Origin of the sequence: Anaerosolibacter carboniphilus, from assembly GCF_014205875.1 — a bacterium.
Classification (GTDB): domain Bacteria; phylum Bacillota; class Clostridia; order Peptostreptococcales; family Thermotaleaceae; genus Anaerosolibacter; species Anaerosolibacter carboniphilus.
In genome coordinates this window covers 57,672-115,342 of record NZ_JACHEN010000004.1, presented here as the reverse complement: position 1 = coordinate 115,342, position 57,671 = coordinate 57,672, and the positions used below count along the sequence as shown (strand labels likewise).

Sequence of the window (57,671 nt, the reverse complement as noted above, 5' to 3'; positions counted from 1 at the left end):
GTGGCGGAAACGGTCCGACATGAATCAAAGATATATCCTCGCCCCACCGATGGAAGGCTTTTCTCAACGCCGCCCTTTAGCTTTGGAGAGAATGAATTGAGCAGTGTAATGAGCCAGTTAAAGGATCAGGAAATCTACCAAGATATTCAAGAGGCTAGGGCATCCAATGGAGCGGTTTACTTATATTCTGAGAGGTTTATGACCAAGGATCATGCAATGGCATTAACAGAATGGATTGAGGTGCTTCAGCATGAGACACCATGAAATTGGGGGTTAATACAAATGTCTGACGAACAAATCGAGAGAAAATCCAACATCTGTGAGGAAGCTCCAGTAGATTTAATATTAAATGGTCAAAAGCTGATAACTTTTATGTGTACCCCAATGAATCTCAATGAATTAGCCGTTGGACATCTTTATAGTAGAAGACTTATTAGAAAAGTCGAAGATATTCTAACCTTGGCTGCATGTGAAGACATGAAGAAAATTTATGTTATGACTTCGAATAAAATAAATGAAGATGTGTACTCGGTGGCCAGTGTGCTGACAAGCAGCTGTGGCAGCGGAGCCATATTTACAGAGAAAATTTTAAACGATGCCAAAAATGATTCAATATACTCGATTGCCGTGGAAAAATTGAAAGAACGTTCTATCGAGATGCTTAGAAAAGCGGAATTGTATAAAAAAATGGGTGGTATGCATTGTGCGTGCTTAAGTGACGGGAATGAAATAACAATTTTAAGAGAAGATATTGGCAGACACAACGCTGTAGATAAGATTATTGGAAGGGGCCTATTTCAAGGAATAGATTTCTATAAAACGATTATATTTACAACGGGTCGTATTTCTTTGGATATGGTATTAAAAGCTGCTGCTGCTGGATTCCCGATTATTGTGTCCAGAAGTATTCCAAGCAACCTAGCCTTAGATTTAGCGGAAAAGTTAGGGATTACCATTGTTGGTAGGGTCGTATCAAGTCAGCCAATTATCTATACCCATAGCCAGCGAGTAATCTGTAAAGAGGAAGATAGATTAATGAATGAATGCATGTAGTAAAAAAGATTCGCATTATAAGGAGGTGTAAATCATGTTTGGAAGAATTGGTGCCATGGAGTTAATCCTAATCTTAGCGATTGCTTTGGTGATATTTGGGCCTTCTAAGCTACCAGAAATCGGAAGATCTTTAGGAAAAGCAATCGGTGAATTTAAGGATCATGCCAATAAAATTACAAAGGATATAGAGGTAACGGATGAGACTAAAAAATAGGGGATGAATCAGACGTGAACGAGAATAAATTTACTTTGATTGAGCATTTGGCTGAGTTAAGGAAACGTCTCTTTATTATATTAGCCGTAGCCATTGGGACGAGTAGTATTTGTTTCTTTTATGTGGATCGGGTGGTACAAGATATACTAAAACCGGCGAAACAGCTGGATTTTGTATATTTATCGCCGCCTGAGCTATTCTTGGCCTATGTGAAAATATCCTTGATAGCAGGGATTATTATTTCATCTCCCATTAGCTTTTATCAAATTTGGTTATTTATTAAACCAGGTTTAGAGAAAACAGAAAAGAGATTTATACTGGCATCTCTATTCACTGGCGCTTTCTTTTTTATTGCAGGGACTACCTTTGCATATAAGATAATTTTACCGATAACCATTGAATTTTTTGCAAAGCTTAAAATTGAAGATATCGAACCCATGATTTCATTTGGAAGTTATATAGGCTTCATTAGCTCTATTCTGCTTTCTTTCGGACTGGTATTCGAAATGCCAATGCTGATCGCTTTGCTTACGAGGTTTAAGCTGATTTCTGCACCAACCTTAAGAAGAAATAGAAAAGTAGTGATTTTATTAGTATTTATAGTGGCAGCAATACTAACACCACCAGATGTTGTGTCCCAAATATTGCTTGCTGGGCCAATGGTGCTACTATTTGAGCTAAGTATACTGATTTCATCCTTTCTTGGGAAAGAGAATAGACAAGAGAATACATTAAAAAGAATTTCCTCCAGTAGTAATTAGTACTGGAGTTTTTTTTGAATAGAGTTTTATAGTGTTTGTACATGAAATAGACTCCTGTTGTAATAAATCGAAGGAATAAAAAATATATTATACTAATTACAACATAAGGAGGGTATTTATGAATAAGTCTTTTGGAAGAATGAAATATGATAGACCGAGGATGAGTAGTTATCCGAAAAGAATAAGCCCACAACTAAGCACCATGGGAAAAGGAGAGAATTTTTATAGAAGAACCCTAAAAAAGATAGCTATTTGCATAGGCATCGTGCTGCTAGCCATATTAATGAAAAGTATTAACTTGCCCTTTACAAACAAAGCAGTTGATGTAGTAAAAACAACATTAAATAAAGAGCTTGATTTTAAAAAAGCAGGTAAACGAGTATTAGAATATGCACAAACGATTCCATCCCTTCCTCGCAAAGCTGCCAGTGTTTTCAATAATATGGGAAAAGAGAAAATTGATGGATATACTCTTCTTGCACCGATCCAAGGTACAATCGTTTCCAAACATGGTGAAAATATTGATCCTGTCTTAAATACGAAAACTTATCAGTTAGGAATCAAGGTTATGCCAAGGAACAGTCGAAGCATTATATCTGTCACAGATGGAGAAATTATTGAAGTTGGAGAAAGCGAAAGTTTTGGAAAATTTATTAAAATTCAGCATGGAGAAAATGTAAGCGCCTTATATGGGAATTGCGGAGAAATTTATGTAAATAAAGGAGAAAACGTTAGGAGTGGTCAGGAGATTGCAAAACTGAGCAATACAAGCGATGCAAACAATTTGCTGCAGTTTTTATTGTGGGTAAATGATCAAGAAGTGGACCCTGAGGAGTATATCAATTTTGACAAAACCAGTCTTTAAGATAGTAGGTGCCTATGAATGACATTTATTAAAATAGCTGGAGTAGAAATAAAAATAAACTACTTGTTATGCTTTTCATTCATTCTTTTTTTTATTTTTGGCTACATAGAGAATGCAATTCTTTCGTTTGTCATTGTCTTTCTTCACGAATTGGCTCATACGATCATGGCAAAAATATTAGGGTACCATATCCATGACATCGAGATATTCCCTTTTGGCGGCGTAGCTAGGATTGAAGAGTTGTTTAGCACCAGTCCAAGGGACGAGATTATTATAGCTGCTGTAGGACCTGTATCAAATCTTTGTATGGCATTTATTGGCTATCATATATATTACTGGTTATCGAATCAAAGTGAGTTAATGGTTTTTTTTGTTTATTCGAATATTGTTATTGGTGTATTTAATTTGATTCCTATCCTTCCTCTGGATGGAGGGCGAATGATAAGGGCCTATCTGGCTTGCTTTGTTGGATTTAAAAAAGCAACAAAAATAATTGTAAGATTGTCGAAGATTTGTTGTATTGCTATATTTATTTGGGGAATTTGTATGATAAGATATAATTATTTGAATATCTTTCTTTCTTTCATAGCTATTTTTTTATATATCGCTGCCCAAAGGGAATATAAAATGGCAGCTTTTATTTTTATAAAGGAAATAACACATAAAAAACAATCTCTTCTTTCAGAAGGCGTATTAAGGTCAAAACAATTAGTTGCGATGAAAGGCACTCCTGTAAATGAAATCATGGATCAATTTTTGCCTAACAAATACCATATCGTGATGGTTGTGGATGGGAAATGCAAGCTGATTGGATATTTAACAGAGACAGAGGTTTTAGAAGGCATGATCAGATATGGTATAAATGTTCCGCTAGAAAAGTTGTTAATAGATAGGTAAAATGATACAATAGTAATACTATACTGAAGAAGAAAATATAGGTATTTATATAACCAACTATACAAATACTAGAGATGAGATCAGATCAGGTGCTTTAGGAGGACTAAAAATGACGAAAATTGATTTAGATTCACTACTTTATCGAGTTGAAAAGCCAGCCAGGTATATTGGAAATGAGTTAAATAGTGCTAAAAAAGACTTAGATAAAGTTGACATTCGATTTGGATTTGCATTCCCAGATGTATATGAGGTAGGAATGTCCCATTTGGGCATGCATATTTTATATAACCTTTTAAATAAACAAAATGATGTATACTGTGAGCGAATTTTCTCGCCATGGGCTGATATGGAAGGGCTATTAAAAGAGAGAGGGTTACCTCTTTTTACCCTTGAAACCCATAGTCCTATTTATGAATTAGATTTTATTGGGTTCACGCTTCAATATGAATTAAGCTATTCGAATATTTTAAATATTTTAGCTTTGGGAAATATTCCTCTTCGTAGTAAAGATCGGGGAATGGAAGATCCAATCATAATAGCAGGAGGACCATGCGCTTACAATCCAGAGCCTCTTGCGGAGATCATTGACGTTTTTGTACTTGGAGAGGCCGAAGAGGTTATTCTTGAGTTACTCGACAAATATAAAGATTGGAAACATTCGGGTAAGAGCAAAAAAGATTTTTTTGAATCTATTGTTGCTATAAAAGGTGTATACATACCATCATTTTATGAAGTAAAGTATCATGATAATGGAACGGTTCAGTCTTTTATTCCTATGAATAAAGACTTTCCTGCAAAAATTTCGAAGCGAATTATCAAAGATTTAAATGACATATATTTTCCTGAAAAGGTGATTGTCCCATTTATTGACGTGGTTCATAACCGAGCAATGGTTGAGATTTTTAGAGGCTGTTCCCGAGGCTGTAGGTTTTGCCAAGCTGGTATGATTTACAGACCTGTGCGGGAACGCTCGGTAGATAAGGTAAAAGAATTAGCCCACGAGATCATTAAAAATACAGGATATGAAGAATTATCGCTTTCTTCATTAAGTACCAGTGACTATTCAAGCTTGAATGATCTAATCCGCCATTTGATTGATAAATATGGCGAGCAAAAGGTAGGTCTTTCATTACCATCCCTAAGGCTAGATTCCTTTACATTACAATTAATAGAAGAAATCCAAAAGATTAGAAAAACAGGGTTGACCTTTGCACCAGAAGCAGGAACCCAAAGATTGAGGGATGTAATCAACAAAGGGGTAACTGAGGAAGATCTAATCCAGGCCATGGAAAATGCATTTTCCTTAGGTTGGAATAATGTTAAACTCTATTTTATGATTGGTCTGCCGACGGAAACCTATGAGGATTTAGATGGAATTGTAGATCTAGCCCATAAGGTGGTGGAGACCTACTATAAAGTACCTAAGGATAAGAGGAACAAAGGTTTAAATGTTACCATTAGCACATCATCCTTCGTTCCAAAACCATTTACACCCTTCCAATGGGAAGCTCAAGATTCTATTGAGACGTTAAAAGAGAAGCAGATGTATCTAAAAAGCAAATTACGTCATAAAAACATTAAATATAGTTATCATCATACTGAAACTAGTTTTTTAGAAGGTGTTTTCGCCAGAGGAGATAGGAAGCTTGGAGAAGTATTAATTAAAGCCTGGGAGTATGGATGTAAGTTTGATGGATGGCAAGATTTTTTCCAATATGATCAATGGATGAGAGCACTTCAGGATTGTGGAATAGATCCCAATTTTTATGCAAATCGAAAGCGGAGCTATGAAGAGATATTGCCATGGGATCACATAGAAATAGGAATTACAAAACAATATCTAATAAAGGAAAATGAAAAAGCTCAACAGGCTGTCTTAACTCATGACTGTCGAACAAGTTGTACAGGTTGTGGAATAAATCAAGGTTTTATAGGTGGTGTATGTTAATGAATAAATTGCGCGTTAAATTTATAAAAACGGATCTTATGAAATTTATATCGCATCTTGATTTGCTGAGATTAATGGAGCGAGCGCTAAGAAGAGCTGATATAAAATTATCTTTTTCCCAAGGGTTTAATCCTCATCCTAAGATTTCTTTTGCTACGGCAGTACCGATTGGTCTTTCCAGTGAAGCAGAATATATGGATATTGAGCTCGATGAAAGAGTGGAACTCGATCATTTTATTAATAGGGTAAATGAGCAGTTGCCCCAAGGAATTAAGATTCTATCGGCTAATTTTATTGAAATGAAAATGCCTGCGCTAATGGCAATTGTTGATGCATCAAGTTACATAGTAAATTGCCCACTAGAGGGTCATATCACAAAAGAAGCCATGGAAATTGCTATAAAAAGCTTTATGAATCAAGGAGAAATAATTATTCATAAAGCTTCAAAGAAGAATAGCAGAAACGGGGCAAAAGAAATCAATATCAAAGGACTTATCTTTAACATGGAGCTATTGGAGCATCAGGAGTCGTCAGTCACGCTAAAAATGATGTTAGCTACTGGAAGCAAAGGGAATCTTAAACCAGAGATACTGCTTGAAAAATTCAAACATGATATGGGGTTACCTATAGCACTTGAACATGTGAGGGTTCATCGGTTAGAACTATATACTCTCTTAGGGGATGCACTAGTAACACCTTTAGAAATCAATGGCTAAATTTTATTCTTACAGGGGGATATTGGAATGAATGAGATAATTATAGACTCTAGTTTAAACCAAACAAGGGTGGCATTGATGGAAAATAGGGAACTAGTAGAAATATATGTAGAAAGAGAAGATAATAAAAGAATCGTGGGGAACATCTACAAGGGGAGAGTTGCCAATGTGCTGCCTGGCATGCAGGCTGCCTTTGTTGATATAGGATTAGATAAAAATGCTTTTCTCTATGTGAAGGATGCGATCCCCCCATATATGGCTGAAAGCAACGATATTTCCTTAAAGGATATATCGATTCGTGATGTTGTAAAAGGTGGTCAAGAAATTATTGTTCAAGTCATTAAAGAGCCAATTGGGACAAAAGGAGCACGAATTACAACCCATTTAACTTTGCCAGGTAGATATCTGGTCTTAATGCCGCATGTTGATTATGTGGGAGTGTCAAGGAGGATAGAGTCTGAGGCAGAAAGAGAGAGACTCAAGCAAGCAGTAGAGGAAATAAGGCCTAAGCACATCGGTGTAATAGCTAGGACAGCTGCTGAAGGCAAAGAACAAAAAGAGTTGAAGGAAGATTTGAAATTTTTACTCAAACTTTGGCAAAAAATTGAACGTGAAAGGCACCTTGGGTTTGCACCTCGGGTAATATATAAAGATCTGGACCTCCTTCAAAAAACTGTACGGGATATGTTCAGTAATGATATTGATCGCTTTGTAATGAATGATAAGGAAAAATATAAATCTACCCTGGATTTTGTAGAACTTATTTCCCCTCATCTGAAAAGCCGCGTAGAATATTTCCAATCTGAAGTGGACATTTATGAATATTATCAAATTGAGTCCATGATCAAGAGTGCGCTCTCACGAAAAATTTGGCTAAAAAGTGGGGGCTATATTGTGATTGATCAAACGGAAGCTTTGACTTCTATCGATGTGAATACGGGAAAGTATGTGGGTAGTACGGATCTGGAAGATACCGTGGTTAAGATCAATAAAGAAGCTGCAAAAGAGATCGCTAAACAATTACGATTAAGGGATATAGGCGGTATTATTATTGTAGATTTCATCGATATGATCAATAAGGATGCAGAGAAAGAGGTTCTTCATATTTTGGAAAAGGCAGTAGCAAAAGATCGGACAAAAACAAATATTCTGGGGATGACACAACTTGGTCTTTTAGAAATGACAAGAAAAAAGGTAAGGCAGAGGATCGATTCTATACTCCAGAAAAAATGTCCTTATTGCGACGGGACAGGAAAAGTTCTCTCTGAATATACAGTGATTCATAACCTGGAAAATGAAGCTCGGCGAATTTCACATCATACCAATGCTGAAGCTGTTTTGTTCGAAATAAATCCATCTATTTTAACTGTGCTGACGGAAGATAACAATTATTTTATAAGTGATCTAGAAAAGGAAACGAATTTAAAAATCTATCTAAAAGCTTCTGAAAATATACACAATGATGAGATACATACAAGAGGGATGGGAAAATTGGGTAAAATTCAAGAACTTTTGTAGTTTTTTCTGATAAATGTTGACTTTTATCTATGGGTATGTTATCATTTTTATCTGTAGGAAGCCGCTCAGATCGGGTTTTAAACGAAAGTACCTTGGATTTGGCGAGACTGGTTAGAGGAGGTGTAACAATGTACGCTATTATTGAAACAGGTGGAAAACAATACAGAGTTCAAGAAGGAGACACGCTTTTTGTTGAAAAGCTTGATGTGACTCAAGGTGATACTGTAGAGTTTGATAAAGTATTAGTTTTATCAAAGGATGGTCAGTTAACTGTAGGATCTCCAGTAGTAAATGGTGCAAAGGTTTCTGCAACTGTGGTTGAGAATGGTAAGGCTCCTAAAATTATCGTTTTCAAGTATAAATCAAAAAAAGACTACAGAAAGAAGCAAGGACATCGTCAACCATATACAAAAGTAAAAATTGAAAGTATCAATGCATAGGTAGATGAATCCATGATTAAGATTATCATTCAAAGAGATATCCATGAGAGAATCATTGGATATACTGTGGAAGGACATGCCAATGCAGCTGAATATGGGCAAGATATAGTATGTGCAAGTATTTCTGTACTGGCGCAGACTGCAATTTTAGCTTTATATGAGTTGTTGTCCATTCATATCATATATGAAATGAAAGAAGGATGGATTAGCTGTAAGCTGCCAGATGATCTTTCAGATGAATTATATAATCAGGCCAATCTTATTCTAAATACGATGTTGATTGGTATGAAGGGTACGTATAAAATGTATTCTGAGTATATAGAACTCCATGATAGGGAGGTGTAGATAATGTTATTTAATATAAATCTTCAGCTTTTTGCGAGTAAAAAAGGGGTAGGTAGCTCCAAGAACGGCCGTGATAGCGAAGCGAAAAGACTAGGCGTAAAAAGAGCCGATGGTCAATTTGTCAATGCAGGAAGTATTCTTGTAAGACAAAGAGGTACAAAGATTCACCCAGGGAATAACGTAGGTAGAGGTGGAGACGATACTCTATTTGCAACAACAGACGGCGTTGTTAAGTTTGAAAGAAAAGGTAAAGATAAGAAACAAGTAAGTGTATATCCAAGAGAAACAGCTGTGGCTGCTGAATAAAAAGAACCCCATTTCATGGGGTTTTTTTTATTCAGCGTTCAGTAGTATTTCGATTATTCTTCATTTGGTTATGTTGCAATAAAAATGGACATAATAAAAATAGTTGACACCATAAGAACAGTTGATATAATAAATTTATTAGCAAATGAAGGAAAATTAGGATATTTAGAATGAAAATATTGAAGAATGGACTAAGGGTGATATATAATGTTTGTAGATAAAGCAAGGATTTTTGTGAAATCTGGAAAAGGTGGAGATGGTTCTGCTTCTTTTCGAAAAGAAAAATACGTTCCTGCTGGAGGTCCCGATGGCGGAGATGGTGGTAGAGGTGGAGATGTAGTTTTTGTCGTTGACGAGGGCCTAAGAACATTGATGGATTTTCGTTATAAGAAAAAGTACATAGCACAAGAAGGCGAAAAGGGAAAAGCAAAAAAGATGCACGGTAGAGATGCTGAAGATCTTGTATTGAAGGTTCCCCCAGGAACGATTGTGCGAGATGAGGACACAAATTTAATTATTGCAGACTTAACAAATCATGGGGATCGTGCTATCATTGCTAAAGGAGGAAAAGGTGGAAGAGGCAACGTCCACTTTACAACTGCTACAAGGCAAGCTCCTAATTTTGCTGAAAGCGGTGGTCATGCAGAAGAACGATGGGTTATATTGGAATTGAAGCTGTTAGCTGACGTTGGATTGGTAGGATTTCCAAATGTGGGAAAATCTACAATGCTATCGGTGGTAACCAGTGCAAAACCAAAGATTGCGAACTATCATTTTACTACGATTACACCGAATCTAGGTGTCGTTGAAGTGAACAGTAAAAGCTTTGTTTTAGCGGATATTCCTGGACTAATCGAGGGCGCCCACCAAGGTGTGGGATTAGGATTGGAATTTCTAAGACATATTGAGCGTACGAAGCTGCTTATTCATGTTGTTGATATTTCAGGCTCAGAAGGACGTGATCCTCTTGAGGATTTTCACAGAATTAATGATGAACTAAAGCACTATGATGAGCGATTATCTAAGAAATACCAGGTGATAGCAGCCAATAAATTTGATTTGTTAGAATCTGAAGACGTATATAAAAATTTTGAAGATTCTATGAAAGCCCAGGGGTATGAAGTATTCCCTATATCTGCTGCTACAAACAGAGGGCTAAAAGAATTGCTATCCTATGTTGCAAATAAACTGGATGAAATTAAGGAGACGCCAATTTTTGATGAGGCTGAAACCTTTAAGTATTATACACCAGAGGAAAACGAAAGCCATAAAATTATTGTTAGAAGAGAAAATGACTACTATATTGTAGAGGGAAGACCAGTAGAAAAACTTATCAACTCAACCAATTTTCAAGATATGGATTCATTAAGATATTTTCAGAATTTCCTTAGAAAGAGGGGTATTGTGGATGAACTAAAGGCATTGGGTGTTCAGGATGGAGATACTGTTAAAATGTATGATTTTGAGTTCGAATACTATGATTAATTTTGATATGGGGGTACAAGATTTAGTATGAGTTGCTTAAATTGCCAGAATTGTAAACAGGGAACACATGCATATTTCTGTCTAGAAAAAAATGATTTTGTTATTAATGAATACCATGATACTCAAATTATTGAAAACAAAGAGAGAAGTGGATGGAAAAAAGGCAGCAAAAATTATGAAATCCATAGACGTAAGGTTCGAAAAGAGGTTGAAGTTTAAAGGAGGATTATTTTGCTTACAGGGAAACAAAGAAGTTATCTTAAGAGCTTAGCAAATACAATAAAACCTATTACTCAAATTGGTAAAATGGGCATCACAGAAAGCTTCATTACTCAGTTAGATGAGGCTTTAGAAGCAAGAGAATTGATAAAGATCCATGTGCTTGAAACGAGTCTTTTAAATACAAAGGATGCAGCAAATGAAGTCGCTCAATTAACTAGATCTGAATTTGTTCAAGCGATTGGAAATAAATTTGTACTTTATCGAAAGTCCAAGGAAAATGCAAAGATTCATCTACCTAACTAAAATTTTATCATTATGAATAAAATCGGGGTTACACCCGATTTTTATTTGCATATATGGTTTTGAAAATCGTCGAAAAGTAAATCATAATGAGATGATACTTCAAATAATTTTAAAAATAGTGTATAATAATCAAATTAGAAGATAAACCCAAAGAGGTGCAATCAGATGGATATAGAAACAATTATCAAGCAAGCAGAAAAAAAACAAAGTGAGATTTACAGCAAGAGTGAGAAAATGGAAAAAATTGCAATAATGGGTGGAACTTTCGATCCAATTCATCATGGACATCTGGTTATTGCGGAGCAAATAAGATGCGAATATAGCCTAGACAAGGTGATTTTTATACCCGCTGGTATACCCCCCCATAAAACTGGTTTACAGGTATCTGATTCAAAACACAGATATGCTATGGCGTTACTGGCCACGGTGACGAATCCATACTTCGAAGTGTCAAAAATAGAAATTGAAGATGAGAATATTTCATATACAATCCACACGATTAAGAAGCTTAAGCAGATTTATAAAGAGAATACAGAATTGTTTTTTATTACAGGTGCAGATGCAATCTGTGATATAGAGAGCTGGAAAGATGTGGACGAGCTATTGCATATATGTCGTTTCATCGCAGCAACTAGACCGGGATTAGAATCTCCTTTTGTGGATGAAAAAATAAAGGATTTGCAGAAAAAATATCAAGCCGAGATACATCAAATAGATGTCCCAGCTTTAGCAATATCTTCCACGGATATTAGAAGACGGGTAACATCGAACCAGTCTATTAAATATCTCGTCCCTGAGTCTGTTGAGTACTATATTTACAAAAATGGCCTATATCGATAAGGGAGAAAAAAGATGGAGCTAACAAAAATTCAGCAGGTTTTAAAATCTACGCTAAGTCAAAAAAGATATCAACACTCCCTGGGGGTGCAAGAGACTGCTATTATACTAGCTAAAAAAAATAATTGCTCTATAGAAAAAGCAAGCATAGCGGGTTTAATACATGACTGTGCGAAAGATTTAAATATTCATCAATTGTTGAATTATGTTGAACAATTTGATATAATTTTAGATAGTGTGACAAAAAAACAAACGGAGTTACTGCACGCTGTTGTCGGCGTAGAACTTGCTCGAAGAGAGTTTGGTATTTATGATCAAGCAGTACTAGATGCGATTCGGTATCATACCACCGGAAGAGAGAATATGACTTTATTAGAAAAAATTATTTATTTAGCAGATTATATTGAGCCAAGTAGGAAATTTCCAGGTGTTGACGATTTAAGAAAAGTGGCTTTATCTAATTTAGATAAAGCCACTTTAATGGCTACAAATCAGACGATCTCCCATATTATTTTCCAGAACAAATTAATACATCATGATACAATCTCTGCAAGAAATTCACTTCTATGTATGAAGGAGATTGGAACAGGAGTGAGTGAATGAAAAAGTTTTTTAAAATATTGATTATTGCCTTTGTATGCTTTGCGCTGATGATGGGTACAGGACTATATATTTTTTATGATAGTATCAGCAGTGGTGCAGGTCCAGAAAATGAAATTATACCTGAGGATGCACCTCAGGGAAAAGAACCAGTGAATGTACTGATTGTAGGCGTTGATGCAAAAGACGCAAAAAATGCCAATGGGGTACGAACAGATACCATTATGGTTGCAAATTTCGATCCTAAAACAAAAAATGTGAATATTATTTCTATCCCAAGGGATACTAGAGTAATTATCCGTGGACATAAGGGAAAAGACAAAATAAATCATGCCCATGCTTATGGAGGTATTGATCTTTCTATTAAAACCGTAAAGGATTTTCTAGGAATTGATGTAGATTACTATGTAAGAATAGACTATAAGGCATTAGGACAAATTGTGGATGATCTTGGTGGCGTAGAAGTGGATGTGCCAATGAATATGAAGTATTCAGATCCTTATGCAGATCCACCATTAAAGATTGATTTGAAAAAAGGTTTACAGGTGCTAGATGGTAATAAGGCAATGCAGTTTGTACGCTTTAGAAAAGGCTATACGGATCAAGATTTAGGAAGAATTGAGGCTCAGCATAAATTCTTAAAAGCAGTGGCAGATAAGCTTTTGAGTCCTCAAACAATCCTTAAGCTTCCTAAACTTGCAAAAACCTTTGGGACCTATGTAGATACAAATATGCCTGCTTCGGCAATTGCATCCTATGCAACCCAGGCAACTGGCATAAATATGGACAGCATAAATATGTTGACTATTCCAGGTGAGCCTAAACTGATAAGTGGAATATGGTATTTTATTCCTGATGAAGAAAAAATGAAGACAATGTTAGATGATTTACAGAGTGAGACCCAGAAAACATCTAATGGCATCGTGGGCAGTCTTATCCAAAAGTCTGAAGAGCAGGAAGTTGTCAGCAAAGCTACTGTAGAAGTTTTAAATGGCTCTGGGGTAGCGGGATTGGCTACGAAGGTGGCTAAAAAATTAAAAGACGAAGGATATAATGTCGTAAATATTAATAATATTAATGGCATGAAGTATAGCCAGACACACATCTATGATCGAAAAAATAAAGCAAGTGAGGCGAAAAAAATTGCCAAAATACTTGGAGTAAAAGATATCGAAACAGACTTACATGCTGATGCTGAAGCTGAAATAACAATTATTGTTGGAAGTGATTTGAAAGAATAGACACTTATGTAGTGTCTATTTTTTTCTAGATTTCGAGGTAAAAGTTATATGTCATCACCTAGTCGTGTATATATTAACATGCATAAAAATAGAGGGGATGACTACATGGAAAATATAATAGTCTTTGTGTTGTTTTTTATTGGATTGTTCATAATAATTAAAGCAGGGGATTTGTTTGTGGATGCGGCAGTATGGATTGCAAAGATAACGGGTGTTCCAAATATATTAATAGGGGCCACCCTTGTAAGTCTTGCAACAACTTTGCCTGAACTCTTTGTTTCAATGATTGCTACATTAGATGGTCATTTAGATATGGCTATGGGCAATGCAATTGGTTCAACAATATGCAATGTTGGCCTTATCCTAGGGCTGTGCGCTATGATATCACCTATTTCAATACGCAGGAGATTTTTTAGTGTAAAGGGAATCTTGATGATCTGTGCCACTGTAATTTTATATTTGATGGCATTCAATCGACAGATCAGTAGAAATGAAGGATTTGTATTGCTTATCCTTTTAATAATATATATAATAATAAATATCTTTGAAGTATATACTCGTAAAGAGGATAAATACACAATTCGGTATCAGGAAAAAAATTTCAACACTGCATTATTGAAAAATCTATTCAAATTTATCACAGGTGCCGGTGGTATCATTCTAGGAGCGAGATTACTTGTCGACAATGGTGTACTGATTGCAAATATCTTAAATATACCAGAACAAGTAATAAGTTTGACCCTTATTGCATTAGGAACTTCACTACCAGAATTATCGACGTCTTTGATTGCAGTTATTAAGGGATATGAAGGAATTTCAGTAGGTAATATTATAGGAGCAAATATACTAAATTTAACTATGGTTTTGGGTGCCTCATCTATAGCTGCAGAGGATGGGTTAATTATATCTGTTAGGAATTTTGAGGTATTGGGAAAAAAAATGGTTGCTATACCCCAAACATTGGTACTTGATATACCTTTTTCGGCTTTGTTAATGATGATACTGATCATCGCTGGAACAGTAAACCGTAAGCTAGGTAGGCAGGATGGCGTGTTATTAATGCTACTATATATTGCATATCTAACGGTACTAGCACTAATTTCTTTCTAAAATTTGACCTATCATATATGAATTAGGAGGTTATACATGTTAGCAGAATCTAGACAAATCGCAATGAAGATTGCAAAGACGATTGATGATAAGAAGGGACAAGATATTGCTGTATTAAATATTCAATCGATTTCAAGTTTCGCAGATTATTTTGTTATTGCCCATGGCACTTCGACCAGACATGCAAAGGCAATAGCTGATGAAATAATTTTTAAATTAGCGGAGGATGGGATTCCTTTGGATCACAAAGAAGGCCATGATAATGGTACTTGGATTTTATTAGATTATTTGACTGTGGTGGTACACATATTTATTGAGGAAGAAAGACATTTCTACAATTTAGAAAGGGTTTGGAAAGATGCTATTTTTGAGGACCCTGATAGTTTATAAATGAAATAAATAGATAAAAATGAGATAGGAGCAAAGGGGGATTTAGATGAACGCAAATATTCATCCAATATTGAAGAGTATTATTCCTATTGTTGAAGGGATTGCAAAAACCTTCGGAAAAAACTGTGAAGTAGTGCTCCATGATTTTAACAATTTCCAAAGTTCAATTATTGCGATTGAGAATGGTCACGTGACTGGAAGAAGTTTGGGAAGTCCTATGACTGAAGTTGGATTACAAGCCATTCGTAAGGGCAATACAAATGATAGCATCCTAAATTATACAGGGAAAAGTACCGACGGGCGTGCATTAAAGTCTAGCACAATGTTTATCAATGATGAAAGTGGACAAGTTATTGGATGTCTATGCATTAATTTCGATATGTCTGAGCTAATCGTTGCACAAAATGCAATTCAAGAAATTACTCAAACAGAGAGTAAAGAAGATTTGAAGCAAAGTGATAATCTAAGCAATAGTGTAAATGATGTGTTAAGCAGCATTGTGTCAAATACCTTAGAAGAACTAGGCAAGCCTGTGGCATACATGAGTAAAGATGAAAAGGTGAATATCGTTAAACGGTTAGACGAACAAGGGGCATTTCTGATTAAAGGTGCCATAGATTATGTTGCAAAAGTATTATGTGTATCTAGATATACTATTTATAATTATCTTGATGAAATTAGAGTAAATAAATAACAGGAGGGTTTATTATGGAAAAAAAAATGATTCAAACAGATCAGGCACCGAAAGCTATAGGGCCTTATTCTCAAGCTATTCAAGTTGGAAACTTGGTTTTTACTTCTGGTCAATTGCCAGTAGACCCAGGGACAGGCGAGATGATTGTCAATGATATTCAAGCAGAGACTCGTCAGTGTTTGAACAACGTGGAAGCTATTTTAATAGCAGCTGGGACATCTCTAAAAAATGCGGTGAAACTAACGGTTTTCATTAAGGATATGAATCAGTTTAGCAAGATTAATGAAGTGTATGCTGAATTTTTTCCAGAAGATAAACCTGCTCGTTCCTGTGTTGAAGTAGCGAGGCTTCCCAAGGATGCGAATATAGAAATTGAAGCAGTAGCTATGATTTTATAAAAGAAGTATTTAAAAGTTATGATTTCGAAAAAGTGGTCAATAATATTATTGATCGCTTTTTTTGTATGCTTGTTAAAAAAGTTGTGAATTTGTTAAAAAAATTGCAAGTTCCTTTAAAAAGAATATATAATAGATATTGAGTCGATTCATTAATAATGGTATTATAGAATGGGCAACTTAGGAAGAATAGAGAGGAAAATATCTCTCTATAAAATAAATGTTATATAGGAGGGTTTGCTATGCATAAAAGATTATTTATTCCTGGACCTGTTGATGTAAGTGAAGATGTTCTTCAAAAATTAGCTACACCACAGATTGGACATCGAACAAAAGACGCTTCCGAGTTACAGAGAAGAATTACAGAGAAAATGAGAAAGGTCATGTACACGGAAAACGCTATCCTATTATCCACATCTTCAGGAAGTGGACTTATGGAAGGTGCTGTAAGATCTTGTACAAGAAAAAGAGCTGCTGTGTTCTCAGTGGGTGCATTTGGCGATAGATGGTATAAGATGGCTACATCTAATGGAGTACCAGCTGATAAGTTCTCATCAGAATTAGGACAGCCTACTACACCACAAATGGTTGAAGAAGCTCTAGCTACTGGCAAATATGATTTGATTACTATTACACATAATGAAACGTCAACTGGAATTATGAATCCTGTTGAAGAAATCGCAGAGGTAATTAGAAAATATCCAGACGTGATTTTCTGTTTAGATACCGTAAGTTCCCTTGGTGGTACAAAAATCGAAGTGGATAAGCTGGGTGTAGATATTTGTATTACATCTACACAAAAATGTCTTGGTTTGCCTCCAGGTATGGCAATCTGTTCATTCTCACCAAAGGCTATTGCTGCTGCAAAGCAAGTTGAAAACAGAGGATTATATTTTGATTTGTTAGACTTATATAACTACATAGAGAAGAAAGATCATCAGTATCCATCTACACCATCTCTGCCTCATATGTTTGCGCTAGATTATCAATTAGACAAAATATTAGCTGAAGGCTTAGATAATCGTTTTGCGCGTCATCTTGAAATGGCGAAATATGTTCGTGCTTGGGCAAAAGATAAATTTGAAATGTTAGCAGAAGATCAATATGCATCCAACACATTAACAACCGTGAAAAACACTAGAAATATTAGTGTAAGTGATTTAAATAAAGAGCTAGGTAAGCGGGGATATATGATCTCTAATGGTTACGGAGATTTGAAAGATGTTACCTTTAGAATTGCCCATATGGCTGAAACAACCCTTGAAGATATCAAAACATTATTGTCTATCATCGAAGAAATCCTAGGATTATAGTAGGAGGAACCAACATGACCAGAATCTTAATTACAGATGGAATGGAACAAAGCGGTGTATTGGCTCTTAAAAATGCAGGCTTTGAAGTCGTAGAAGAGTTTTATGAACCAGATATATTAAAGGAAAAAATTAAAGAGTTTGATGTTATTGTTGTCCGTTCAGCTACAAAGGTAAGAAAGCCGATCATCGATGCAGCTCTTGAAACAAAACAGCTTAAGCTCGTGATTCGTGGAGGAGTTGGCGTAGATAATATTGATGTGGAATATGCGATGGAAAACGGAATCAAAGTCATGAACACACCATTGGCGAGCAGTGCTTCCGTCGCAGAGTTGGCAATTGGGCATATGTTTGCCATTGCCAGACACATCCATATGGCAAACGTTACCATGAGGGACGGTAAATGGAATAAGAAGCAGTATGAAGGCATTGAGTTAGGGGGTAAAACCCTTGGCTTAATAGGATTTGGAAGAATTGCCAAGGAAACTGCTAAAAGAGCGAAAGCTTTAGGAATGAATGTAATTTATACAAATAGGTCAGGTAAAGTTGAAGGCGCTGATGAATATACATATATTCCATTTAACGAATTATTAGCCCAATCTGATTTTATCTCGCTTCACATTCCAGCAGGACCAGAGGGCAAGGCTATTATTGGAAAAGCTGAGTTTGAAATGATGAAGGATGGGGTATATATTATTAACACTGCAAGAGGCGGCGTTGTATGCGAAAAAGCTTTGCTAGAAGCGCTAGACTCTGGCAAAGTAGCAGCTGCAGCTATCGATGTCTTTGAAGAAGAACCGACAAAAAATGAAGCATTATATACCCATGACAAAATATCGTTAACCCCTCATATTGGCGCATCTACTGGAGAGGCGCAAACGAGAATCGGAGAAGAAATTGTTGACATCATTACAAAATTTTTCAAATAGGAGGATGAAGAATGGCCGTAGTTAGACCTTTCAAAGGAATAAGACCAAAACAAGAGTTAGCGGATAAAGTAGCTTGCCTTCCTTACGATGTAATGAATAGGGAAGAAGCAAAGGAAATGGCGAAGGGAAATCCTTATAGTTTTCTACATGTCGGAAGATCAGAAATTGACTTGGGCGACTCTGTAGATGCGTATGATCCAAAGGTATATGAAATGGCTCGTCATAATTTGGATAAGATGATTGAAGATAATATTTTATTCCAAGATGATCAATCAATGTTCTATATCTATAGACAGATCATGGATGGTAGAGTTCAGACAGGTATTGTAGGTTGTACTTCCATCGATGATTATATGAATGATATCATCAAAAAACATGAATTTACACGACCTGAGAAGGAAGTGGACAGGATCAACAATTTTGATTACTGTGATGCAAACACAGAACCTATTTTTTTAACCTATAAGTCCAATAAAGAAGTGAATACTATCGTTAACGACTGGATCAAATTCCATAAGCCAGTATACAATTTTACATCTGATGACGGCATTACCCATATTTTTTGGGTTCTAGATAACCAAGAGTTAGTACATAGAATCCATGATATTTTTGCAGGTATAGACTATCTATATATTGCCGATGGCCATCATCGTTCGGCTTCATCTGTGAAAGTAGGATTAAAGAGAAGAGAACAGAATCCTAACTATACAGGAAATGAAGAATTCAACTTTTTTATGTCTGTAATCTTCCCAGATGAAGATTTGTTCATCATGGACTATAACCGGGTTGTAAAAGATTTAAATGGCTTCTCTCAAGAAGAATTCTTAAATAAGGTAAAAGAAAAGTTTAACATAGAAGTATATGAAGGTGAAGGACAATATAAACCTGAACAAAAACATACCTTCGGCATGTATCTAGACAATACATGGTACAAGCTAACTGCAATTGATGGAACTTACGATGATAGTGATCCAGTAGATCGCTTAGATGTATCCATACTTCAAAAGAATCTGCTCCATCCAATACTAGGAATTGAAAATCCAAGAACGGATAAAAGAATAGACTTTGTAGGTGGAATTCGCGGTTTGGGCGAATTAGAAAAAAGAGTGGCAAAGGATATGGTGGTCGCTTTTTCAATGTACCCAACAACAATTGATGATTTAATATCTATTGCAGATGCTGGTGAGGTAATGCCGCCAAAATCAACTTGGTTTGAACCTAAACTCAGAAGTGGACTATTTGTTCACAGATTATATTAAAATAAAAGTCGTGACGGTAAAATTCTGTCACGACTTTTGTATTTTTATAGGGACTTGTGAAAAGTAGTTCAATATATCATTACATTTTTCTTCGATTGGATCGATCATTTCTATAGAAAAGTGGAGATCCTGGATTATTGACCATGATTGGTCGCCTGGATGCTTTAAGTTGTTTTCGCTTTAGACGACGCCAAGTAATATAAGCTCTCCAACCAATATATAACAATAGCAAAATCATTAGGTATTTCAATATAGATTTTCCTGGGGATTTCTCACTGAAAAATATGGTTGTAATACCCTCTCTTTCTTCGATGGTTTTTGCAGCAATGAGGTTTACAGTGCCTAAAGCAGTACCATTTGAGGAAAAGACGAGTGTACCGACGATATCTCCTTGATGAATAGGAGCACGAAGTTCCTTGGAAATCTCTATAGATTCATTGATTTGAGGTGTAGCTTCATCCTTAGGAAGTGCCTTATATAGTTCTTTTTGTGTGATTAATTCTAATGTAGCCTCTTGGCCATCTTCAATAGGCACATTTTTTACAGATCTACTTCCATCCGTGAGTTTTATAAAGCTAAAGTTATCGAAGCCATAATCAATCAACGTCCTTGTATCTGTGTATATATTCGTACCCTGAGCTTTTAACACAACCGAGATCAATCGATGACCATCTTTTTTCGCGGAGGTCACCAAACATTGCTGTGCCTGTATGGTATATCCTGTCTTTATTCCCTCGATGATGTCGTATTTTATATTTATCCATTGCCCCTTATAATTAATTTTATTACTACCCCCAACACCCCAAAGAAAACGATTTGAAGATCTCAGATAACGGGTTTCAGGCTGCTTATCTGTTGGAGGAATTTGATAATTGACTGTCTTTACAATATCAGGAAATAAAGGCAATGTCATTGCATATTTTGCGATCATAGCCAGATCATATGCCGTAGTAACATGCTCACTATTAGGCAATCCGTTGGGATTTACAAAGTGGGTATTTTTTGCACCAAGTTCCTTTGCCCGTTTATTCATCAATTTTGCAAATTCTTCTACGGAGCCAGAAATATGCTTGGCCAATGCCACTGCAGCATCATTGGCAGACTCTACCAGCAATGCATAAAGCAGTTGCTCAACAGTGAATGTTTCACCTTCAATCACATAGATCCTAGTGCCATCGGTAAAAGGCGTTTCTTTATCAATCGTAACGATATCCTGAAGCTTCGTATTCTCAAGAGTAAGGATAGCTGTCATGATTTTCGTAGTACTTGCAGGATACATTGCTTCAAAAGCATTTTTTTCATATAAAATATCACCTGTCTCAGCATCAATAAGGATACCGCTAGGAGCAGATATATCTGGAGGTGAGGCCATGGATATAACTGGATGCACTAGAGCATGTATTAGGATGATCATTATAACAAAAATACTGATTCTACTTCTTTGCATGAGGTCACCTCTTATAATAAATTTAAACGTACTATAATAGTATAACAAAAAAAGCAAAAAAATTTAAGAGAATTAAAATTAAACCTAATTTGTAAAAAAAAGGATATCTGCAAAGTTCGTAGAAACTTTTACATAAATGTAATATGGAAGGTGATATGATGGAATTTACAAAGCGTGAAAGAATAATATTAGTTACCTTTATCGCGATAATTGTCTTGTTTCTTACGGGGAGGTATTTTATAGGCTCTTTTAACAAACCTCAAGTAACCATACAAAACGAAGCGTTAAATCAAAAGCTACAGGATGAATCAGAAAGCATGGATCAGCAAGATGATGTTGAGGAAAAAATGATTGCTGTCGATATAGTGGGCGAAGTGGCAAACCCAGGTTTAGTTATATTGAAAGAAGGCGCAAGGATTATAGATGCCATTGAAGCTGCTGGAGGAATGCTGGTGTCAGCAGATCGCCGAAGGGTCAATCTAGCAAGGATTCTAAAAGACGAAGAACAAATATATGTGCCTAAAATAGGAGAAAATATAGCTAATGAAGAGAATCGTGATGATATCGTGAGTCAGGGTGGGTCGAACAGCAGGAAAGTAAACATTAATCAAGCTAGTGCGGCAGAATTAGAGACTTTAAATGGAATTGGAGAGGCCCTTGCAGGTAGAATCATTCAGTATCGAGCGGAGAAAGGAGAATTTAAGGATATAAAAGATATTATGAAGGTGTCTGGCATTGGTGAGAAGAAGTTTGAAGGATTAAAAGATCAAATTACAGTAAAATAAAAGGGAAAATTGATTGCTAAGTCCATTTGTGTTAAACTATGAGGGAGGTGATAAGAACATGTCTATCGTTGAACAAAGAAGACTGACTGAAATGACAACCAGCTCTGGCTGAGCGGCGAAAATGGGTCCTGAGACCTTGGCACAGGTTCTGTGTCATTTACCTAAAATTCATGATCCAAAGCTACTGGTTGGATTAGAAACTTCAGATGATGCTGCTGTATATAAATTGGATGATGAAACTGCCCTCGTACAGACATTGGACTTCTTTACACCTATTGTGGATGATCCTTATATGTATGGACAAATAGCTGCAGCAAACTCTCTGAGTGATGTTTATGCCATGGGAGGTCAGCCATTACTTGCCATGAATATTGCGTGTTTCCCCAACTGTTTCTCCCAGGAAGTGCTTACAGAAATTTTGAAAGGTGGCGCTGAAAAAATTCGGGAAGCGGGAGCTCTTTTGGTAGGAGGACATACTGTAGAAGATAATGAACCTAAATACGGATTATCTGTGACAGGCATTGTACATCCAGATAAAGTGATCAGTAATGCCATGGCAAAGCCAGGAGATCAGTTAATATTAACGAAACCTCTTGGCATGGGAATATTGAATACTGCTCTAAAAGCGGACCTGTTGTCAAAATCACAAATTGAAAAAGTGATGATGATCATGGCCACATTAAATAATGTAGCAGCAGATGGCATGAAAAAATTTGGAGCATCTGCTTGCACAGATATTACAGGATTTGGATTGTTGGGTCATGCTTATGAAATGGCGAAAGCCAGCAAAGTAAGCATGAAAATTGACCATCGAATTATTCCAACCATTGATAACGCTGTGGAATATGGGAAGATGGGTTTAGTACCAGCGGGTGCCTATGCAAACAGAAAGTACGTTGCTGAACATGTTCGTTTTGATGATAAAGTTCCTCAACATATGCAGGACATACTATTTGATCCTCAAACATCAGGTGGGCTTTTAATTTCCCTTCCTAAGGATCAAGTAGATTCATTGTTAAATTACTACAGGCGCCACTTGTCGGTGGATTTCGCAGTGATAGGTGAAGTTATGGAGAAGGATGAAGCTTCAATATATGTTCTTTGATGTTGAATGAACAGGTTTCTTTGTTTTAAAAACACTTCAGCGGAAGTGTTTTTTTCTTGAAAAGCGTCAATAAATGTAATAAATTAAGTTTCTCAATTCTATTATTATGGTATAATTTTATGTGATTGCTGACGAAAATGAGTAACATAAAGAAATTTAGCGAGAGGTGAAGTATATGCCTGATAAAAAGAGTCTATTTACACAAATCCCTAAAATAGATGATATTTTAAATGAAGATAAGATTTGTCAATTGCTAATGACATTACCTAGAATTATTGTCTTAGATGTCATTCGAAAAAATATTGAAGAGATTAGGATGCAAATTGCTCAGCTTTCTGAAGAAAAAATAAATGAATTTCAACTTCGTTACCCTGAATTGCTAGAAAAGATTATTCGTGATGCCAACGAAAAAGACAAAATGAGTTTAACAAAAGTTGTGAATACCACTGGTGTCATATTACATACAAATCTAGGCCGAGCTTTGTTAAGTGATGAAATCAAAGCGGCTGTTTGGAACGTGGCTAGTAGTTATTCAACCCTAGAGATCGATGTCAAAACAGGGAAAAGAGGCTCTAGATATGTCCATGTGGAAGATATCATTACAAGATTGACAGGGGCAGAAAGTGCCCTTGTGGTAAATAATAATGCGGCTGCAGTTTTATTGGTTTTAAGCACAATGGCAAAGAATAAGGAAGTAATTGTTTCAAGGGGTCAATTAGTAGAAATAGGAGGTTCCTTTAGGGTGCCTGAGGTAATGGAACAGAGTGGTGCCTTACTGAGAGAGGTAGGGAGTACGAATAAAACTCATTTGTTCGATTATGAGCGGGCAATTAGAGAGGAAACAGGGGCATTATTGAAGGTCCATACAAGCAATTATAGAATACTAGGATTTACCGAAGAGGTAGGGTTGAAAGAGCTTGTTGAGTTAGGAAGAAAGCACTGTCTTCCTGTGATCGAGGACATTGGAAGTGGAACCTTTATAGATTTTTCAAAATATGGATTAGCAAAAGAACCAACTGTACAAGAAAGTGTTGCTGCTGGAGTAGATATCATTACATTCAGCGGAGATAAGCTTTTAGGGGGGCCACAGGCCGGGATTATAATAGGTAAGAAGAAGTATATTGATCTTATGAAGAAGAATCCCCTTACAAGGGCTTTTCGTGTAGATAAAATGACATTGGCTGCCTTGGAGGCCACCCTTAAAATTTACTTTGATGAGGAAGATGCCATAAAAAGAATACCCACACTACATATGATAACCATGAAGGTTGAGGAGATCGAAAGCAAAGCCCAGCGGTTAAAAGAACTTTTAAAACAATACAAATTACCATGCAGTATTTTATTGAACCAGGCTTTTTCACAAATCGGTGGCGGCTCCATGCCTTTGGTAGAACTACCTTCATGGGTGATACAAATCAAACCAAATCAGATATCAGTCAATGAACTAGAAAAAAGATTAAGAGAATATCGGACACCTATCATTACTAGAATTCAGGATGAACAACTTGTTTTCGATGTAAGAACCATCAAAGAAGAGGAGTATGCCCTCATTTTAAATGCATTGGTCGATGTTATGGAAATCAAAAAGGGGGATTCATATTGAAGAATATTGTTATAGGAACCTCTGGACATATTGATCATGGTAAGACAACCCTTATCAAAGCGCTCACAGGAACGGATACAGACCGCTTAAAGGAAGAAAAGAAAAGAGGTATAACCATTGAATTGGGCTTTGCCCATTTTGATCTTCCCAGCGGTAGAAGGGCAGGAATTATAGATGTTCCTGGACATGAGCGATTTATTAAAAATATGCTTGCAGGTGTTGGTGGTATAGATATCGTATTACTAGTGGTGGCGGCTGATGAGGGGTTTATGCCTCAAACCCAAGAACATCTTAATATTCTCTCTATTCTGGAAGTAAAAAAAGGTATCATCGTGCTGACGAAAACGGATAAAGTTGATGAAGAATGGCTAGAATTAGTGCAGGAAGAAGTAAGACAAAAAACAAATGGAACATTTCTGGAATCTTCTCCGATAATTCCGGTTTCATCCTCCCAAGGCATTGGATTAGAGAAACTAGTTCAATTGATAGACCAGCTTACGGAGGAGACAGAAGAAAAAGATATGCGTACACCATTCAGATTACCTGTAGATAGAGTATTTACCTTATCGGGTTTTGGAACAGTTGTGACGGGAACTCAAATAGAAGGAACATTGGCTACAGATTCTCTCATCACCATATATCCTCAGGATATACAGGCTAAAATACGATCCATACAGGTACATGGAAAGTCTGTAAATGAATCTTATGCTGGACAGAGGGTTGCTGTGAACCTAGCTGGCATAAAGGTTGAAGAGATATTAAGGGGCAATGTGTTAGCAGAGAAAAATTCGATGAAATCGACGACAATGTTGGATATTAAGTTGAATCTATTGAAGGATGTAAGCAGGGTCTTAAAAAATCGTGAAAGGCTTAGATTTCATCATGGAACCAGTGAAATATTCTGTAGAGTTGTATTACTAGATCGAGAGGAACTAGAGCCAGGAGACTCCTGTTATGCCCAATTGAGACTAGAGGAATATACGGTAGCCAAAAGAGGGGATCACTTTGTTCTTAGGTTCTATTCCCCAATGGAAACTATCGGTGGAGGGATTATTTTGGAGCCCAATCCCAAAAAGCATAAACGCTTTAAAGAAGATACCCTTGAAGACTTAAAGGTTAAGGAAGAAGGAAGTCCAGAAGATATCATTGATAAGATTATCAAGCAATATGGAAATAAATTTGAAACCATTGGCTATTATGCAACCCAGACGGGTATGTCAGAAACCATGATTGAAGAAATTATTGGCAATTTGATTCTAGAAGGCAGCGTGATTAGATTTTCAAATCAGATTACGCATCGCACCTATTTAGATACTGTGGAAGAGGAAATCATTAAGTTATTAAATGAATACCATGGAAAATATCCTTTAAAGGCTGGTATGCTTAAGGAAGAACTACGGAATAAAGTTCTACCTCATGCAAAAGGTAGGCTTTATGACAGCTTGTTAGAGCACTATGAAAAAAATCAAATCATTAAGGTTAAAGGCAATATAGTTTCTGCCTACAATTTTGAGGTCGATTTTACTGAAGAGCAGGAAAAGATTAAAAATGAAATTGAAAATATCTATTTAAAAGCGGAATTTAATCCGCCTATGCCAGAAGAATTTATAAAAAGCAACAAAGACGAAAAACACAATAGAATGGTGTTTAACGCTCTTCTAGACATGAATAGATTGGTAAAGATTAATGACGAAATTGTATTTCATGTGGAGCATTATGATCGCGCCATAGAGATTTTGAAGGAATTTATTCAGCAGCATAAAGAAATTACATTATCACAGTTTAGAGATTGTTTGAATACCACAAGAAAATATGCATTACCCTTATTGGAACATTTTGATCAAATCAAGCTTACAAAGAGAACAGGAGACAAACGAATATTATTTTAGCTACCCAAAAGAGGTAGCTTTTTTCTTGCATTCATACAAAAAAAGAATTATGATAAAATTAGCAAAATATGTAGATGAATGTAAAAAACACTTGGCTTGGAACAGTATTTATTGGAGCCAGTTACATACTTTTGTGAAGCCAAGGAAAAGATATCCTTAAAAAGCCTAAGTTTCTTTAGTCTATGGGTATAAGGATTGACTGTAAATAATCGAAGAGGTGATTGTGTGGCATATAAATTGCTAGTTGTTGATGATGAACCTATATTGCTTAAGGGTTTAAAGTATAGCTTAGAGCAAGAGACCTATGAAATAGATACTGCGGAAGATGGAATGGAGGCCCTTGCAAAGGCACAGAGTAATTCCTATGATCTAATTATTCTCGACCTAATGCTTCCAAGCATTGATGGTTTAGAGGTTTGCAAACGGATAAGAGAGAAGTCAATGGTGCCAATCATTATTCTAACAGCCAAAGGCGAAGATACCAGTAAAATTTTGGGGCTTGAATATGGTGCGGACGATTATTTGACAAAACCCTTTAATATTCTAGAGTTGAAAGCTAGAATCAAAGCTATTTTTAGAAGAGTACATATCAATGATAATGTTTCACCTACCAATATTATTAGAATTAATGACTTTACGATTAACACCCTTGGCCGGAAAGTGAATTTGGCTGACATAGAAATCAATCTTACTGCAAAAGAATTTGACCTTTTACTTTTATTGGCCACAAATCCGGGCAAGGTATACAGTAGAGAAGAGTTACTTGAAATTATATGGGGTTATGAATATTTTGGTGATTTAAGAACGGTAGATGTACATGTAAGAAGGCTTAGGGAAAAGATTGAGAAGAATTCTAGCCAACCAGAGTTTATTCTTACAAAATGGGGAGTTGGTTATTATTTTAGGGTCAAATAAAAAGTTTATTAGTATTAGGTGGAAATTAGTTTCCACCTATTTACTATTGGGAGTTCTTACTTTATTATTAATCAATTCCTTTATAAGTGAAGCGATACGATTGAATTATATTAATCAAAAGAAAGTCCATTTATTTACCCAGGGTAATATTATCGCAGGCAGAGTGATTAGTGTAATCAATGAAGAAATTGTGGAGAATGTAGGTATAGAGGATCTGACAAAAGAAATAAGTAAAGATCTTAAAATTAGGGTTTTAATTATAAACAGCAAAGGTGTTGTTGTAAGTGATTCCTATGATGTTCTAAAAGGTTCTATCCTTAGGCATTATGAATTAGAAGAATCTTTAAAAGGTAAATCGGTTGCAAAACAACATAACCTAGAAAAGTATGGACGAACAATGTATGTTTCAGTTCCGATTATCTTAAATACCAAGGTAATTGGAGCTGTCTTTATATCAGCCTCATTAGAAGATATTTATAAAAATATTGGTGAAACGATGCGAAGTTTCTTATATTTATCTTTCATAAGCTTACTTATCACTGGGTTTATCAGCTTTATTTTTGCAAAACTCATTTCAACGCCCATCGAAGAGCTTACCAATAGTATTATAAAAGTTCACCAAGGGAATTTAGAAGAAAGGGTAGAGGTAAGGGGAAATGACGAATTAAGCAACCTAGGTAGTTCATTTAATTTAATGATTACAAGAATAGCCCAAGTTGAACAGCAAAGAAAAGATTTTGTAGCCAATGTATCCCATGAATTAAGAACACCTCTAAGTGCTGTTAAATTGTTGTCTGAATCCTTGTTACATCAAGATCATGTGAAAGTTGAAACTTATAGAGAATTTCTTACAGATATTGATTCGGAAGTAGATCGGTTGAACAAGATTATCGAAAACTTATTAGCTTTGGTAGACATCGATAAAGGGAAACTCATTTTAGATTATCAGATTACCTATATTAATTATCTAATCGAGAATCTCATACACTCTTTGAAACCATTGGCTGATAATAAAAACATTGAGTTGCTGTTTTATGAAAAAGAAAAAATCCATGCCAAGCTAGATCAGATAAAAATGCAGCAGGCCTTAACAAATATTATCCATAATGCAATAAAATATACACCCAATGGCGGGAAAATTGAAATATCTCTGTATATGGAATATGAAGATATTGTGATTAAAATAGAAGATAATGGAATTGGCATACCAGAAGAAAGTCTGCCCTATATTTTTGAGAGATTTTATCGGGTAGACAAGGCTCGGGCAAGAAGCACAGGAGGAACAGGATTAGGACTAGCGATTTCCCACCAGATTATTAGTCTGCATCAGGGTAGGATAGAAGTATCTAGTGAGATAAATAAGGGCACAATTTTCTATATCCGTTTACCTAAAGATGTGGGTGGGTTGAGTTAGTATGGATAGGAGGTGTTAACTTTGAAAACGTTATACCGATCATTGTTTTTTATATTCATACTTATGATCATAGGTTTTGGTGTTTATAATTATAGTAAGGATAATGAAATGGGCCAAAACCAACCCCCAATTCCACCGGTACCTGATCAGACTAAATATAGACTGAAACTATACTTTGGAAGTTCCAATAATAATCGTTTGGTCAGTGAAGAGAGAGTAATTATAAGTGATGAACTGCAAGAAGAAAAGCTTATCATTGAAGAATTGATCAAGGGCCCTAGAAATAGGACACTGAAAGCATCAATTCCTGAAGAAACGAAATTACTCTCCATAAAAACCATTGATAACATATGTTATGTAAATTTTTCAAAAAGCTTTCTTGATTCTTATCGGTGGGATCTAATGAATGAAGCGATTACAATTTGGTCCGTGGTTAATTCGCTTACTGAAATAGAACAAATACAGGCTGTTCAATTCTTAATCGAAGGCGATCGAGTAGGTGCTATCGAAAAGTATTACTCTTTAAAAGAGCCTTTTTATAGGAATGAGGAGCTATTCAAAAAAGAAGTGATTACGCCTTTTGATACGTTTAATGTTTTTTTAGATTATCTTAGAACAGGCAGCTATGATAATGCGTATAGAATGCTATCAAAAACAAGTACAGAAAAATTAGACTTTCTTAAGTTTAAGTTAAACATGGGCACTTATATAAGGGAATTGAGAGACTATGAAATAACAAAGTATCAAACGCAAAAGTATAGTAATAAAGTGATATTGCTTGTTACCTATGAGAAAAAATCAACGGCGATTGGAAACTTAGATAATGAGTTTATGGAAAGCTGGCAAATGATCTATGAAAATGGGGAATGGAAAATTGTTATGCCTATATAAGAAAGGTGGGATTTCATGAAAAGGATAATAATAATTGTTTTCTTAATTACTTTAGCAATTAGTGGATGTGCAGATAAACAAATGAGGGCAGAAGCTATAGATTTAAATGTATATTATGCTGATCGGAACAACGAGAAAATCGTTATAGAAAAAAGGACGATTAAAATTAATAGCAATGACAACAAATATATGATGGCAATGAAAGAATTGATCAAAGGCCCAAAAGATAAAAAGCTGAAGGTGAATATTCACCCAAAAACAAAAGTTCTTGGGGTGGAGAAATACAATGATGTAGCCATAGTAAATCTTTCAAAGGAATTTGTCGATGTCAATGGTGAAATACAGCAGATAGTTGCAATTATGACGGTAATAAATACTTTAACTCAGTTTAGTGAAATAAATAATGTAAAAATTATGATAGAAGGTGAAGAATATACTTCTCCATCAGGATTCATGGAGAATGTGTTTCATAGATTTTCAATGGATGATAACAAAACAATACAGAAAATTTCTCTTTATTTCGCTGGGACCAATGCAGACCAATTGGTAAAGGAGATGCGATCTGTAAAGCTTGCGCCCGATGAAATGATCGAAGAAAGAATTATAAAGGAATTGATCAAAGGACCAACAGAGAAAGGTATACATAAAACAATACCGGTAAACACCCGGTTGCAAGATATCACTATAGATAAGGAGCTTGCTATCGTAAACTTATCTGAAAGCTTCGTCAAAGATCATTGGGGTGGAAGCACTGGTGAGCTTATGACAATTTACTCTATCGTGAACTCACTAACAGAGTTACCCTATATTAAGAGAGTTAAATTTTTAATCAATGGTAAAGAGACAACAGTATTCAGTCATTATTCGTTTAACGAAGCCTTTGAAAGAGATGAAACATTAATTTCAAAATAATTGCAATATTAAATACCCCCTTGCAATAGGTAGTAATTTAATATATAATCGACTTCGTGACAACTTTATTTGGGAGTAGATGGGTGCTGGTGTGCCCTCTGGTCTTCAAAACCAGTTTGAGGGGTTAGTAGCTTCTTAGGTGGGTTCGATTCCCACGTACTCCCGCCAGTAATTTTTAAAGAGGTACAGACCTCTTTTTTTTATAGTCTAAGAAAGTACATTTTCTTAGACTATAAAAAAAAGGGGTGCAGGGGAAGTATTCCCATGTCGCAGTCAGAAGGGTGCTCAGGCTGCTTTGCAGCCGTCGAAGGAGAACTAGGTTTCTCTAGCGAAGCACATACAGTGTGCCTTTTTTATTTTTTTCTCAGAAGAATCCTATGGTATATGTAATAACACGTGAAATTAGACAAAAAAAAAGACCTATAGGTCTCAAAAAAAATTAGTGAAAAACATTATGTGTAAATTATATCAACAAGGGAAAATTATGTCAATAAAGAAATGATAAAATCGATTCATGTCGATAAATAGAACGAGCGGACATCGTGATAGAATATCATTAAAGGATAAATGTATAATTCCTCGAAGGATGGTAATAATAGTCACTTAGATAGACTAGGAGGGATTTTATGTTTAGAAGAAAGAAGCGCAGAGGAAAGTTTATTGCAATATGCTTTAGTCTGCTCTTATTAGGGTTTATCTATGGATACGTAACAAATGATACTGAAACCCCAATCAAACCTAACCCTAATAAAGGTGTGATTGCAGAAACTCCTAAGAACAACCCAGAAGAAAGCCAGAATCATAACAACAGCAAGGACCCCGTGGAAACCATGCCTAACCAAGAAGACGATTTGAATCTGAATTTGAATGTTGAAGAAACTGTAAATAACAATTTAGTCACAGAAGAGACTAAACTCATATTTAAAACATACTATGAAAAATCAAGGGATACGTTAACCAAGGAAGAAAAAGTGCCTATAGTCTTGATTGGAGAACCGTTGAGGAGTTTACAAGATTATGTTTCTAGCCATTATATCGGATGGAGTATACGAGGTATCAGCGAGGATTTTATTGAACTATATCGCGTAAAGGAAACATTATCTCCCAATTATTATATCGTCAAAGAAAAAGATGGATTTATCGCTATATTTCAAATAGATGATTCTGGAAACAACATACTTATCGATCAAACAGAGATTCCAATCTTTGGGCTAGGAGATATTGATCAGCAAAAATTAAAAGATGGTATTCCTGTCAAGAATCTTGAAAGCGTACATCAGATACTAGAGGATTATAGCAGTTAGAGTGTATTCATAATGAATACACTCTGTTTTTTATGCAAAATAAGAAGGAATATAGACATAAGCATCGAATATATGTTTGTATAAATGATAAGGAGATGTTACAATGGTTATACTAGGCATAGATCCAGGAATTGCAATTATGGGATTTGGTGTTATCGAATATAAAGGAAATCAATTTAGGACAATAGACTATGGTGCAGTAGTTACTGACGCAAAGGAAAACATACCAATGCGATTAAAAAAAATTTACAAAGGCTTAGAGGATATTATTATTCAGTATAACCCTAGTGTAATGGCCATAGAAGAGTTGTTTTTTAATAAAAATGCAAAAACGGCTTTATTGGTAGGTCATGCTAGAGGTGTAGCGATCTTGGCAGCTGCTAACAACGATATTCCTACTTTTGAATACACTCCGTTACAGGTAAAACAGGGTGTTGTTGGTTATGGTAGAGCGGATAAAAAACAAATTCAAATGATGACTAAGACATTACTGAATTTGAAGTCAGTGCCTAAACCGGATGATGTTGCTGATGCATTGGCGGTAGCCATTTGTCATGCTCATTCTGGTGTTTTTGAAGGATTATTCAAAATGAAATAATTTGGGGGAGTGAATGTGTTTCAATATATCAAGGGGACAATAGATTCTTTTGGAGAAGATTATATCGTTATCGAAAACCATGACATCGGATATAAAATTTATACTTCTTTAGAGACCATCGGTGCTGTAAAGGGAAGACAAGGTAAGATTATAATATTTACGCAAATGGTTGTTCGTGAGGATGATATAAGCGTCTATGGATTTTCCACGAGGGAAGAATTAAAAATGTTTCAACTTTTGACCACGGTTACTGGTGTAGGTGCGAAGGTGGCGTTAGGTATACTATCGTCCATCTCAATCGGAAACTTGGCAGGGATGATTATTTCTGAAGATATAACTGGGTTAACGAAAGCTCAGGGTGTAGGGAAAAAAACAGCTCAAAGAATCGTACTTGAGCTAAAGGATAAAATTGATCATAAGCTTGCAATTCTCGAACCATCCTTGATTCCATTAAAACCGACATTTACTGATGCAAATGATGAAGTGGTTAACGCATTGATGGCGCTTGGGTATAATAGAGGAGAAGCCCTAGCAGCAGTTCATGAAGTTGAATATGGAAGCAATGGGGTAGAGGACATGATTAGAAGGGCACTAAAGGTATTAGCGAAGTAGCTGAGAAAGAGGGATAACATTGTTTAATCATCTGGAAGATAATAGAATCATTACGAGTTCCATAAAACAAGAGGATTTTGAAATTGAGAATACCCTCAGACCAAGGAACTTGAGCGAGTATATCGGGCAGGACAAGATAAAGGAAAAACTGCAAATTTTTATTAATGCGGCGAAGTTAAGGAATGAATCTTTAGATCATGTGCTTTTATATGGCCCTCCTGGGCTTGGAAAAACAACGCTATCTAATATTATAGCTAATGAAATGGGTGTAAATATCCGGATTACTTCTGGCCCGGCCATAGAAAGACCTGGAGACCTAGCTGCCATATTGACAAACCTTGGAGAAAATGATGTGCTTTTTATTGATGAAATTCATAGACTAAATAGAACGGTCGAGGAGATACTTTATCCTGCAATGGAGGATTATGCGCTTGACATCATTATCGGCAAAGGACCAAGTGCAAGATCCATCAGACTAGATCTATCTAAATTTACCCTTATTGGAGCAACGACTCGTGCTGGGTTGTTAACATCACCGCTACGAGATCGTTTCGGAGTAATCTGTAGATTAGAACTATATGAGAATGGGGATTTATTTAAAATAGTATATAGATCTGCTGCCATTCTTGGCATAGAGATTGAAGAAAAAGCAGCTTATGAAATAGGAAAAAGAGCTAGAGGTACACCACGAATAGCAAATAGACTATTGAAAAGAGTAAGGGATTACGCTCAGGTAAAGGGAAATGGCAGAATAACTTTTGAATTGGCTACAAAAGCCTTGGATATGCTGGAAGTGGATCACTTAGGCTTAGATATGGTAGATCGCAATATACTGATTACTATTATTGAAAAATTCGGGGGCGGGCCAGTTGGATTAGATACCCTGGCCGCGTCAACTGGGGAGGAAAGAAATACGATCGAAGATGTATATGAACCTTTTCTTTTACAGTTAGGATTTTTGCAAAGAACACCAAAGGGAAGAATCGTAACAAAGTTAGCCTATGAACATATGGGGATAAAAGATGTAAATGGAGCGGAGTGAAAAAATGAATAATCCGGGGAGATTAATTATCATATTGGGAATAATTCTGATTGCTGTAGGCATTCTCGTGACAATCGGTTCGCGATTTGGGTTAGGTAAACTACCAGGAGATATTTATTTCAAGAAAGGGAATTTCACTTTTTATGCTCCGATGATGACAACTTTTATTCTAAGCATCTTACTGACATTGATTTTAAATTTGTTTTTAAGAAAATAACTGTCTAATGACAGTTTTTTCTTTTTAATAATACAAGAAAGGATGCTATCTTGTATTATTTATATATTTCAAAATTTTTACATTATAATGACTTAGAAGGATATTATTGGATTTTGTCGAAAAATAATGTTAGAACTTATCGAATGTGAAGGAGATGACAAAATGCGTAATATTTTAAAGCTAACAGCGGTGCTACTAATGATATCTATCATCCATATATCTATTCCAATGCAAGTCTATGGATACGATAAGGGAAAAGTGCCTGAATATGTTAAAATAGGGCTCCGATATGCAGAAAGTGCAACGCCGATGATATCTATCCTCGGAAAAGGTGGATTAGAATTAGGTAATGATATAGGCGGCGGATTTAATAGTATGTTTAGTTTTTTAGGGAATGATGAGATTATTGTTCGCAAAGACAGCTTTTTTATGGGATTCAATGGTTCCTTTATAGAATATCAGTATGACGAGCAACGAGATAGCAATAATTCAATGATTCAAGGACCTATTCATGTTCAAATAGGACCCCAATTCAGTACAAGGGAGGAAGCTCAAGCTTTTTTAAGCAATCTAGCTTACACAGGAAACAAACCATATTTGAGTTTTGAGGGTAGTTGGCAAGTATGGACCGGAATGTTTACATCACTTACCAGTGCCCAAAGCGCAATGGAAGCAATTAGATCGACTTTTCCGGAACTTGAACTAAAGGTTATACCACAGAATAACATGAGAATCCAGATTTTATCCAGTGCTGGAGACGTGTTATGCATGCTAAATTTAGGAGAGACTGAATACTATTTTAAGTCAACTACATCCACACCAATTAAGGTAGACGGTAAGAACTTTAGAGGAGATATTGGGATTAAGAGATATAACGACAGTGATTTAACAATCATCAATAGACTGCTATTGGAAGAATATCTTTATAGTGTTGTTCCGAAAGAAATGTCAGGTACCTGGCCTCTAGAAGCGCAAAAAGCTCAAGCTGTGGCAGCGAGAAATTATGCTATTCAGAATTTGGGCATCCACAAGCAATATGGTTTTGATTTGTGTGCAACAAGCCATTGTCAAGTCTATGGAGGTTTCGACAGTGAGCATGAAACAAGCCGTAAAGCAGTAGATGAAACAAGGGGTAAATTTCTAACCTATAAAGGAAATTTGGTAACGCCGTTTTACCACTCCAATAGCGGTGGACATACGGAAAATAGTGAAAATATCTGGTCTACTCCTATAGATTATTTAAAAGGCGTGAACGATCCTTTTTCAGTAGGAGCCCCTAATGATACCTGGACCTATGTAATGTCAAAAGATCAAATCCAGGATCTGCTCAACAGTAAACAACTTTCCGTTGGTGAATTGAATGGCGTTCAGGTTACAGCATACTCAGATTTTGGAAGAGTGTTAAAGCTTGAATTGAGTGGGAGCGCTGATAAGAAAATTCTTGAAAAAGAAAAGGTAAGGAGTATATTTGGATATAATAACATTAAGAGTACTTGGTTTACCGTGAGCACGGATGCATCAGCTATTGTTATCACTGGCAATGCTTCTGAACCACAGCAAATAAGCTCAAGTGATTTTTTTGTTGTTACAGCAGATGGAACAGAGCAAATGAATGGTGGTCTGAATCAGATGGTTGTTTTTAATGGAATAGATTTAAAGAACATTTCGTTTAATGCACAACAGTATGTTTTTACAGGAAAAGGCTGGGGACATGGCTTAGGTATGAGTCAGTGGGGTGCTAAGAAAATGGCAGAAGAAGGCTATACTTATGATCAGATACTAACATACTATTATACAGGGACACAGATCGAGTAAGGAGAATTGATAATGAGGACAAAGGATTTTTATTTTGATTTACCAGAAGAGTTAATTGCCCAAACGCCACTGAAAAATCGTGAAGAATCTAGACTAATGGTGGTAGATAAAAAGAATGGAGTCATAGAGCATCGGATATTTAAGGATATTTTTGATTATCTACAAGAGGGGGATTGCCTAGTATTGAATAATACGAAAGTGATTCCTGCTAGATTATTTGGCATCAAGGATCCATCAGGAGGAAAGGTGGAATTCCTTCTTTTGAAGAGAATTGAAGGGGATAAATGGGAAACTTTGGTTAAGCCTGGGAAAAAGGCGCGCATTGGCGATACAATCCTCTTTGGTGATGGCCTCCTAAAGGCTAAGATCATTGATTATGGAGATGAAGGTTCAAGAATTGTGGAATTCTATTATGATGGTGTTTTTGAGCAAATTTTAGACCAGTTGGGTTCAATGCCGTTGCCCCACTACATAAAAGAGCAGTTAGAAGATAAGGAAAGGTATCAAACGGTATATGCTAAACATGAAGGTTCAGCAGCAGCCCCTACGGCAGGCCTCCATTTTACTCAAGATTTGCTGCGCAAACTTCAAGAGAAAGGTGTAAATATTGCATACATTACATTACATGTTGGATTGGGCACTTTTAGACCAGTCAAGAGTGAAAATATTCATGAACATAAAATGCATGCAGAATACTTTGAGATTACCGAGGAAACCGCCTGCACTATCAATAAGGTGAAAGAAAATGGTGGTCGAGTGATTGCAGTAGGTACTACCTCCATAAGGACACTGGAAAGTATCGCCGATGAGCATGGAAAAGTTCGTCCTGCAGGGGCTTGGACAGATATTTTCATCTATCCAGGATATCAATTCAAAATAGTAGATGGTATTATCACAAACTTTCACCTCCCAGAATCAACCCTTATCATGTTGGTGAGTGCTTTTAGCAGCAGAGAAATAACATTACATGCCTATGAAGAAGCTGTAAAAAACAGATATCGTTTTTTTAGTTTCGGAGACGCTATGTTGATGATATAAAAACAAAGGAATACAATAGGAGGTTTAGCATAAATGGCAATTAAGTATGAACTGATTAAAGAATGTAAACAAAGTGGGGCACGGTTAGGACGTATACAGACACCTCATGGGATAATAGAGACACCCATCTTTATGCCCGTAGGAACCCAAGCCACAGTAAAGGCCATGACGCCTGAGGAGCTAAAGGATATTGATGCCCAGATTATACTGAGTAACACATATCATTTATATTTGAGACCGGGACATCGCCTTGTAGAAAAGGCTGGAGGATTACATAAGTTTATGAATTGGGACCGTCCTATTTTAACAGATAGCGGTGGTTTCCAGGTCTTCAGTCTGGGAGATTTAAGGAAAATTACTGAAGAAGGCGTGGAGTTTAGATCTCACTTGGACGGCTCAAAGCATTTTCTTAGCCCTGAAAAAGCTATAGAAATTGAAAATGCTCTTGGTGCTGATATTATCATGGCCTTTGATGAGTGTGCTCCCTATCCAGCAGAAAGGAGTTATGTTAAAAATTCATTGGAAAGAACTACAAGATGGGCGAAACGTTGCAAAGAAGCGCATAGTAAACCTGATCAACAAGCGCTATTTGGAATTATTCAAGGAGGTATGTATAAAGATCTACGAGAGCAAAGTGCAAAAGAGATTATTGATCTGGATTTCCCAGGCTATGCCGTAGGTGGATTGAGCGTAGGAGAACCAAAGGAATTGATGTATGAGGTGCTTGAGTATACAACACCGTTAATGCCAAAGGATAAACCTAGATATCTGATGGGGGTTGGGAGCCCAGACTGCTTAATTGAAGGAGCAATCAGAGGCATAGATATGTTTGACTGTGTACTACCTACAAGAATTGCTCGAAATGGTACTGCCATGACGTCACTAGGGAAAGTAGTGATAAAGAATGCAAAATACACGGAAGATTTTAGTCCGTTAGATCCAAATTGTAGCTGTAACACCTGCAAAAATTATTCTAAAGCCTATTTAAGGCATTTGTATAAAGCAGAGGAAATCCTATCTGCTCGATTGGTGACTTATCATAATTTACATTTTCTGATAGAACTGATGAAAAATGTTCGAGAAGCCATCCGCCAAGATCGCTTATTAGATTATCGCAAAGAGTTTTTTGAAAAATATGGCTACGAAATTTAAACAAGAAAAGGAGTTCTTATTTCTATGTTGAATATATATAACTATTACAGAAAAGGAGGGGTATATCGCAATGACCGGAACATATTCACCAATTATTATGACAGCGGTTTTCCTAGGAATATTCTATTTTCTAATCATTAGACCTCAGCAAAAGAGAGACAAGCAAGTGAAAGAAATGAGGAATAATTTAAAGGTTGGCGACCAGATAGTGACCATTGGTGGCATTTATGGTAAAATTACGAAAGTAAAGGATGATGTCCTGACAATCGAAGTTGGTGCGGATAAATTAAAGCTTCAAATTGCAAGGTGGGCTGTGGGAAATATTAATAAGAATGACGGAGCAGAAGAATAATTAGGATGCGAAAGCATCCTTTTTGCTTTCCATATGGATATTTACAAGGACTGGGTTATAGTAATATTTCAAGCATACTCGCATAAATATGATATAAGAATTCTTTTGTGAGGTGATTATTTTGCAGTCCAATAAGAAAGTAGACATAGGAAAGGACAATGTTATAGTAGTATACATGAAGGGGATACTTTCCGCATGTGTATTCTCTGTATTTGCATTTATCCTAATGGCACTCATGATCACATATACCAGCATTTCTGAAGGCATCATTCCCATCGTTACTTCAACTGTAATGGTTATTAGTGTGGCCATGAGTGGGATGTATACTGGCTTAAAATTGAGAAGAAAAGGATGGCTGAATGGAGCTGTGGCAGGATTACTTTATGCGATGCTCATTATGGTGATGGGTTGGGTATTTTTAGATGAGTTTGCAGTGGGAATGTTGTTACTGTATAAGGCATTGACCGGTATTGTTGCTGGGGGCGTTGGGGGAATGATCGGTGTAAATTTGAAATAAACTACTTTTACAGGAAAATGGTTTATGTTATAATTTAGTAGAAATTAACGTAGAGGAGGAGAAATAAATGAAGCATATCAAGACATTAACAAATGCAACGTTAAAAAATAGTGCTGCTAAGGGTGGATGCGGAGAATGTCAAACATCTTGCCAGTCAGCTTGCAAAACATCCTGTACAGTTGCAAATCAAGAATGTGAAAATAAATAATACATACCATAAAAGGACAGTAATGATCAAGTTGCTGTCCTTTTATCCTGTTTTGAAATTTTAAAATAAAAAATGAATTACATTAACAAAGGTCTGTTATCCTTGCTTTTTTTCTTGTCATGGAAAAAAACTTTATATACAATAGAATAGTGTTTTAGATTAATTTAAGGGAGGATCATGAATGATACATAAATTTCTACTAGACGATATAAGAATCGTTCTGGACGTAAACAGTGGCGCAGTTCATGTTGTCGATGAAATTGTATATAACTTACTAGATGAGTATAAATACAAAAACAAAGAAGAAATGGTGGAAAAATTTTTAGAAAGTTATGGCAAAGAAGCAATTCTGGAAGCGATGGATGAAATACAAACTCTTGAATCAGAAGGATTGCTTTTTACTGAGGATTCCTATGCCAACCACCCAGCCTTTATCAATCGAAAGCCAGTAGTAAAGGCACTATGCCTTCATGTTGCCCATGATTGTAATATAAGATGCAAGTATTGTTTTGCTTCTCAGGGGGATTTTAAAGGCGATCGAGGACTCATGTCTTTAGAGGTCGGTAAAAAGGCTTTGGATTTTCTCATAGAGCATTCTGGATCTAGAAGAAATCTTGAGGTAGATTTCTTCGGTGGCGAGCCTATGATGAATTTTGATACGGTAAAAGAGATCGTAAGTTATGGGCGGAGCAGAGAACTAGAAACAAATAAACGCTTTAGATTCACCCTAACAACAAATGGGGTGCTACTCAACGATGATGCTATGGAATACATCAATCAAAATATGGAAAATGTAGTCTTGAGTATAGACGGTAGAAAAGAAGTAAATGATAATATGAGATATACAATAAATGGTAACGGCACCTATGATATAATTGTTCCCAAACTTTTAAAGATGGCTGAGATGAGAAATGGCAAAAGCTACTATGTTCGGGGAACCTTTACTAGAGACAACCTGGACTTTTCTTCTGATGTGCTCCATCTAGCCGATTTAGGCTTTAAAAATACCTCAGTAGAACCAGTAGTTGCTGAAGAAGACAAACCCTATGCAATTAAAGAAGAGGATTTGGATGTTGTCTTTCATGAATATGAAACACTGGCTCGCGAATATATAAAGAGACATAAAGCAGGAAATGGATTTAATTTCTTTCACTTTATGATTGATTTATCACAAGGACCTTGTGTGATTAAAAGATTATCTGGCTGTGGTGCAGGTTCCGAATATGTGGCTATTACACCAGAGGGAGATATTTATCCATGCCATCAATTTGTAGGAAATGACGCTTTTCGTATTGGAAATGTAGTGAAAGAAGAATTCAAAAACAATCTGCAGACTTCCTTTGGTAATGCCCATGTATATAATAAAGAAAAATGTAATCGTTGTTGGGCCAAATTTTACTGTAGTGGAGGATGTCACGCCAATGCCTATAATTTTCATAAAGACATCAATATTCCCTATGATATTGGCTGTGAAATGGAGAAAAAAAGAATTGAATGCTCATTATTTATACAAGCAAAGTTGCTAGAGGAGGTTGAAAAACAATGATTCGTGAATACCAAGGATTTAAGCCTGAAATCCACGAAAGCTGCTATATATCAGAAAGCGCGGATGTTATCGGCCGTGTTAAAATGAAGAAGAATGCAAATGTTTGGTACGGTACAGTAATCCGTGGGGATGGCAATACGATCGAAATCGGTGAAAATACCAATATTCAAGATAATTGCACAGTGCATATTAATAAAGATATGCCTACAAAAATAGGAGATTATGTTACAGTGGGACATGGAGTGATTGTCCATGCATGTACAATCGGTGACTATGTTCTTGTGGGTATGGGAGCTATTGTATTAGATGGAGCTGTGGTTGGAAATAACGTAATCATAGGGGCAGGCTCTTTAATTCCTCCAGGAAAAATTATTCCTGATAACTCCTTGGTAATGGGATCGCCTGCCAAAGTTATAAGGGAGATTACTGAGGAAGATAAAGAACATTTGAAAGCTTCGGCAGAAAACTATGTTATACTGGCCAAGTCCCATGACGTAAAATAAAATTTGTATGAGATTGACGCAAGATAGGACAAGGTATATAATTGTTCTTATGAATGTCATAAGGAAGGTGAATAGAGGATGAATATTAAAAATGTAGTTGCTTTGTTATTAATTCTGGCCATTATAGCCGCCTCTGCCATCATTGGTATCTATGGATTTGAGGCTGGAAATTTTAAGATAGGCTCAATACAAGACACGATGAAGCTTGGTCTAGATTTAAAAGGTGGTGTATTTGTTGTACTAGAAGCGGAAACAAATGCATCAGGCGATGAATTAGATAAAATCATGAGTCAAACAAAAGAGGTCATCGAGAGAAGGGTAAATAGTTTGGGATTAACAGAACCCAATATTGTCCGTGAAGGTGAGAAAAGAATTAGAATCGAATTACCTGGAGCAAAGAATGCTACCGAAGCGATTGAAGTTATTGGAAAAACAGCTCAATTGCAATTTATCAAACCAACTGGTGAAGTGGTGTTAACTGGCGAGCAAGTTAAAAATGCAGAAGTAGTATTTGAACAAAAGCGGAGTAATATTCCATCGGTTTCCCTAGAGTTTAACAGTGAGGGAGCAAAGGCTTTTCAAGAAGCCACAAAGGAATTGGCAGCGGAAACAAATGCTCAAGATAAAATTATCGCCATTGTTTTAGACAACGTGCCAATCTCTACACCAGTAGTTCAAAATGAAATTCCAAATGGTAGAGCTGTGATCACAGGAAACTTTACTCTAGATGAAGCATCACAGTTAGCAGCGTTAATTCGGGGTGGTGCGCTGCCAGTTAACTTGGCAGAAGTACAAACTTCTGCGATCGGGCCAACCTTAGGAATTGATTCCTTAAATAAGAGTGTTTCTGCAGGCGCTATAGGGATTTTATTGGTGTTCATCTTTATGATTGCTTATTATAGATTGCCTGGATTTATTGCTGCTCTTGCACTGATCCTATATACTACTATTGTTTTATGGGTAATGGTTGCATTTAATGCTACCTTGACGTTGCCAGGTATAGCGGGATTGATCTTGACAATCGGTATGGCCGTTGACGCCAACGTCATTATTTTTGAAAGAATCAAGGAAGAAATTAGGAATGGAAAGTCTCTAAGAGCTTCTGTTGACTCTGGTTTTTCAAGAGCGCTGACAACCATTTTAGATTCAAACATTACCACAGTTATCGCAGCCATTGTATTATTTCAGTTTGGATCTGGCCCTATTAAAGGATTTGCAGTCACTCTAATGATTGGTATCTTTGCCAGTATGTTTACGGCTGTTGTTGTTACAAAGCTACTTCTAAAGATATTTATTAGCTTTAGTGCCTTTAAAAATACGAAATTATACGGGGCATAGGAAGGGGTTGATATGTATGAAAATTGTAGAAAAAACAAAGATATGGTTTAGTCTTTCTATCGCCGTAATTGTCATCGGCCTGCTTGTGGGATTTATTAATGGTTTTAATATGGGAATAGACTTCACAGGTGGTACCATGATGCAGATCAATATAGGGAAAACCATAAGTGTCGAGGAAGCAAAAAATATCACATCTCAATTTGCCCTTGATGCAGACATTCTCCATGCTGGAGACGAAAAACAAGAAATTATTATTAAGACAAAAAAAGACCTCGATAATAAACAAAGAGAAGAAATTTTCAATGCTTTTAAAGAAAAGTATGATCTAAAAGATGAGGATTACAGACAAGCTGAACAGTTTGGACCTTCTATAGGTAAAGAAATTGCTCAGAGAGCATTGCTTTCTATACTGATTGCTTCTGTTGGGATGCTTGCCTATATTACCTTTAGATTTGAATTTAAGTTTGGTGTAGCCGGAATTATTGCACTGATTCATGATGTTCTAGTCGTTATTGCCATTTATGGATTATTCCAAATACCAATGAATAGCTCTCTTGTAGCTGCCATATTAACGGTGGTGGGTTATTCTATTAATGATACAATTGTTGTTTTTGATAGGATACGTGAAAATGTTAAATTTATGAAGAAATCCAATTATGCAGAAGTGGCTAATGATAGTATTAATCAAACCTTGGCTAGATCTATCAATACGTCACTAACTACTCTGATTACAATTGTGACATTGTATGTATTGGGTGTTGAATCCATCAAACAATTCGCTTTACCCCTCATCGCAGGTATTGCTACAGGTGCCTATTCTTCCATCTTCATAGCCAGCCCGATTTGGGTTATGTGGAAAAACTGGGAAAAAAATAAAGGAAAATATAAGCCTGCCTAAAAGAAATTTGAACTTACTTATAATGTAGTAAAGATAAAGGTAATAATATCCTTAGGATATTATTACCTTTTACATTTAGTAGGTGAATGAGATGACCCTAAGAAAAATAGGCAATGGATACAAAAACATAAGACGATATAAGGAAATAGGTGAAATTCTTATTAAATATGGTTTCGACTACATAGCGATTAAGCTCTTTCCTAAAGGTCCAATCCAAAGCTGGATACAGAAGAAATCGAACATGGAATCGTTTTTGCCAGTTGAAAAGAGAATCAGAATGGCTTTAGAAGAGTTGGGTCCTACATTCATTAAGTTAGGGCAGATTTTAAGCACCAGACCTGACCTGTTATCAGAAGAAATGATAAATGAATTATCAATGCTTCAGGATTGTGCACCTGCCTTTCCGATACATACAGTAGAGAAAATATTCTTAGAAGAGACAGGTGTTAAAATTCAAAATGCCTTTTTAGAGTTTCAAGAAAACCCTGTGGCAGCAGCATCCATAGGACAAGTTCATCAAGCCCGTCTACGAAATGGAACAAAAGTAGTTGTAAAAATACAACGACCAAATATAAAACAGATTATTCAAAGAGATATGAGTATTTTATGTCATCTAGCCACTTTATTTGATGAGTACTTTAAAGATGAGATGCCAGTACATGCAAAAGAAATTGTGGAAGAATACTCTCACTCTATTATAAGAGAGTTGGATTATAGCCTTGAAGCAAGAAATACAGAAAGATTTCGAGAAAACTTTAAGAATCAGACAGAAGTTTGTGTTCCCCTCATATTTTGGGAATATACCACAAAAAGAATCCTCGTTTTAGAGGAGATAGAAGGAATTAAAGCCATTGATGTTATACAAATTAGACAAAGAGGATGGGATACAGCGAAAATTGGAGATATCATCGCAAGGTCATTTATGAAACAGGTATTCCTATACGGATTGTTTCACGGTGATCCCCATCCAGGAAATATCTTTGTATTGGCTCACAATAAAGTAGCATTTATCGACATGGGAATAACAAGCTATCTTGATAAGAAAACCATGGCATTTATCACCAATTTGTTTATTGCTGGAGCAAAAAAAAATGTAGATAAAATCATCAATTTGTTGATCGAAATCGAGGCAGTCTCTCAAGAGACAGAAATGAGAAGATTAAAGGAAGATATTTCTTTTGTATTAAACTATTACTACAATACCCCTTTAAAGAACTTAAAAATGAGTGAAGCTGTTTCAGAACTCATGCGCATCGCCTATGATAACAGAATTAAGCTGCCCTCACAATTCACAATCCTGGGTAAAGCCATCATAACTTTAGAAGGCTGCGTAAAACGACTGAATCCTGACTTTTCACTATCAGATGTGACGTCTCAGTTCATGAAGGAAATTACTACCCACAAATTAAATCCCAAAAGGCTCGCCAATGAATTGCTGGATTATTCTGAAGATGTGTTTTTTACATTAAAGGATTTACCCCTCTTATTGAAAAGTCTAATGAAAAGAATCGACAAAAATGAAATGCGATTCACCATAGAACAGCCCGCTATGCAAAGTATAAGCAGAGAACTAGATCGATTCGGTGTTAGAATTTCTGTTAGTATCATGATTTCATCTATACTTATAGCCTCCGCAATGGGGTTGAAGCATGGAGATTTAGAAAAAATGTCTTATATTGGGAGGATTGCTGCCATAGGCTACATTATTTCAGGGCTTTTAGGGATTGTGTTCATCATTCTAATCATTTATAAAAATAGTAGAAGATCGAGAAGGAAATAACATAGATTTGCAGAATATGCTTTCATAACAATAAAATAGGATCTATGAAACAATTTTACTTCTGTATTCATACTATTGAATAGGAGTAAAATATATCATATAATAAGGAGTAAAGCTTTTCCAACAAAATAGAAAACCTGGAGATTTTGATCATACAATCGAAGTGTGAATCTCTATGAAATATTTCAGAAATCTGAGGAGGAATTATAATGGATTTAAAAGAAAAAATTAGAGTTATACCTGACTTTCCAGAAAAAGGAATACGCTTCAAAGATATAACAACCTTGTTAAAAGACGGAGATGCGTTTAAATATACAATTGATCAATTTCAGAAAGAGTTACAGAATAAAGATTTTGATTTAGTTATTGGTCCTGAATCTAGAGGCTTTATTGTGGGTACACCTCTGGCTTATGCCATGAACAAAGGATTTATTCCTGTTAGAAAACCAGGTAAACTTCCTTCTGAAACGATTCGTTCTGAATATAAGTTGGAATATGGAAGTGATGTACTAGAAATACATAAAGATGCGATTAAACCTGGTCAAAAGGTTGTAATTGCTGATGATCTTTTGGCAACAGGCGGTACGATTCTGTCAACGATTAAACTTGTAGAGGATTTAGGCGGGGAGGTAGTGGGGATCGTATTTTTAATTGAATTAACCTATTTAAATGGAAGAGAACTACTAAAAAATTATGATGTTAGGTCATTGATTCAATATTAGAATAGTGGTTGGGTTGCCAACCACTATTCTATATATTTTGACATATTTGTGTATTGTATACTATTTTTTTCATACTATTTGTTATATAATATATTTAATATTTTTAAACGAGGGATACGACTATTCAGTAGGTATAGGGTGATATCATGTTAGAAAATCTATTGGCTCAAATACAGCAGTATAATCCCAATAGTGATTTAAGTTTAATTATAAAAGCATATAACTTCTCTGAAAATGCCCATGAGGGGCAGATTAGAAAATCTGGGGAGAAGTATTTCGTTCATCCTGTTCAAGTAGCTAAAATTTTAGCAGAATTAGAGATGGATGATTCAACTATTGTGGCAGGTCTTTTACACGATGTGATTGAAGATACCAAGTATGGCTTTGAACAGGTTAAAAAGGAGTTTGGAGAAGAGATAGCGCTGCTTGTAGAGGGTGTTACTAAGTTAGAGTCATTAACCTATGAAACAAAAGAGGAAAGACATGCAGAAAGTATAAGAAAGATGTTTTTAGCCATGGCTAAAGATATCAGGGTTATTATTATCAAGCTGGCTGATCGCTTGCATAATATGCGTACGCTAAAATTCATGAATGAAAACAAGAAGAAGGAAAAAGCCCTCGAAACCCTGGAAATCTACGCTCCAATTGCTCATAGACTAGGTATTTCTAAGATTAAATGGGAACTAGAAGATCTTGCGCTACTCCATATGGATCCGGAAGGCTATTATGAGCTTGTAGAAAAGGTAGCGAAAAAGAGACGTGAGCGAGAAGAGTATATTAATCAGGTGATTAAGCAGTTAAACGAATCATTGAAAAACGTACAGATAAAGTTTGAGATCAGTGGAAGACCTAAACATTTTTATAGCATTTATCGGAAAATGGTTTATCAGCATAAATCTTTTGAAGAAATATTTGATTTAATTGCAATTCGAATCATAGTAGACAATGTAAAAGATTGCTACGGGGCTTTAGGAATCGTCCATACCATGTGGAAACCAATTCCAGGTAGGTTTAAGGACTATATTGCCATGCCTAAACCCAACATGTATCAATCCCTTCATACCACAGTCATTGGTCCTCAAGGGGAACCCTTCGAAATTCAGATCAGAACTTGGGAAATGCATCGAATTGCTGAATATGGTATTGCAGCCCATTGGAAATACAAAGAAGGAAAAACAGATGAAGCAGATTTTGATGATAAACTAAGATGGCTTCGTCAGATGTTAGAGTGGCAAAGAGATTTGAAGGATCCTAAGGAATTCATGGAATCTCTGAAAGTAGATTTATTTACCAACGAAGTTTTTGTGTTTACCCCTAAGGGAGATGTTATTGATTTGCCAGCTGGATCAACACCTGTTGATTTTGCATACAAAATTCACTCAGCGGTAGGAAATAGTTGTATTGGAGCAAAAGTGGACGGAAGAATTGTTCCGCTAGATTATAAGCTTAAAAATGGAAATATTATAGAGATACTGACATCAGGACATAGTAATGGTCCAAGCCGTGACTGGCTAAAGTTTGTTAAGAGCACTCAGGCCAAAAATAGAATTCGTCAATGGTTCAAAAAAGAAAGAAAAGAAGAAAACATTGAAAAAGGCCGTGAAATGCTGGAAAAAGAAACGAGACGACATGGCTATGAAGTACATGGACTATTGAGACAACAATGGCTAAATACATTGGTCAAGAAATTTAGTCTAAATACGATCGACGATCTTTATGCTGCGGTGGGCTATGGCGGTATTTTGATCAATCAAATTATACCTAAACTCAAGGAAATGTATAAACAGAGTCAAAAAGAAGAAAAATCTCTAGAAGAACTACCTATTGCCCATAGCAAACAATATAAGCCGAAGCATGTAAAAAAAGACACCCAAGGTGTTACTGTCAAGGGAATAGACAACATACTTGTAAGATTCTCAAAGTGTTGTAATCCAGTGCCTGGGGACGATATTGTGGGTTTTATCACGCGGGGCAGAGGGGTGTCAGTCCATCGTAAGGATTGTCTAAATGTGACAAATGAAACAGATCATATCGATAGATTTATTGAGGTTGAGTGGGACGAAGAACGTCAAACCGCTTATCAGTCTGAAATTCAAATTATTGCGGCAGATAGAAAAGGTCTGCTGTCAGAGATTACGAATGTATTGTCTGAAACAAAACTGACAGTTACTGCAGTTAATGCACGAACCAATCGGGAAAAGATCGCTATTATCAATTTGACAGTAGAAATTACTAATGTAAATCAATTAGACAAACTCATCAATAAAATACGCACGATGCAAGGTGTTATGGACGTCTTTAGAGTTACATCATAAGTTTTTTAATGTTTTGGAGGCGATGATTTATGAGAGCAGTTGTTCAACGGGTGAGTGAAGGCAGTGTATCTGTTGATAACACGATTGTGGGAAAAATTGCGAAAGGTTTTTTGGTTCTATTAGGTGTAGAAGAACAGGACGATGAAAAAGACCTTGAATATATGGTAGACAAAATTACAAATCTAAGAATTTTTGAAGATGAAAACGAAAAAATGAACTTGTCGTTGAAAGATATAGGTGGTGAATTGTTAGTAGTATCCCAATTCACTTTACTTGGTGATTGTCGAAAAGGAAGGAGACCGAGTTTTTCTACTGCTGCAAGACCTGAAAGAGCCAATGAATTGTACATGATGTTTGTGAAGCGATGCAGAGAACAAGGGCTAAAAGTAGAAACTGGAGTCTTTCAAGCTCATATGGAGGTTCGTCTATGCAATGACGGACCAGTAACCATGCTGATAGACAGTAAAAAAACATTCTAGGAGGAATCTAAGTGATTATTGAAAGGATACCTGCAGGGATATACGCTGTTAATTGTTATATACTTATCTGTGAAGAAACAAAAAAAGCTGCTATCATTGATCCTGGCGGAGATGCGGATGAGATTATTGCTTATATAGAGAAAAATAATCTGTTACCAGAGATGATCATTTTAACGCATGGGCATGGAGATCATATTGGTGCTGTTCAAGAAATTAGAGAGAAAACGAGCATTCCTGTATGTATCCATAAGGATGATGCAGACATGTTAAAGGATCCTAGAAAGAATCTAACAAGCCTAATGGGCATGACAGAAGTGAAAGTGGAAGCAGATCGACTTTTAGCCGATGGTGATATTGTTGAGCTAGGTGCTCTAAAATTGCATATTATTCATACACCGGGACATACCCGAGGAAGTATTTGTATTCGTGTAAATGAGGTTATTTTTTCAGGTGATACACTATTTGCTCAATCTATCGGGAGGACTGATTTAGAAGGTGGTTCCTTTGAGCTGATTATTGATTCCATAAAGAGGAAGCTTATGGTATTTAATGATGAAACAAATGTATTACCTGGACATGGCGCTTCCACAGCCATTGGAATGGAAAGAAGGATGAACCCATTTATAAATCAATAGATCGATGCATATCCCCAAGTGAATGTGGCTAGAATATTAATAGATAGTTTCTTTGGGGAGGTATTCATATGACAAAGCGAATCGGTGATTATATCAGTAATAGAAATATGAACAGATTCAAAGATATTGATTTTCACGATTTCATTGATATGGTTGACTCAGGCCTTCAAGATGATGAAATTGCTAAGGAATTGGGCGTACAAAGAAATTATATCGAGAAATTGAAATATGAAATGAAAAAGGATTATTAAGCTAGGTGATTGATGATGAAGATTTATCTTGACGGACATGATTATACTTATGAAATAGCTGAACTGCTAAAACTATTTGTAGATGCCAGTGAAATTGAATTTGTTACGGAAAAAGCTTTGGAAAATGACCAAAGCTTTTTATTCGTGAGCAAATTATCTGAGAATAAAAATACTGTTATTGTGGAGAATAGCCTGTTTTACCAAAAGGAGAAAATATTGACGGATGTTACTTCCTATGAGGATAAAAGCCTCCATACACCAAATGGCCGTAAAAAGCTAAAAAGAATGATAAAAAAATCATTATTTGATGTGCTATGTGCCCACTTCAAAGAACGACCACCTTGGGGAATCTTAACGGGTATTCGACCAAGTAAAATTGTTCACGAAATGTTGGATCAAAGTTTTCCGATAGAGGAAATTAAGCTCCACTTGAAAAATGAATACGGTGTAAGTGAAGAAAAGGTGGACTTGGTAACAGAAATCTCTTTGGTAGAAAGACCTGTGATTGAAAACAATAAGGAGCAGGATGTTAGTATATATATAGGAATTCCTTTTTGTCCAACCCGATGTCTGTACTGTTCCTTCCCATCCAATACCGCTGACAAAAAGCATAGGGGATTATTCATTCAATACATGAATGCACTCCATTATGAAATTGAAAAGGTTGGTACGCTTTTAGAAGAGCTGGATAGAAAGGTCATATCCCTTTATATCGGTGGTGGCACACCCACAGTTCTTAGCGCTGGCGAACTTGATATATTGTTTTACAAAATCAAGGATCACATTAGATTGGAGGATTTGAGAGAAATAACAGTGGAGGCAGGCAGGCCAGATACGATTGATCAAGAAAAATTATTGATTTTAAAAAAACATGGTGTAGACAGAATTAGCATAAACCCCCAAACGATGAATGATGCTACCTTGGCACGTATTGGTAGATCTCATACTTCAGAAGATATCATTCGAACCTATCATATGGCAAAGGAGATCGGCTTTAGAACAATCAACATGGATCTTATTGTAGGTCTCCCTGATGAAACCCCAGCTATGATAGAGGATACAATGAATAGAATTATGAACCTTAATCCCGAAAATATTACAGTACATACTTTAGCCATTAAAAGAGCGTCAAAGTTAAAAGAAGACATTCAAAAATATAAGATGACCCAGGAAATACAGGCAAAACAGATGCTCAATATCACACAAAACTATGCACGGCGTATGGGGCTAACTCCATACTATATGTATCGACAAAAATATATGGTCGGTAATCTTGAAAATATTGGATATTGCAAGGCTGACCATGAATGCATCTATAATATACAAATCATGGAAGAAAGACAAACTATTATTGCCTTAGGGGCCGGGGCTATTTCTAAAGTCTATTATCCAATGGAAAACAGGCTTGAACGAGTACCTAATGTGACGAATGTGGAGCACTACATCAATCGTATTGAAGAGATGATCGAGAAAAAAAGAATAGAATTACTGAAATTTGGAAATAATCTTGACAGATAGTATATGCTAAATTATAATGATATAAATTGCATATGGAAAGAGTGATGATGAGGAAGAGTACATATGTATCTATTTCCAGCGAATTGAGAAATGGTGAGAGCTCAATAATGAGGATTGTATGGAAGACACCTATGAGCATGTGATCTGAAGCTCAGCGTAGGATTGCACGTAATTCGGCGTTAACGGGCTAAAGTGGTAGATTACAATAAGGGTGGCACCGCGGGATATAAACTTCTCGTCCCTATGCAAATAGAGGATTGGGGAGTTTTTTTATTTTATTACTTTACAGGAGGGATATTATGTTGACACAAGCTCCGAGGGGGACCAAGGATATTTTGCCTAGTGATGTATATAAGTGGCAATATGTAGAAGGTCTCTTTAGAGATGTCTGTGAAAAATTTGGCTATAAGGAAATCAGAACACCAGGTTTTGAACATACAGAATTATTCAAGAGAGGCGTTGGCGAAACTACAGATATCGTACAAAAAGAAATGTATTCATTTAAAGATAATGGCGGTAGAGAGATTACTCTAAAACCTGAAGGTACTGCACCAGTGGTACGTGCTTTTATTGAAAATAAGCTATATGCAGACACACAGCCAACAAAGTTATTTTACATAACCCCATGCTTTCGCTATGAGCGTCCTCAGGCTGGAAGATTGCGGGCATTTCATCAATTTGGGGTAGAGGTATTTGGCACAGACAATCCTTCTGTTGATGCGGAAGTTATTGCTATAGCGATGATGTTTTTCAATAAATTACAGATTCAAAATCTTGAATTAAGGATCAATAGTATAGGTTGTCCTGATTGCAGAGCAAGATACAATGATCTGCTAAAGGAATATCTTCGAAGTAAGCTAGATCACCTATGTAAGACCTGTCAGGATCGTTTTGACAGAAATCCTATGCGCATTATAGATTGCAAGGTTGAAAGTTGTAAAGAACAGCTTCAGGATGTTCCTCTCATGCTTGATCATATATGTGATGAATGTCAACAGCATTTTGAAAGCTTGAAAGAAAATCTTCAGCTTATGGGAATCCCCTATAAGGTAGATCCAACTATCGTAAGAGGATTGGATTACTACAGAAAGACCGCTTTCGAGATTGTATCCCATGAAATTGGCTCTCAAAGTACTGTGTGTGGTGGTGGTAGATACGATGGACTGGTTGAATCTTTAGGTGGTCCATCCGTACCAGGAGTAGGTTTTGGAATGGGCATTGAAAGACTATTGCTAACTTTAGAGAACAACCATATTGAAATCCCTCAAGCACCAGGTGTGGACATTTTCATTGCTACATTAGGCGATAAAGCTGTAAAAGAAGCCACGCGATTGTTACATCAGCTTAGAATGGCAGGAATTTCTGCTGACAAAGATCATATGAACCGAAGTCTCAAGGCACAATTCAAATATGCAGACAAATTAAATGCTTCTTATACCATTGTCATTGGTGACAATGAGTTAGAAAATGACGCGGTTTCATTAAAAAATATGAAAACCAGTGCCCAATCAGAAGTCAAGCTCAGTAACATCATTGATGAATTAAGAGCAAAACTATTAAAGGAGGAATAAGCATGGCTGAAACTTTAGGGAACATGAAAAGATCCCATATGTGTGGAACCCTAGGCACAAGCAATATCGATCAAGAAGTAACCCTGATGGGATGGGTGCAGAAAAGAAGGGATTTAGGTGCCTTGATATTTACGGATCTAAGAGATCGTACAGGAATTGTACAGATTATTTTTGATAAAGATATTTCTGCTGAGGCCTTTGCCAAAGCTGAGAAAATCCGTAGTGAGTATGTGATTGCGTTAAAAGGTATTGTAAAGAAAAGACACGCAGTGAATCCTAATCTTCCCACAGGAGAGATAGAGGTTTTCGCAAATGAGCTGAAAATACTTTCTGAAGCTCAAACACCACCGATTTATATTGAGGATGAGGATGATGTTTCAGAAAACCTGCGATTGAAATATCGATATTTAGATTTAAGGAAACCAAAGATGCAGAAGAATCTTATGTTTAGACATAAGGTAGCGAAAGTGGCTAGAAATTTCCTAAGCGACAATAGCTTTATAGAAGTAGAGACACCCATGCTTACGAAACAAACACCAGAAGGTGCCCGTGATTATTTAGTGCCAAGCAGAGTGAATCCTGGCAAATTCTACGCGTTGCCTCAATCACCTCAATTGTTTAAACAACTATTGATGGTTTCGGGTATGGATAAGTACTTCCAAATTGTAAAGTGCTTTCGAGATGAGGATTTGAGAGCAGATCGTCAGCCCGAATTTACTCAGATTGATATAGAAATGTCATTTGTAAATGTGGACGATGTTCTTTCTGTAAATGAAAGACTACTTCATCGTGTATTTAAAGAGACCATGAATATCGATATTGAACTTCCATTGCAAAGAATGCCTTATAAAGAGGCCATGGAGAGGTATGGATCCGATAAACCTGATGTTCGTTTTGGATTTGAACTTCGGAGTATCAATGATATTGTTAAAAACTGTGGATTTAAGGTGTTTGCCGATACTATAAAGAATGGCGGCGATGTAAGAGGTATCAACATCAATGGGAATGGGGACAAATTCAGTAGAAAAGACATCACGAAATTAGAAGATTATGTAAAGACTTATGGTGCGAAGGGGCTTGCTTGGATTAAGATTTCAGATGAGGGAATAAATTCTCCGATATCAAAATTTTTAAGCGAGGATGAAATGAATAGCATCATCGAGAGATTTGATGGGAAAACAGGAGATTTATTGCTATTCGTGGCGGACAAGCCAAGCGTTGTATTTGATTCTTTAGGACATCTTAGGGTTGAAGCAGCAAAGCAATTAGGTATGCTAGATAAAAACGAATATAAACTTTTATGGGTTACTGAGTTTCCTCTTTTCGAGTATGATGAGGAAGAAAATAGGTATGTAGCGAAACATCATCCATTTACATCACCAATGGATGAAGACTTAGATCTACTTGAAACTGCACCAGATCAAGCAAGGGCAAAAGCCTATGATATCGTGCTAAATGGTATAGAACTTGGCGGTGGAAGCATCCGTATCCATAGCAGCGAACTGCAACAGCGAATGTTTAAGGCATTAGGGATGACCACTGAGCAAGCCTGGGATAGATTTGGATTCTTATTAGAGGCATTTAAATATGGAACGCCACCCCATGGTGGCATTGCTTACGGATTAGATCGACTGGTGATGTTGTTAACTGGCAGCGATAGTATTCGAGAAGTCATTGCATTCCCTAAAACGCAGAATGCTTCGTCGCCTATGACAGAAGAGCCTTCTGTGGTCGATGAAAAGCTATTAAATGAATTACATGTAAAAGTTTCTTTAGATAATTAATAAAACAGGCGTCGATTTTGACGCCTGTTTTATTTGACAAAAATATTGGAAGATTGTATAATAATGATAATCATTATCAGTTTAAAATTTGAATAGAGAATAGGAAGTGATAAATATGACAGCGCTAATTGTAGGCGGCGATCGATTGGGGAACATTCCAGATGTGTTAAATGAAAAAGGAATCAAAGACTACATACATTGGTCAGGACGGAAAAAAGGAATGAGAAAAATGTCTGTTCCAAGCAATGTAGATATGGTCATCGTATTATATGATTTTATAGAACATAGACTAACTGAAATTATTAAAGAGCAAACTAAAAGTATGGACATTCCCTGTATCTTTTCGAAAAGGGCAAGCTCTGATTTGGCTGGCAAGCTAGAAAACTGCATCAACTGTGGACGTTGCAATGCTTAAACGATGAAGTGGTAGACCACCCTTAAATTTACAGAAGCATCAATGATTAAAGAAGATCCCTAAACGGTATAATCAGAATAGGAGAGATGTTAAACTTAATACTTTGATTACAGACATATTTACGCTATAATTTATATATAGAATAATCAAGTATTAAACTTAGACATAACTTATTCAGGATATGGGGTGATTTTGATGATTCAGACAGGGACAGTTATTGAGACCATAAGTGGGAACAAGGCAAAAATTCATATGAAAAAACATTCGGCCTGTGGAGATTGCGGTGCTTGTCAGCACGGCAAGGAAAACATGGAATTGAATATTGTGGCGATTAATGAGATAGGGGCAAAGCCTGGGGATTTCGTAGAAGTGAATATGGAAACCCAAAATGTCATGGGAGCAGCATTTATTATATATGTTATTCCATTGCTGGCGCTACTCCTTGGAATTGGGTTAGGGAGTTATGTGCTAAATAGCATAGGGATCCAAGGTAATCGCGAGGTATATGCTGCAGGGATTGGCTTTTTACTAACTATAATTGCTTATTTGACAATAAAGCGCTTTGAAGGTACGTTCAATAAAGATAAGAAATACGTTCCAGTTGTTACAAAAGTGCTAGATTAAGATTCGTTTATTAGAAAGGGGATTTCTGTATGAGTAATGAACATGTGGTTATGTTGAATAGTGACAACTATGAATTAGAAGTTTTGAATGCAAGCATTCCCGTTGTCGTTGATTTTTATGCAGATTGGTGCGGACCATGCCAAACACTAGGTCCTATTATGGATGAACTAGCAGATGAATATCAAGGAAAAGTCAAAGTATGCAAGGTGAATGTGGATGGACAACGGGATCTGGCAAGAAAGTTTAAAGTAATGAGCATTCCCACTGTTCTGATTTACAAAAATGGAGAACAAAAGAATCGTGTAAATGGAGCCTACTCAAAGAATGAATTTAAAAAAATGATTGATGAAACCTTATAGAGGCGAAACCGTCTCTATATTTTTTTTAGAAAAATTAATCTTGTAAATGAAGAAACTAACAAAATAGCTACAGCAATGCTAGCGGCAATAAAGATTGTTTCACTGCCTACTAACGCAGCCTTACTAAAATTCTTTTGAATCAGCGCAAGCATGGTGTTGTACATACCCGATCCTGGCACCAAAGGAAGGATTCCTGGAATTACAAAAACGGTTACAGCTTCCCTGAATTTTCGTGCAAATATTTCGCTAAGGATCGAAACGGCGCATGCACCTAAGAAAGTGGCTAGTATAGCCGTTTGAGATAATTGATTCACTTCTGCATAAATAAGCCAGCCAGTGGCGCCAATTAAGGCAGATTTTAATATTGCAGTTCTTGGAATGTTAAACAATAGACTAAAGCCCACAGTTGAAATGTATGCATATATAAATTGAGTGAACATTAAAAACGACCTCCAAACGTGTGAATCCATAGATTCATGATAATACCTACCCCAGAAGCAATAGATATGGCAGTGATAAGGGCTTCAACCCCTCTGGCAGTACCAGAAATCAAATCTCCAGATATAGAATCTCGAACCGCATTGGTTATAGCGACTCCAGGAAGCAATATCATGATGGAGCTAATTATTATTTTATCAAGATTGATGCCAAAGCCAAAGTAAACAAAAAGTAAGGCCAAAGCGGAAGCGATGGCGCTACCTAGGGCGTTCTGTATAAAGAAGTTCGCTTGATGCTGATCCAGATAATTTACAATAATAAATACAATCATCGAAATAGTAAAAGAACTCAGAAAATCTAAAATACCAGCACCTAGAAGCACACCGAAAAAAGCGGATGCAAGCCCTGCGCAGAATACCCTGATATATTTGGGGTAGGTAGGAAAACTCTCGATATCTTTTAGGACTTCTATACCATCCTCTATGGAATTTTTTGAATCCGTCAAGCTGCGAGAGAAGGTATTTACCTTCGACACCTTGCTCAAATCGATCGTTCTTGATTTAATTCTTTTAATGAAGGTAATAGGCTCCTGATGATCATTTTCGCTATCTACTGTTATAAAGATACCTGTTGGTGTAACGAAGGACTCTACATTTGATATATCATATGCCTTACAAATTCGTACGATCGTGTCTTCAACACGATAGGTTTCTGCACCATTTTTTAACATGATTTCTCCGGCGTAAATAGCCAGAGATAGAACACTTCTTCTATCAATGATCAAATAAATCACTCCCTTATCTCAAAAATTATATCAAAGTTAAAAAGGAGATACAATTAT

General features: G+C 36.2%; 62 protein-coding genes, 1 tRNA gene and 1 other annotated feature (1 of these 64 only partly in view). Of the genes, 60 read left to right on the top strand and 3 right to left on the bottom strand.

What is annotated here, in order from left to right:
* From HNQ80_RS04755 to HNQ80_RS04640, 24 genes are all read left to right on the top strand, one after another.
* On the top strand, positions 1–264 hold the end of the coding sequence (locus HNQ80_RS04755; RefSeq protein ID WP_184308680.1) for a hypothetical protein. It extends 285 nt beyond the left edge of the window; 264 of the gene's 549 nt are visible here — the last part of the coding sequence; the start codon falls outside the window, past its left edge; the stop codon is at positions 262–264.
* 18 nt (positions 265–282) lie between these two features.
* The gene (gene fdhD, locus HNQ80_RS04750; RefSeq protein ID WP_184308678.1) at positions 283–1,053 is read left to right on the top strand and encodes a formate dehydrogenase accessory sulfurtransferase FdhD; all 771 of its coding nucleotides are present in this window, start codon (positions 283–285) and stop codon (positions 1,051–1,053) included.
* A gap of 34 nt (positions 1,054–1,087) precedes the next feature.
* The gene (locus tag HNQ80_RS04745; protein ID WP_184308676.1) at positions 1,088–1,267 is read left to right on the top strand and encodes a twin-arginine translocase TatA/TatE family subunit; all 180 of its coding nucleotides are present in this window, start codon (positions 1,088–1,090) and stop codon (positions 1,265–1,267) included.
* 14 nt (positions 1,268–1,281) lie between these two features.
* Complete coding sequence (tatC, locus tag HNQ80_RS04740; protein ID WP_184308674.1) at positions 1,282–2,028, top strand: twin-arginine translocase subunit TatC; 747 nt, start codon at positions 1,282–1,284, stop codon at positions 2,026–2,028.
* A 118-nt stretch (positions 2,029–2,146) separates the two neighbouring features.
* On the top strand, positions 2,147–2,893 hold the full coding sequence (locus HNQ80_RS04735) for a M23 family metallopeptidase (RefSeq protein WP_184308672.1): 747 nt from the start codon (positions 2,147–2,149) through the stop codon (positions 2,891–2,893).
* An 18-nt stretch (positions 2,894–2,911) separates the two neighbouring features.
* A complete protein-coding gene (locus HNQ80_RS04730; RefSeq protein WP_184308670.1) occupies positions 2,912–3,790 on the top strand; it encodes a M50 family metallopeptidase in 879 nt (292 codons plus the stop codon).
* A 109-nt stretch (positions 3,791–3,899) separates the two neighbouring features.
* On the top strand, positions 3,900–5,738 hold the full coding sequence (locus tag HNQ80_RS04725) for a TIGR03960 family B12-binding radical SAM protein (RefSeq protein WP_184308668.1): 1,839 nt from the start codon (positions 3,900–3,902) through the stop codon (positions 5,736–5,738).
* Positions 5,738–6,454, top strand: a complete 717-nt coding sequence (locus HNQ80_RS04720; RefSeq protein WP_184308666.1) for a TIGR03936 family radical SAM-associated protein — start codon at positions 5,738–5,740, stop codon at positions 6,452–6,454. The genes HNQ80_RS04725 and HNQ80_RS04720 overlap by 1 nt, the downstream gene beginning before the upstream one ends.
* A 27-nt stretch (positions 6,455–6,481) precedes the next feature.
* Positions 6,482–7,972, top strand: coding sequence for an Rne/Rng family ribonuclease (locus HNQ80_RS04715; RefSeq protein ID WP_184308664.1), 1,491 nt, complete (start codon positions 6,482–6,484; stop codon positions 7,970–7,972).
* 128 nt (positions 7,973–8,100) lie between these two features.
* Positions 8,101–8,412, top strand: a complete 312-nt coding sequence (gene rplU / locus HNQ80_RS04710; protein ID WP_184308662.1) for a 50S ribosomal protein L21 — start codon at positions 8,101–8,103, stop codon at positions 8,410–8,412.
* Positions 8,413–8,424: 12 nt separating this feature from the next.
* Positions 8,425–8,757 (top strand): ribosomal-processing cysteine protease Prp, encoded by a 333-nt coding sequence (locus HNQ80_RS04705; RefSeq protein WP_184308660.1) that lies wholly within the window; start codon positions 8,425–8,427, stop codon positions 8,755–8,757.
* 3 nt (positions 8,758–8,760) lie between these two features.
* Complete coding sequence (gene rpmA / locus HNQ80_RS04700) at positions 8,761–9,063, top strand: 50S ribosomal protein L27 (RefSeq protein ID WP_184308658.1); 303 nt, start codon at positions 8,761–8,763, stop codon at positions 9,061–9,063.
* A gap of 207 nt (positions 9,064–9,270) precedes the next feature.
* The gene (gene obgE / locus HNQ80_RS04695) at positions 9,271–10,548 is read left to right on the top strand and encodes a GTPase ObgE (RefSeq protein WP_184308656.1); all 1,278 of its coding nucleotides are present in this window, start codon (positions 9,271–9,273) and stop codon (positions 10,546–10,548) included.
* A gap of 231 nt (positions 10,549–10,779) precedes the next feature.
* A complete protein-coding gene (yhbY, locus tag HNQ80_RS04690; protein WP_184308654.1) occupies positions 10,780–11,073 on the top strand; it encodes a ribosome assembly RNA-binding protein YhbY in 294 nt (97 codons plus the stop codon).
* 165 nt (positions 11,074–11,238) lie between these two features.
* On the top strand, positions 11,239–11,913 hold the full coding sequence (nadD, locus tag HNQ80_RS04685; protein ID WP_184308652.1) for a nicotinate-nucleotide adenylyltransferase: 675 nt from the start codon (positions 11,239–11,241) through the stop codon (positions 11,911–11,913).
* 12 nt (positions 11,914–11,925) lie between these two features.
* The gene (gene yqeK, locus HNQ80_RS04680; RefSeq protein WP_184308650.1) at positions 11,926–12,513 is read left to right on the top strand and encodes a bis(5'-nucleosyl)-tetraphosphatase (symmetrical) YqeK; all 588 of its coding nucleotides are present in this window, start codon (positions 11,926–11,928) and stop codon (positions 12,511–12,513) included.
* Positions 12,510–13,751, top strand: a complete 1,242-nt coding sequence (locus HNQ80_RS04675) for an LCP family protein (protein ID WP_184308648.1) — start codon at positions 12,510–12,512, stop codon at positions 13,749–13,751. Before yqeK ends, HNQ80_RS04675 begins: the two co-directional genes overlap by 4 nt.
* A 105-nt stretch (positions 13,752–13,856) precedes the next feature.
* Positions 13,857–14,861 (top strand): calcium/sodium antiporter, encoded by a 1,005-nt coding sequence (locus HNQ80_RS04670; protein WP_184308646.1) that lies wholly within the window; start codon positions 13,857–13,859, stop codon positions 14,859–14,861.
* 36 nt (positions 14,862–14,897) lie between these two features.
* Positions 14,898–15,251 carry a ribosome silencing factor gene (gene rsfS / locus HNQ80_RS04665; protein WP_184308644.1) on the top strand — a complete coding sequence of 118 codons (354 nt, stop codon included), beginning with the start codon at positions 14,898–14,900 and terminating at the stop codon, positions 15,249–15,251.
* 46 nt (positions 15,252–15,297) lie between these two features.
* The gene (locus HNQ80_RS04660) at positions 15,298–15,945 is read left to right on the top strand and encodes a helix-turn-helix transcriptional regulator (protein WP_184308642.1); all 648 of its coding nucleotides are present in this window, start codon (positions 15,298–15,300) and stop codon (positions 15,943–15,945) included.
* Between the two features lie 14 nt (positions 15,946–15,959).
* Positions 15,960–16,343 carry a RidA family protein gene (locus HNQ80_RS04655; RefSeq protein WP_184308640.1) on the top strand — a complete coding sequence of 128 codons (384 nt, stop codon included), beginning with the start codon at positions 15,960–15,962 and terminating at the stop codon, positions 16,341–16,343.
* A gap of 239 nt (positions 16,344–16,582) precedes the next feature.
* Positions 16,583–17,653 carry a pyridoxal-phosphate-dependent aminotransferase family protein gene (locus HNQ80_RS04650; RefSeq protein ID WP_184308639.1) on the top strand — a complete coding sequence of 357 codons (1,071 nt, stop codon included), beginning with the start codon at positions 16,583–16,585 and terminating at the stop codon, positions 17,651–17,653.
* Between the two features lie 14 nt (positions 17,654–17,667).
* Positions 17,668–18,579, top strand: a complete 912-nt coding sequence (locus HNQ80_RS04645; protein WP_184308637.1) for a D-2-hydroxyacid dehydrogenase — start codon at positions 17,668–17,670, stop codon at positions 18,577–18,579.
* Between the two features lie 11 nt (positions 18,580–18,590).
* Positions 18,591–19,838: a DUF1015 domain-containing protein gene (locus HNQ80_RS04640; RefSeq protein ID WP_184308635.1), complete on the top strand. Its 1,248-nt coding sequence runs from the start codon at positions 18,591–18,593 to the stop codon at positions 19,836–19,838.
* Positions 19,839–19,917: 79 nt separating this feature from the next.
* On the opposite strand, the gene HNQ80_RS04635 is transcribed toward HNQ80_RS04640, so the two are convergent.
* Positions 19,918–21,285, bottom strand: coding sequence for a D-alanyl-D-alanine carboxypeptidase family protein (locus HNQ80_RS04635; protein ID WP_243182984.1), 1,368 nt, complete (start codon positions 21,283–21,285; stop codon positions 19,918–19,920).
* 158 nt (positions 21,286–21,443) lie between these two features.
* Here HNQ80_RS04635 and HNQ80_RS04630 point away from each other — a divergent pair, with 158 nt between their 5' ends.
* The 36 genes from HNQ80_RS04630 to trxA all read left to right on the top strand — a co-directional run bounded on the left by HNQ80_RS04630 (position 21,444) and on the right by trxA (position 56,392).
* Positions 21,444–22,070 (top strand): helix-hairpin-helix domain-containing protein, encoded by a 627-nt coding sequence (locus HNQ80_RS04630; RefSeq protein WP_184308633.1) that lies wholly within the window; start codon positions 21,444–21,446, stop codon positions 22,068–22,070.
* 58 nt (positions 22,071–22,128) lie between these two features.
* The gene (gene selD, locus HNQ80_RS04625) at positions 22,129–23,175 is read left to right on the top strand and encodes a selenide, water dikinase SelD (RefSeq protein WP_184308631.1); all 1,047 of its coding nucleotides are present in this window, start codon (positions 22,129–22,131) and stop codon (positions 23,173–23,175) included.
* A 175-nt stretch (positions 23,176–23,350) separates the two neighbouring features.
* On the top strand, positions 23,351–24,778 hold the full coding sequence (selA, locus tag HNQ80_RS04620) for an L-seryl-tRNA(Sec) selenium transferase (protein ID WP_184308629.1): 1,428 nt from the start codon (positions 23,351–23,353) through the stop codon (positions 24,776–24,778).
* On the top strand, positions 24,775–26,667 hold the full coding sequence (gene selB / locus HNQ80_RS04615) for a selenocysteine-specific translation elongation factor (protein WP_184308627.1): 1,893 nt from the start codon (positions 24,775–24,777) through the stop codon (positions 26,665–26,667). The genes selA and selB overlap by 4 nt, the downstream gene beginning before the upstream one ends.
* A 225-nt stretch (positions 26,668–26,892) precedes the next feature.
* A complete protein-coding gene (locus HNQ80_RS04610) occupies positions 26,893–27,582 on the top strand; it encodes a response regulator (protein WP_184308624.1) in 690 nt (229 codons plus the stop codon).
* A gap of 46 nt (positions 27,583–27,628) precedes the next feature.
* On the top strand, positions 27,629–28,996 hold the full coding sequence (locus tag HNQ80_RS04605; protein ID WP_243182982.1) for a sensor histidine kinase: 1,368 nt from the start codon (positions 27,629–27,631) through the stop codon (positions 28,994–28,996).
* A 21-nt stretch (positions 28,997–29,017) separates the two neighbouring features.
* Positions 29,018–29,887: a GerMN domain-containing protein gene (locus HNQ80_RS04600; protein ID WP_184308622.1), complete on the top strand. Its 870-nt coding sequence runs from the start codon at positions 29,018–29,020 to the stop codon at positions 29,885–29,887.
* 15 nt (positions 29,888–29,902) lie between these two features.
* The gene (locus HNQ80_RS04595; protein WP_184308620.1) at positions 29,903–30,799 is read left to right on the top strand and encodes a GerMN domain-containing protein; all 897 of its coding nucleotides are present in this window, start codon (positions 29,903–29,905) and stop codon (positions 30,797–30,799) included.
* A gap of 71 nt (positions 30,800–30,870) precedes the next feature.
* Positions 30,871–30,967: transfer RNA gene (locus tag HNQ80_RS04590), tRNA-Sec, on the top strand.
* Between the two features lie 458 nt (positions 30,968–31,425).
* Positions 31,426–32,103 carry a BofC C-terminal domain-containing protein gene (locus HNQ80_RS04585; protein WP_184308618.1) on the top strand — a complete coding sequence of 226 codons (678 nt, stop codon included), beginning with the start codon at positions 31,426–31,428 and terminating at the stop codon, positions 32,101–32,103.
* 103 nt (positions 32,104–32,206) lie between these two features.
* A complete protein-coding gene (ruvC, locus tag HNQ80_RS04580; protein WP_184308617.1) occupies positions 32,207–32,701 on the top strand; it encodes a crossover junction endodeoxyribonuclease RuvC in 495 nt (164 codons plus the stop codon).
* A gap of 15 nt (positions 32,702–32,716) precedes the next feature.
* Entirely contained in the window at positions 32,717–33,313 is a 597-nt protein-coding gene (gene ruvA, locus HNQ80_RS04575) for a Holliday junction branch migration protein RuvA (protein ID WP_184308615.1), read from the top strand.
* A 31-nt stretch (positions 33,314–33,344) separates the two neighbouring features.
* Positions 33,345–34,355 carry a Holliday junction branch migration DNA helicase RuvB gene (ruvB, locus tag HNQ80_RS04570; protein WP_184308839.1) on the top strand — a complete coding sequence of 337 codons (1,011 nt, stop codon included), beginning with the start codon at positions 33,345–33,347 and terminating at the stop codon, positions 34,353–34,355.
* A gap of 4 nt (positions 34,356–34,359) precedes the next feature.
* Positions 34,360–34,572, top strand: a complete 213-nt coding sequence (locus tag HNQ80_RS04565; protein WP_184308613.1) for a DUF2905 domain-containing protein — start codon at positions 34,360–34,362, stop codon at positions 34,570–34,572.
* Positions 34,573–34,734: 162 nt separating this feature from the next.
* On the top strand, positions 34,735–36,387 hold the full coding sequence (locus HNQ80_RS04560) for a SpoIID/LytB domain-containing protein (RefSeq protein WP_184308611.1): 1,653 nt from the start codon (positions 34,735–34,737) through the stop codon (positions 36,385–36,387).
* Between the two features lie 12 nt (positions 36,388–36,399).
* A complete protein-coding gene (gene queA / locus HNQ80_RS04555) occupies positions 36,400–37,425 on the top strand; it encodes a tRNA preQ1(34) S-adenosylmethionine ribosyltransferase-isomerase QueA (protein WP_184308610.1) in 1,026 nt (341 codons plus the stop codon).
* Between the two features lie 33 nt (positions 37,426–37,458).
* Positions 37,459–38,577, top strand: coding sequence for a tRNA guanosine(34) transglycosylase Tgt (gene tgt, locus HNQ80_RS04550; RefSeq protein WP_184308608.1), 1,119 nt, complete (start codon positions 37,459–37,461; stop codon positions 38,575–38,577).
* Between the two features lie 70 nt (positions 38,578–38,647).
* Positions 38,648–38,929: a preprotein translocase subunit YajC gene (yajC, locus tag HNQ80_RS04545; RefSeq protein ID WP_184308606.1), complete on the top strand. Its 282-nt coding sequence runs from the start codon at positions 38,648–38,650 to the stop codon at positions 38,927–38,929.
* 121 nt (positions 38,930–39,050) lie between these two features.
* Positions 39,051–39,446 carry a TIGR04086 family membrane protein gene (locus tag HNQ80_RS04540; protein WP_184308604.1) on the top strand — a complete coding sequence of 132 codons (396 nt, stop codon included), beginning with the start codon at positions 39,051–39,053 and terminating at the stop codon, positions 39,444–39,446.
* 67 nt (positions 39,447–39,513) lie between these two features.
* Entirely contained in the window at positions 39,514–39,654 is a 141-nt protein-coding gene (scfA, locus tag HNQ80_RS04535) for a six-cysteine ranthipeptide SCIFF (RefSeq protein ID WP_184308602.1), read from the top strand.
* Positions 39,655–39,835: 181 nt separating this feature from the next.
* Positions 39,836–41,200, top strand: coding sequence for a thioether cross-link-forming SCIFF peptide maturase (scfB, locus tag HNQ80_RS04530; protein ID WP_184308600.1), 1,365 nt, complete (start codon positions 39,836–39,838; stop codon positions 41,198–41,200).
* Positions 41,197–41,703, top strand: coding sequence for a gamma carbonic anhydrase family protein (locus HNQ80_RS04525; RefSeq protein ID WP_184308598.1), 507 nt, complete (start codon positions 41,197–41,199; stop codon positions 41,701–41,703). The genes scfB and HNQ80_RS04525 overlap by 4 nt, the downstream gene beginning before the upstream one ends.
* A gap of 78 nt (positions 41,704–41,781) precedes the next feature.
* A complete protein-coding gene (gene secD, locus HNQ80_RS25815; RefSeq protein ID WP_184308597.1) occupies positions 41,782–43,041 on the top strand; it encodes a protein translocase subunit SecD in 1,260 nt (419 codons plus the stop codon).
* 16 nt (positions 43,042–43,057) lie between these two features.
* On the top strand, positions 43,058–43,939 hold the full coding sequence (gene secF / locus HNQ80_RS25810) for a protein translocase subunit SecF (RefSeq protein ID WP_184308595.1): 882 nt from the start codon (positions 43,058–43,060) through the stop codon (positions 43,937–43,939).
* A gap of 91 nt (positions 43,940–44,030) precedes the next feature.
* The gene (locus HNQ80_RS04510; protein ID WP_184308593.1) at positions 44,031–45,719 is read left to right on the top strand and encodes an ABC1 kinase family protein; all 1,689 of its coding nucleotides are present in this window, start codon (positions 44,031–44,033) and stop codon (positions 45,717–45,719) included.
* 209 nt (positions 45,720–45,928) lie between these two features.
* Positions 45,929–46,441 carry an adenine phosphoribosyltransferase gene (locus tag HNQ80_RS04505; RefSeq protein WP_184308591.1) on the top strand — a complete coding sequence of 171 codons (513 nt, stop codon included), beginning with the start codon at positions 45,929–45,931 and terminating at the stop codon, positions 46,439–46,441.
* A 146-nt stretch (positions 46,442–46,587) separates the two neighbouring features.
* Entirely contained in the window at positions 46,588–48,756 is a 2,169-nt protein-coding gene (locus HNQ80_RS04500) for a RelA/SpoT family protein (protein WP_184308589.1), read from the top strand.
* Between the two features lie 29 nt (positions 48,757–48,785).
* Positions 48,786–49,235, top strand: coding sequence for a D-aminoacyl-tRNA deacylase (gene dtd / locus HNQ80_RS04495; protein ID WP_184308587.1), 450 nt, complete (start codon positions 48,786–48,788; stop codon positions 49,233–49,235).
* Positions 49,236–49,246: 11 nt separating this feature from the next.
* Positions 49,247–49,870, top strand: a complete 624-nt coding sequence (locus HNQ80_RS04490; RefSeq protein WP_184308585.1) for an MBL fold metallo-hydrolase — start codon at positions 49,247–49,249, stop codon at positions 49,868–49,870.
* A 68-nt stretch (positions 49,871–49,938) separates the two neighbouring features.
* Positions 49,939–50,121, top strand: coding sequence for a hypothetical protein (locus HNQ80_RS04485; RefSeq protein ID WP_184308583.1), 183 nt, complete (start codon positions 49,939–49,941; stop codon positions 50,119–50,121).
* A 15-nt stretch (positions 50,122–50,136) separates the two neighbouring features.
* A complete protein-coding gene (gene hemZ / locus HNQ80_RS04480) occupies positions 50,137–51,639 on the top strand; it encodes a coproporphyrinogen dehydrogenase HemZ (RefSeq protein WP_243182980.1) in 1,503 nt (500 codons plus the stop codon).
* A gap of 35 nt (positions 51,640–51,674) precedes the next feature.
* Positions 51,675–51,885: a binding site (T-box leader), on the top strand.
* A 53-nt stretch (positions 51,886–51,938) separates the two neighbouring features.
* A complete protein-coding gene (hisS, locus tag HNQ80_RS04475) occupies positions 51,939–53,210 on the top strand; it encodes a histidine--tRNA ligase (RefSeq protein ID WP_184308579.1) in 1,272 nt (423 codons plus the stop codon).
* Positions 53,211–53,212: 2 nt separating this feature from the next.
* Positions 53,213–54,994: an aspartate--tRNA ligase gene (gene aspS / locus HNQ80_RS04470; RefSeq protein ID WP_184308577.1), complete on the top strand. Its 1,782-nt coding sequence runs from the start codon at positions 53,213–53,215 to the stop codon at positions 54,992–54,994.
* Positions 54,995–55,109: 115 nt separating this feature from the next.
* Complete coding sequence (locus HNQ80_RS04465) at positions 55,110–55,409, top strand: DUF2325 domain-containing protein (protein ID WP_184308575.1); 300 nt, start codon at positions 55,110–55,112, stop codon at positions 55,407–55,409.
* A gap of 195 nt (positions 55,410–55,604) precedes the next feature.
* Positions 55,605–56,033: a SoxR reducing system RseC family protein gene (locus HNQ80_RS04460; protein ID WP_184308573.1), complete on the top strand. Its 429-nt coding sequence runs from the start codon at positions 55,605–55,607 to the stop codon at positions 56,031–56,033.
* 29 nt (positions 56,034–56,062) lie between these two features.
* Positions 56,063–56,392, top strand: a complete 330-nt coding sequence (gene trxA, locus HNQ80_RS04455) for a thioredoxin (protein ID WP_184308571.1) — start codon at positions 56,063–56,065, stop codon at positions 56,390–56,392.
* 14 nt (positions 56,393–56,406) lie between these two features.
* Here the strand turns inward: trxA and HNQ80_RS04450 are convergent, their stop codons facing one another.
* Entirely contained in the window at positions 56,407–56,832 is a 426-nt protein-coding gene (locus HNQ80_RS04450) for a threonine/serine exporter family protein (protein ID WP_184308569.1), read from the bottom strand.
* Positions 56,832–57,614, bottom strand: coding sequence for a threonine/serine exporter family protein (locus HNQ80_RS04445; RefSeq protein WP_184308567.1), 783 nt, complete (start codon positions 57,612–57,614; stop codon positions 56,832–56,834). The genes HNQ80_RS04450 and HNQ80_RS04445 overlap by 1 nt, the downstream gene beginning before the upstream one ends.
* Between the last annotated feature and the right edge of the window lie 57 nt (positions 57,615–57,671).

Bases quoted from the DNA above. Each gene is read 5' to 3' on its own strand.
- fdhD (WP_184308678.1), top strand. From the start codon at position 283: ATGTCTGACGAACAAATCGAGAGAAAATCCAACATCTGTGAGGAAGCT.
- HNQ80_RS04745 (WP_184308676.1), top strand. From the start codon at position 1,088: ATGTTTGGAAGAATTGGTGCCATGGAGTTAATCCTAATCTTAGCGATT.
- HNQ80_RS04735 (WP_184308672.1), top strand. From the start codon at position 2,147: ATGAATAAGTCTTTTGGAAGAATGAAATATGATAGACCGAGGATGAGT.
- HNQ80_RS04730 (WP_184308670.1), top strand. From the start codon at position 2,912: ATGACATTTATTAAAATAGCTGGAGTAGAAATAAAAATAAACTACTTG.
- HNQ80_RS04725 (WP_184308668.1), top strand. From the start codon at position 3,900: ATGACGAAAATTGATTTAGATTCACTACTTTATCGAGTTGAAAAGCCA.
- HNQ80_RS04720 (WP_184308666.1), top strand. From the start codon at position 5,738: ATGAATAAATTGCGCGTTAAATTTATAAAAACGGATCTTATGAAATTT.
- HNQ80_RS04715 (WP_184308664.1), top strand. From the start codon at position 6,482: ATGAATGAGATAATTATAGACTCTAGTTTAAACCAAACAAGGGTGGCA.
- rplU (WP_184308662.1), top strand. From the start codon at position 8,101: ATGTACGCTATTATTGAAACAGGTGGAAAACAATACAGAGTTCAAGAA.
- HNQ80_RS04705 (WP_184308660.1), top strand. From the start codon at position 8,425: ATGATTAAGATTATCATTCAAAGAGATATCCATGAGAGAATCATTGGA.
- rpmA (WP_184308658.1), top strand. From the start codon at position 8,761: ATGTTATTTAATATAAATCTTCAGCTTTTTGCGAGTAAAAAAGGGGTA.
- obgE (WP_184308656.1), top strand. From the start codon at position 9,271: ATGTTTGTAGATAAAGCAAGGATTTTTGTGAAATCTGGAAAAGGTGGA.
- nadD (WP_184308652.1), top strand. From the start codon at position 11,239: ATGGATATAGAAACAATTATCAAGCAAGCAGAAAAAAAACAAAGTGAG.
- yqeK (WP_184308650.1), top strand. From the start codon at position 11,926: ATGGAGCTAACAAAAATTCAGCAGGTTTTAAAATCTACGCTAAGTCAA.
- HNQ80_RS04675 (WP_184308648.1), top strand. From the start codon at position 12,510: ATGAAAAAGTTTTTTAAAATATTGATTATTGCCTTTGTATGCTTTGCG.
- HNQ80_RS04670 (WP_184308646.1), top strand. From the start codon at position 13,857: ATGGAAAATATAATAGTCTTTGTGTTGTTTTTTATTGGATTGTTCATA.
- rsfS (WP_184308644.1), top strand. From the start codon at position 14,898: ATGTTAGCAGAATCTAGACAAATCGCAATGAAGATTGCAAAGACGATT.
- HNQ80_RS04660 (WP_184308642.1), top strand. From the start codon at position 15,298: ATGAACGCAAATATTCATCCAATATTGAAGAGTATTATTCCTATTGTT.
- HNQ80_RS04655 (WP_184308640.1), top strand. From the start codon at position 15,960: ATGGAAAAAAAAATGATTCAAACAGATCAGGCACCGAAAGCTATAGGG.
- HNQ80_RS04650 (WP_184308639.1), top strand. From the start codon at position 16,583: ATGCATAAAAGATTATTTATTCCTGGACCTGTTGATGTAAGTGAAGAT.
- HNQ80_RS04645 (WP_184308637.1), top strand. From the start codon at position 17,668: ATGACCAGAATCTTAATTACAGATGGAATGGAACAAAGCGGTGTATTG.
- HNQ80_RS04640 (WP_184308635.1), top strand. From the start codon at position 18,591: ATGGCCGTAGTTAGACCTTTCAAAGGAATAAGACCAAAACAAGAGTTA.
- HNQ80_RS04635 (WP_243182984.1), bottom strand. From the start codon at position 21,285: ATGCAAAGAAGTAGAATCAGTATTTTTGTTATAATGATCATCCTAATA.
- HNQ80_RS04630 (WP_184308633.1), top strand. From the start codon at position 21,444: ATGGAATTTACAAAGCGTGAAAGAATAATATTAGTTACCTTTATCGCG.
- selA (WP_184308629.1), top strand. From the start codon at position 23,351: ATGCCTGATAAAAAGAGTCTATTTACACAAATCCCTAAAATAGATGAT.
- HNQ80_RS04595 (WP_184308620.1), top strand. From the start codon at position 29,903: ATGAAAAGGATAATAATAATTGTTTTCTTAATTACTTTAGCAATTAGT.
- HNQ80_RS04585 (WP_184308618.1), top strand. From the start codon at position 31,426: ATGTTTAGAAGAAAGAAGCGCAGAGGAAAGTTTATTGCAATATGCTTT.
- ruvC (WP_184308617.1), top strand. From the start codon at position 32,207: ATGGTTATACTAGGCATAGATCCAGGAATTGCAATTATGGGATTTGGT.
- HNQ80_RS04565 (WP_184308613.1), top strand. From the start codon at position 34,360: ATGAATAATCCGGGGAGATTAATTATCATATTGGGAATAATTCTGATT.
- HNQ80_RS04560 (WP_184308611.1), top strand. From the start codon at position 34,735: ATGCGTAATATTTTAAAGCTAACAGCGGTGCTACTAATGATATCTATC.
- queA (WP_184308610.1), top strand. From the start codon at position 36,400: ATGAGGACAAAGGATTTTTATTTTGATTTACCAGAAGAGTTAATTGCC.
- tgt (WP_184308608.1), top strand. From the start codon at position 37,459: ATGGCAATTAAGTATGAACTGATTAAAGAATGTAAACAAAGTGGGGCA.
- yajC (WP_184308606.1), top strand. From the start codon at position 38,648: ATGACCGGAACATATTCACCAATTATTATGACAGCGGTTTTCCTAGGA.
- scfA (WP_184308602.1), top strand. From the start codon at position 39,514: ATGAAGCATATCAAGACATTAACAAATGCAACGTTAAAAAATAGTGCT.
- scfB (WP_184308600.1), top strand. From the start codon at position 39,836: ATGATACATAAATTTCTACTAGACGATATAAGAATCGTTCTGGACGTA.
- HNQ80_RS04525 (WP_184308598.1), top strand. From the start codon at position 41,197: ATGATTCGTGAATACCAAGGATTTAAGCCTGAAATCCACGAAAGCTGC.
- secD (WP_184308597.1), top strand. From the start codon at position 41,782: ATGAATATTAAAAATGTAGTTGCTTTGTTATTAATTCTGGCCATTATA.
- secF (WP_184308595.1), top strand. From the start codon at position 43,058: ATGAAAATTGTAGAAAAAACAAAGATATGGTTTAGTCTTTCTATCGCC.
- HNQ80_RS04510 (WP_184308593.1), top strand. From the start codon at position 44,031: ATGACCCTAAGAAAAATAGGCAATGGATACAAAAACATAAGACGATAT.
- HNQ80_RS04505 (WP_184308591.1), top strand. From the start codon at position 45,929: ATGGATTTAAAAGAAAAAATTAGAGTTATACCTGACTTTCCAGAAAAA.
- HNQ80_RS04500 (WP_184308589.1), top strand. From the start codon at position 46,588: ATGTTAGAAAATCTATTGGCTCAAATACAGCAGTATAATCCCAATAGT.
- dtd (WP_184308587.1), top strand. From the start codon at position 48,786: ATGAGAGCAGTTGTTCAACGGGTGAGTGAAGGCAGTGTATCTGTTGAT.
- HNQ80_RS04485 (WP_184308583.1), top strand. From the start codon at position 49,939: ATGACAAAGCGAATCGGTGATTATATCAGTAATAGAAATATGAACAGA.
- hemZ (WP_243182980.1), top strand. From the start codon at position 50,137: ATGAAGATTTATCTTGACGGACATGATTATACTTATGAAATAGCTGAA.
- hisS (WP_184308579.1), top strand. From the start codon at position 51,939: ATGTTGACACAAGCTCCGAGGGGGACCAAGGATATTTTGCCTAGTGAT.
- aspS (WP_184308577.1), top strand. From the start codon at position 53,213: ATGGCTGAAACTTTAGGGAACATGAAAAGATCCCATATGTGTGGAACC.
- HNQ80_RS04465 (WP_184308575.1), top strand. From the start codon at position 55,110: ATGACAGCGCTAATTGTAGGCGGCGATCGATTGGGGAACATTCCAGAT.
- HNQ80_RS04460 (WP_184308573.1), top strand. From the start codon at position 55,605: ATGATTCAGACAGGGACAGTTATTGAGACCATAAGTGGGAACAAGGCA.
- trxA (WP_184308571.1), top strand. From the start codon at position 56,063: ATGAGTAATGAACATGTGGTTATGTTGAATAGTGACAACTATGAATTA.
- HNQ80_RS04450 (WP_184308569.1), bottom strand. From the start codon at position 56,832: ATGTTCACTCAATTTATATATGCATACATTTCAACTGTGGGCTTTAGT.